This window comes from Bifidobacterium sp. M0353, assembly GCF_016100645.1.
Classification (GTDB): Bacteria; Actinomycetota; Actinomycetes; order Actinomycetales; family Bifidobacteriaceae; genus Bombiscardovia; species Bombiscardovia choladohabitans.
Window position 1 is genome coordinate 198,698 of the sequence record NZ_JACFSB010000001.1, and the last position, 57,671, is coordinate 256,368.

General features: G+C 62.9%; 44 protein-coding genes and 1 tRNA gene (2 of these 45 running past the window's edge). 32 read left to right on the forward strand and 13 right to left on the reverse strand.

All coding sequences use genetic code 11. The features are described from left to right. Together H3V04_RS00675 and H3V04_RS00680 are read left to right on the forward strand one after the other, a co-directional pair. Positions 1-1,995, forward strand: the 3' end of a protein-coding gene (locus tag H3V04_RS00675) for an acyl-CoA dehydratase activase-related protein (protein WP_198186888.1). 3,471 nt of this gene lie to the left of the window's left edge; 1,995 of the gene's 5,466 nt are visible here — the last part of the coding sequence; its start codon lies off the left edge, out of view; the stop codon is at positions 1,993-1,995. Positions 1,996-2,080: 85 nt separating this feature from the next. Next, complete coding sequence (locus H3V04_RS00680; protein ID WP_198186889.1) at positions 2,081-2,725, forward strand: sugar O-acetyltransferase; 645 nt, start codon at positions 2,081-2,083, stop codon at positions 2,723-2,725. A gap of 60 nt (positions 2,726-2,785) precedes the next feature. Here H3V04_RS00680 and H3V04_RS00685 read toward each other — a convergent pair whose 3' ends face one another. Beyond that, the gene (locus tag H3V04_RS00685) at positions 2,786-3,403 is read right to left on the reverse strand and encodes a TetR/AcrR family transcriptional regulator (protein WP_198187468.1); all 618 of its coding nucleotides are present in this window, start codon (positions 3,401-3,403) and stop codon (positions 2,786-2,788) included. A gap of 298 nt (positions 3,404-3,701) precedes the next feature. Between H3V04_RS00685 and H3V04_RS00690 the strand changes: the two genes are divergently transcribed. From H3V04_RS00690 to ileS, 6 genes are all read left to right on the forward strand, one after another. Further along, entirely contained in the window at positions 3,702-5,036 is a 1,335-nt protein-coding gene (locus tag H3V04_RS00690) for an MFS transporter (RefSeq protein WP_198186890.1), read from the forward strand. Between the two features lie 51 nt (positions 5,037-5,087). Further along, positions 5,088-6,443: a glycoside hydrolase family 30 beta sandwich domain-containing protein gene (locus tag H3V04_RS00695; protein WP_373564631.1), complete on the forward strand. Its 1,356-nt coding sequence runs from the start codon at positions 5,088-5,090 to the stop codon at positions 6,441-6,443. A gap of 33 nt (positions 6,444-6,476) precedes the next feature. Continuing rightward, a complete protein-coding gene (locus tag H3V04_RS00700) occupies positions 6,477-8,591 on the forward strand; it encodes a beta-galactosidase (RefSeq protein ID WP_269748857.1) in 2,115 nt (704 codons plus the stop codon). Positions 8,592-8,660: 69 nt separating this feature from the next. Next, positions 8,661-10,961 (forward strand): glycoside hydrolase family 3 N-terminal domain-containing protein, encoded by a 2,301-nt coding sequence (locus H3V04_RS00705; RefSeq protein WP_198186892.1) that lies wholly within the window; start codon positions 8,661-8,663, stop codon positions 10,959-10,961. A gap of 70 nt (positions 10,962-11,031) precedes the next feature. Continuing rightward, on the forward strand, positions 11,032-12,306 hold the full coding sequence (locus H3V04_RS00710) for a glutamate-cysteine ligase family protein (RefSeq protein ID WP_198186893.1): 1,275 nt from the start codon (positions 11,032-11,034) through the stop codon (positions 12,304-12,306). Positions 12,307-12,581: 275 nt separating this feature from the next. Further along, positions 12,582-15,926: a mupirocin-resistant isoleucine--tRNA ligase gene (gene ileS / locus H3V04_RS00715; protein ID WP_198186894.1), complete on the forward strand. Its 3,345-nt coding sequence runs from the start codon at positions 12,582-12,584 to the stop codon at positions 15,924-15,926. A 121-nt stretch (positions 15,927-16,047) separates the two neighbouring features. Here the strand turns inward: ileS and H3V04_RS00720 are convergent, their stop codons facing one another. Next, entirely contained in the window at positions 16,048-16,995 is a 948-nt protein-coding gene (locus tag H3V04_RS00720; RefSeq protein WP_198186895.1) for an aldo/keto reductase, read from the reverse strand. A gap of 166 nt (positions 16,996-17,161) precedes the next feature. Here H3V04_RS00720 and H3V04_RS00725 point away from each other — a divergent pair, with 166 nt between their 5' ends. Next, positions 17,162-18,130 carry an SPFH domain-containing protein gene (locus tag H3V04_RS00725; protein WP_198176730.1) on the forward strand — a complete coding sequence of 323 codons (969 nt, stop codon included), beginning with the start codon at positions 17,162-17,164 and terminating at the stop codon, positions 18,128-18,130. 8 nt (positions 18,131-18,138) lie between these two features. Here H3V04_RS00725 and H3V04_RS00730 read toward each other — a convergent pair whose 3' ends face one another. Both H3V04_RS00730 and murI read right to left on the reverse strand, forming a co-directional pair. Beyond that, entirely contained in the window at positions 18,139-18,990 is an 852-nt protein-coding gene (locus tag H3V04_RS00730; RefSeq protein WP_198186896.1) for a patatin family protein, read from the reverse strand. 68 nt (positions 18,991-19,058) lie between these two features. After that, positions 19,059-19,844 (reverse strand): glutamate racemase, encoded by a 786-nt coding sequence (gene murI / locus H3V04_RS00735; RefSeq protein ID WP_198176728.1) that lies wholly within the window; start codon positions 19,842-19,844, stop codon positions 19,059-19,061. Positions 19,845-19,911: 67 nt separating this feature from the next. Between murI and dapF the strand changes: the two genes are divergently transcribed. Beyond that, entirely contained in the window at positions 19,912-20,877 is a 966-nt protein-coding gene (dapF, locus tag H3V04_RS00740) for a diaminopimelate epimerase (protein ID WP_198186897.1), read from the forward strand. Here the strand turns inward: dapF and H3V04_RS00745 are convergent, their stop codons facing one another. Further along, a complete protein-coding gene (locus H3V04_RS00745; protein ID WP_198186898.1) occupies positions 20,878-21,486 on the reverse strand; it encodes a vitamin K epoxide reductase family protein in 609 nt (202 codons plus the stop codon). Between the two features lie 71 nt (positions 21,487-21,557). Between H3V04_RS00745 and H3V04_RS00750 the strand changes: the two genes are divergently transcribed. Then, entirely contained in the window at positions 21,558-22,445 is an 888-nt protein-coding gene (locus tag H3V04_RS00750) for a PHP domain-containing protein (protein WP_198186899.1), read from the forward strand. 64 nt (positions 22,446-22,509) lie between these two features. Here H3V04_RS00750 and H3V04_RS00755 read toward each other — a convergent pair whose 3' ends face one another. Then, positions 22,510-22,749: a DUF3107 domain-containing protein gene (locus tag H3V04_RS00755; RefSeq protein ID WP_198178955.1), complete on the reverse strand. Its 240-nt coding sequence runs from the start codon at positions 22,747-22,749 to the stop codon at positions 22,510-22,512. A gap of 89 nt (positions 22,750-22,838) precedes the next feature. Then, entirely contained in the window at positions 22,839-24,479 is a 1,641-nt protein-coding gene (locus H3V04_RS00760) for a phosphotransferase (RefSeq protein ID WP_198186900.1), read from the reverse strand. 103 nt (positions 24,480-24,582) lie between these two features. Here H3V04_RS00760 and H3V04_RS00765 point away from each other — a divergent pair, with 103 nt between their 5' ends. Continuing rightward, entirely contained in the window at positions 24,583-26,073 is a 1,491-nt protein-coding gene (locus H3V04_RS00765) for an ATP-dependent helicase (RefSeq protein WP_198186901.1), read from the forward strand. A 47-nt stretch (positions 26,074-26,120) separates the two neighbouring features. Here H3V04_RS00765 and H3V04_RS00770 read toward each other — a convergent pair whose 3' ends face one another. Beyond that, positions 26,121-27,743 carry a zinc-dependent metalloprotease gene (locus H3V04_RS00770; RefSeq protein ID WP_198186902.1) on the reverse strand — a complete coding sequence of 541 codons (1,623 nt, stop codon included), beginning with the start codon at positions 27,741-27,743 and terminating at the stop codon, positions 26,121-26,123. A gap of 94 nt (positions 27,744-27,837) precedes the next feature. Here H3V04_RS00770 and H3V04_RS00775 point away from each other — a divergent pair, with 94 nt between their 5' ends. After that, on the forward strand, positions 27,838-28,704 hold the full coding sequence (locus H3V04_RS00775) for a S16 family serine protease (protein ID WP_156149567.1): 867 nt from the start codon (positions 27,838-27,840) through the stop codon (positions 28,702-28,704). A gap of 51 nt (positions 28,705-28,755) precedes the next feature. Beyond that, positions 28,756-29,172, forward strand: a complete 417-nt coding sequence (locus H3V04_RS00780) for a DUF3052 domain-containing protein (protein WP_024627263.1) — start codon at positions 28,756-28,758, stop codon at positions 29,170-29,172. Between the two features lie 149 nt (positions 29,173-29,321). Here the strand turns inward: H3V04_RS00780 and H3V04_RS00785 are convergent, their stop codons facing one another. Continuing rightward, entirely contained in the window at positions 29,322-30,866 is a 1,545-nt protein-coding gene (locus tag H3V04_RS00785) for an MDR family MFS transporter (RefSeq protein WP_045935153.1), read from the reverse strand. A 130-nt stretch (positions 30,867-30,996) separates the two neighbouring features. On the opposite strand from H3V04_RS00785, the gene H3V04_RS00790 reads away from it, so the two are divergent. The 9 genes from H3V04_RS00790 to H3V04_RS00830 all read left to right on the forward strand — a co-directional run bounded on the left by H3V04_RS00790 (position 30,997) and on the right by H3V04_RS00830 (position 41,604). Further along, positions 30,997-31,070 (forward strand) — tRNA-Val (locus H3V04_RS00790). Between the two features lie 100 nt (positions 31,071-31,170). Then, positions 31,171-32,922: a DivIVA domain-containing protein gene (locus tag H3V04_RS00795; protein ID WP_198186903.1), complete on the forward strand. Its 1,752-nt coding sequence runs from the start codon at positions 31,171-31,173 to the stop codon at positions 32,920-32,922. Further along, entirely contained in the window at positions 32,919-34,202 is a 1,284-nt protein-coding gene (dxr, locus tag H3V04_RS00800) for a 1-deoxy-D-xylulose-5-phosphate reductoisomerase (RefSeq protein WP_232342398.1), read from the forward strand. The genes H3V04_RS00795 and dxr overlap by 4 nt, the downstream gene beginning before the upstream one ends. Further along, a complete protein-coding gene (ispG, locus tag H3V04_RS00805; RefSeq protein ID WP_198186904.1) occupies positions 34,199-35,428 on the forward strand; it encodes a flavodoxin-dependent (E)-4-hydroxy-3-methylbut-2-enyl-diphosphate synthase in 1,230 nt (409 codons plus the stop codon). The genes dxr and ispG overlap by 4 nt, the downstream gene beginning before the upstream one ends. 101 nt (positions 35,429-35,529) lie before the next feature. Further along, entirely contained in the window at positions 35,530-37,182 is a 1,653-nt protein-coding gene (locus H3V04_RS00810) for a S9 family peptidase (protein ID WP_198187471.1), read from the forward strand. 15 nt (positions 37,183-37,197) lie between these two features. Continuing rightward, on the forward strand, positions 37,198-37,920 hold the full coding sequence (gene recO / locus H3V04_RS00815; RefSeq protein ID WP_198186905.1) for a DNA repair protein RecO: 723 nt from the start codon (positions 37,198-37,200) through the stop codon (positions 37,918-37,920). 3 nt (positions 37,921-37,923) lie between these two features. Then, a complete protein-coding gene (locus H3V04_RS00820; protein WP_198186906.1) occupies positions 37,924-38,718 on the forward strand; it encodes an isoprenyl transferase in 795 nt (264 codons plus the stop codon). A 166-nt stretch (positions 38,719-38,884) separates the two neighbouring features. Further along, a complete protein-coding gene (locus H3V04_RS00825; protein WP_198186907.1) occupies positions 38,885-40,315 on the forward strand; it encodes an amidohydrolase in 1,431 nt (476 codons plus the stop codon). Positions 40,316-40,407: 92 nt separating this feature from the next. Then, positions 40,408-41,604 carry an MFS transporter gene (locus tag H3V04_RS00830; RefSeq protein ID WP_154313341.1) on the forward strand — a complete coding sequence of 399 codons (1,197 nt, stop codon included), beginning with the start codon at positions 40,408-40,410 and terminating at the stop codon, positions 41,602-41,604. Positions 41,605-41,847: 243 nt separating this feature from the next. Here H3V04_RS00830 and H3V04_RS00835 read toward each other — a convergent pair whose 3' ends face one another. From H3V04_RS00835 to H3V04_RS00850, 4 genes are all read right to left on the reverse strand, one after another. Further along, a complete protein-coding gene (locus tag H3V04_RS00835; protein WP_198186908.1) occupies positions 41,848-43,371 on the reverse strand; it encodes a glycoside hydrolase family 32 protein in 1,524 nt (507 codons plus the stop codon). A gap of 50 nt (positions 43,372-43,421) precedes the next feature. Next, entirely contained in the window at positions 43,422-44,714 is a 1,293-nt protein-coding gene (locus tag H3V04_RS00840) for an MFS transporter (protein WP_198186909.1), read from the reverse strand. A gap of 258 nt (positions 44,715-44,972) precedes the next feature. Next, positions 44,973-46,046, reverse strand: a complete 1,074-nt coding sequence (locus tag H3V04_RS00845) for a LacI family DNA-binding transcriptional regulator (protein ID WP_198186910.1) — start codon at positions 46,044-46,046, stop codon at positions 44,973-44,975. Between the two features lie 61 nt (positions 46,047-46,107). Beyond that, on the reverse strand, positions 46,108-46,443 hold the full coding sequence (locus H3V04_RS00850; protein ID WP_198186911.1) for an MTH1187 family thiamine-binding protein: 336 nt from the start codon (positions 46,441-46,443) through the stop codon (positions 46,108-46,110). Positions 46,444-46,640: 197 nt separating this feature from the next. Here H3V04_RS00850 and H3V04_RS00855 point away from each other — a divergent pair, with 197 nt between their 5' ends. The 9 genes from H3V04_RS00855 to dnaE all read left to right on the forward strand — a co-directional run. Beyond that, the gene (locus H3V04_RS00855; RefSeq protein WP_198186912.1) at positions 46,641-48,158 is read left to right on the forward strand and encodes a glycine--tRNA ligase; all 1,518 of its coding nucleotides are present in this window, start codon (positions 46,641-46,643) and stop codon (positions 48,156-48,158) included. A 10-nt stretch (positions 48,159-48,168) separates the two neighbouring features. Continuing rightward, positions 48,169-49,323: a tRNA dihydrouridine synthase DusB gene (gene dusB, locus H3V04_RS00860; protein WP_269748863.1), complete on the forward strand. Its 1,155-nt coding sequence runs from the start codon at positions 48,169-48,171 to the stop codon at positions 49,321-49,323. 231 nt (positions 49,324-49,554) lie between these two features. Then, positions 49,555-50,727, forward strand: a complete 1,173-nt coding sequence (gene ftsZ, locus H3V04_RS00865) for a cell division protein FtsZ (RefSeq protein ID WP_198176707.1) — start codon at positions 49,555-49,557, stop codon at positions 50,725-50,727. A gap of 18 nt (positions 50,728-50,745) precedes the next feature. After that, positions 50,746-51,213: a cell division protein SepF gene (locus H3V04_RS00870; protein ID WP_029677902.1), complete on the forward strand. Its 468-nt coding sequence runs from the start codon at positions 50,746-50,748 to the stop codon at positions 51,211-51,213. 41 nt (positions 51,214-51,254) lie between these two features. Next, positions 51,255-51,539, forward strand: a complete 285-nt coding sequence (locus H3V04_RS00875; RefSeq protein WP_198176706.1) for a YggT family protein — start codon at positions 51,255-51,257, stop codon at positions 51,537-51,539. A 91-nt stretch (positions 51,540-51,630) separates the two neighbouring features. Further along, positions 51,631-52,935, forward strand: a complete 1,305-nt coding sequence (locus tag H3V04_RS00880; protein ID WP_198186914.1) for a DivIVA domain-containing protein — start codon at positions 51,631-51,633, stop codon at positions 52,933-52,935. Between the two features lie 12 nt (positions 52,936-52,947). Then, positions 52,948-53,478 carry a signal peptidase II gene (locus H3V04_RS00885; protein ID WP_232342399.1) on the forward strand — a complete coding sequence of 177 codons (531 nt, stop codon included), beginning with the start codon at positions 52,948-52,950 and terminating at the stop codon, positions 53,476-53,478. Continuing rightward, complete coding sequence (locus tag H3V04_RS00890; RefSeq protein WP_198186915.1) at positions 53,475-54,404, forward strand: RluA family pseudouridine synthase; 930 nt, start codon at positions 53,475-53,477, stop codon at positions 54,402-54,404. Before H3V04_RS00885 ends, H3V04_RS00890 begins: the two co-directional genes overlap by 4 nt. Positions 54,405-54,447: 43 nt before the next feature. Then, on the forward strand, positions 54,448-57,671 hold the 5' portion of the coding sequence (gene dnaE / locus H3V04_RS00895) for a DNA polymerase III subunit alpha (protein ID WP_198186916.1). It continues 334 nt past the right edge of the window; only the first 3,224 of its 3,558 coding nucleotides appear in the window; its start codon is at positions 54,448-54,450; its stop codon lies off the right edge, out of view.

The window sequence follows — 57,671 nt, forward strand, 5'->3', positions numbered from 1 at the left end:
ACCACCGACCAGGTCCAGGAGATCCTGGCCGATAAGGGCGATGTCTACACGCAGCTGAAGATCGACGAGGTCTCCAACCTGGGTGCAGCCAAGATCCGTCTGCGCTCGCTGAAGGCCGCCATGGACGAACGCCATCAGCGGGATCTGGCCCAGGAGGACAGCGAAGGCCAGAAGGAAGCGCCCGTTATGGAACAGGCGCCTGCGAAGGTCGCGGTCAAGGAAGTTGGTTCATCGCCTGACCTGGTTCAGGTGGAGGATTCGTCTGATTCTCAGAATTCTCAAGACCTTGCAAGCCATATTGAAGCAGTGGAAGCGGATGCGCCTGACCAGCCGAAATCCGATGGGTTCCGGTCCACCAACGCGCAGAAGATCAACTTGTCCCAGCGCAAGGCCGACATCGTGGCTCTGGCCCGGTTCGTGGCCCTGCACGACAAAAGCGATCAGGGTCTGATAGGTCTTCACCCCATGGGTATCAGACCCATCCGGGAGACCATGGCATCGCGGCAGAAGGAAGCCGAAAGCAAGTCGGCAGAGCGCCCGGCCGGACAGGTCAAGGATGTCCAGGCCAACGGAGCCGCCGCCAAGCCGACCCTGTCCAAGTACGCCACCGAACATCGCTTCACCAAGGAGATGGGGCACAAATTCACAGTGGTGGCACCGCAGATGTCCCCAGTGCACTTCTCCCTTCTGGAGGCGGTCTTCTCCAGCGCCGACTACCACTTCGAGCTCCTGAAGCATGCCACGGCCGAAGACATCAACACCGGGGTCAAGTACGTCAACAACGATGCCTGCTTCCCTGCCATCATCGTGGTGGGGCAGCTGGTCAACGCCTTCCTGTCCGGCAGGTTCGACCCGCACAAGTGTGCGGTCATCGTCACCCAGACCGGCGGCATGTGCAGAGCCACCAACTACTACGGCCTTCTGCGCAAGGCCATGGCTGATGCAGGCTATGGCTACGTCCCGATCATCACCCTGAGCGTTCAAGGATTCCGGGCCAATCCCGGCCTTCAGGTAACCCCGGCTCTGCTGCACCGCGCCGTCAAGGCCTTCTACCTGGGCGATGCCATGATCGAGTGCCTGCTCAGGGTCCGTCCCTACGAGCAGGAGCCCGGCTCGGCCAACAGGCTCTACAAGCTCTGGGACACGATCTGCAAGGAGACCATTGAGCACCACGGGTACTCCAGGACCGCAAAGAAGGTCTATGGCCACGGCTATCTGCCCTATGGCACACTGATGAAGCGGATGATCCGGGCCTTCGACCAGCTGCCTCTGCGCAATATTCCCCGCAAGCCGCGAGTTGGCGTAGTCGGGGAGATCCTGGTCAAGTACCATCCCGATGCCAACAACCACGTGGTCGACCTGATTGAGAGCCAGGGCTGCGAGGCCGTGCTCCCCGGTGTCTGCGACTTCATGGTCAACGGCATCTCCAACGCTGAATGGAACGAGGAGATGCTGGGCACCGGCGGCCAGGTGGGTGTCAAGAAGATCGTCCTCAAGGCTGCGGATGTCTACCGTGCCCCCATGATCGCCGGCTTCAAGGCCTCCCATGGGAAGTTCGACATTCCCGCCCACATCAGCGATCTGAGGGACAAGGCCGCGTCGGTCACCTCCCTGGGAGTTCAGGCGGGAGAGGGTTGGCTTCTGACCGGCGAGATCATCGAACTGATTCAGTCCGGCGCCCCCAACATCGTCTGCGCGCAGCCCTTTGCCTGCCTGCCCAACCATGTGACCGGACGCGGCATGTTCGGCAAGATTCGCAGGACCTATCCCGAGGCCAACATCGTCTCGATCGACTACGACCCCGGCGCTTCGGAGGCCAACCAGCTCAACAGGATCAAGCTGATGATCGCCGCTGCCAAGAAGCCGGGCGACCAGCAAAAACTCAACCAGGGCCACAAGGCAGCCGTGGAATCCCAGCCGGCGGAATCGACCGGCCTGGATGCGGGGCAGGCAGCACCCGTCCAGGACGAGGAGAAGGTTCTGGAGAGCCTGTAGCCGCCAGGCCGAGGCCGGTGTTTGGAACCAACGCGCCGGCCTCGGAATTGCTGAACCACGAGGATCAAGGAAAGAGGGGGTTCCCATGACCAGCCGCGAGCAGATCAAGGCTCTGCTGGACACCGACCAGATCTATATTGCCGATACACCCGAAATGAAGCAGGTCCAGGACGCCCAGCAGGATCTGGTCTTCGAGTTCAACGCCTGCCGTCCCAGCCAGGTGGAGAAGAAGCAGGACCTCTGCAAGAAGATGTTCGGCTCATTCGGCCAAGGCAGTTGGATCGAGGGACCGGTACGGGCCAACTGGGCCTGCAACACCTACTGGGGGAGCAAATGCTATGCCAACTTCAACCTGGTTCTGGTTGACGACGGACGCGTTGACATAGGCGACCACACCATGTTCGGTCCCAATGTCACCATCGTCACCACCGGGCACACCATTCGCCCCGATATACGAGCCTATGGAACACCCCAGTTCACGGTTCCGGTCAGCATCGGCAGGAATGTGTGGATCGGAGCAGGCGCCATCATCATGCCGGGAGTGACCATCGGAGACAACACGGTCATCGGGGCGGGGTCCCTGGTCACCAAGGACATCCCCTCCGACGTGGTCGCCTACGGCCACCCCTGCAAGGTCGTCCGTCCGATCAATGACCACGATTATGAATACTTCTGGAGGGATCGCCGGTATCAGGCGCCTTATGATGCCAGGCCCTTCAGGATGGACTAGTCGGGCTGGCCGGTGCCCGGTATCACTTTGTCGTCTTGACTCCTGCGGGCGTGGTTTTGATCAGCAATATCCATCCCAGAGCGGGGAGGGGAAGATCAGCGCCTTGAACCGGCTCCATTCCCGGATGTAGTCGATTTTCGGCTCACGCAGCAGCCGTATCTGTATGCCGTCCATGACTTCCAGACTCATTCTCACCTTGCCTGGCATGTCTGCCGCCCACTCTATGCCATCAGGAAGCAGCCAGGGGAATTTGGAATAGTGCTCCCAGACCTCTGTCGGCCTGCGGATGAAGTAATCGTGCAAGGGATGGTTGGTGGAGATGGCCTCGGTTTCCAGGACCGTATATAGCTGGGTGAGTTCGGGCCGCCCCGCGTTGTGGGCGACCAGATAGTCGAAATAGGCCGGAAGATGCGGATGATCGGGGTCGGACCCGGGCAGGCCTGTCTGCATGAATTCCTCCGGGGTGCCATTGACGTCATAAATGTCCGTGACCAGGAGGGATAGCAACCCTTCCTTGCTGCCCACATAATGGAGGACGCCCGGCTGTGACATCCCCACCATGTCAGCGACATCTTTGAGGGATATGCCGTTGTATCCATGCTGGCTGATGAGATGGGCGGCGGCTTGTGTGATTTCCGCCCGTCTCACCTCTGGTGATTTTCTGGTTCGGCTCGCCATTGTCTGGTCTTGCGGCTCCTTTTCGTTGTCCTTGAAGGCCTGGGTGCTGTCGGTCGTTTGATACTTATGGTACATGGGGCCGGATTCGTGACAGTGACGGCCTTAGGCTCAACAGGGTTCCGACCCGGTGGGGTATAGAGCAAAGAAGTCCTGGCCATTCACGGCCCCGCATTGGGTCAATGACTTGACAAAGGTATCGAATACCTGCTAGATATATGATTATCTAATGGTTGGTAGATATGGCTGTCTGCCACACATTGGACGTGTCAGAGAAGACTAGTTGAAAGAGGTCGACACCATGAGCGACTCAACAACCCCGGCATCGGACGATTCCGAACTTCTGCAGGCGCATAAGGCTGCCCTTGCTGCAGCACAGAATGATCCACTATTATCGCCTGAGACTGGTAGACCGGTTCCTAAGAAGACCCTGTTTCGTTTTGGGGCGAGCTTCCTGGCCTTCGGCATTCTGTGGATGTCGGGCCTGGGAATCGTCAGCATGGTGCTGCTTCCCGAGCATCTCAAGCAGGTCCCCGGCATCGCTCCCGAGGCGCTGATGGGCATAGTCAATGCTTGTACGGCCGTGGCTTCGCTGGTCTCCAACCTGCTTTTTGGGAACTTCTCCGATCGCAGCCGCTCCCGGTACGGGCGTCGAACCCCATGGGTCCTGGGCGGCGCAGTCCTGGGTGGTGTGACCCTGTTCCTGACCGGAATGACCACCAACCCGGTCCTGCTGACCATCGTCTATTGCCTTTGCATGTTCGGCCTGAACTGCATGATCGCCCCTATGGTGGCCATCCTGTCCGACCGCGTGCCATCCGGTGTACGCGGGACCCTGTCCGCCTTCTACGGGGCAGGCTCCACCATCGGTTCACCCATCGGTTCTCTGATCGGTGCTGCCCTGGTGACCCATATGTTCACTGGCTTCGTTCTCGCCGGCGTACTCATGTTCCTGGGTGGTGTTGTGGCCATTCTGATCATGCCCAGGGAAGGCTCGGCTGCTTACCTGCCCAAGGATGAGGGCACCCTCATGGACGTGCTCAAGTCTTTCCGGCCTCCGCGCTTCCATGGAGCCCACGACTTCTATAAGGCCTTCGTCGGAAGACTCTGCATGCTGCTGAGCTATCAGATGATCTCCGCCTATCAGCTCTACATCATCGAAAAGTATGTGGACCAAACCGTAACACAGGCAGCTGCAACCATTTCGGTCATGTCCGTCATCACCATGGTGGTTTCCCTGCTGGGCTCGTTGGTCTCGGGGCCCGTTTCCGACCTGATCGGGCGGCGCAAGGTGCCGGTGGTCATCGCCTCCGTCCTCTTTGCCATTGGCATCGCCATGCCCTGGATCAGCCCCACGGTCATGGGCATGTACCTGTACGCCGGCATCGCCGGGTTCGGCTACGGGGTCTATTCTTCCGTCGACCAGGCGCTCAACGTCGATGTCCTGCCCAGCAAGGAGGAGGCCGGCAAGGATCTGGGCATCCTCAACCTGGCCACCACACTGGGGCAGATGACCGGTCCTCTGGTCATGTCCTTCATCACTCTGAACTGGGGCTATGCGGCGGCTTTCCCCACGGCCATCGCCTTCGCCCTGCTGGGATGCGTCTTTATCCTGATGATCAGAAACGTCAAGTGACACTGGCCTCTGTGGACATACAGGAAAACCATGCAAAGGAGCAGAAAATCAATGAACAGGAATGCAGAACCAATCTGGGTGGCAACCACTTGCGAGCAAGCTATGCAGGAACAACCCCTGGCACTTTCGACTCTGGAGTCGTCGCCCGATCTGGAATGCACCGGCGGTAAGTTGCAGACGCTGCGAGGGTTTGGCGGCTGCTTCAATGAGTTGGGGTGGCTGCCCTTGCAAGAGCTGGGGGAGGAGAAACGTGAGGGGATCATCCGTGAGCTCTTCAGCCCGGACGAGCTGAACCTGACCTTCAACAGGACTCCGGTCGGTGCCAATGACTTCGCCGCGAGTTGGTACAGCTACGACGAAACCGACGGTGACTATGATCTGAAGCATTTCAGCGTCGACCACGACGAGCAGACCCTGATTCCATACATCCGAAAGGCCCGGAAATATCAACCGGACATGGGACTGTTCGCCAGCCCCTGGAGTCCGCCAACCTGGATGAAACGACCCAAGGTCTACAATTTCGGGCGAATCGACATGAGCGAGCGCAACCTATCTGCTTATGCCCGTTATCTTCTGCGGTATGTGCGCGACTATGACCGCCGCGGAATCCACATCGACCAGCTGCATGTGCAGAACGAGGTCTTTGCGGACCAGAAGTTCCCCTCCTGCCTCTGGTCCAGCGAGGACATGCGCATCTTCATTCGCGACTATCTGGGTCCCCTCTTCGCCAAGGAGGCGCCGGACACGGCCATCTTCCTAGGAACCCTGAACGGTCCCGAGGATATGAAATTCGGTCCCGAAGGCATGATCCTGGAGAACTACAACCGCTACGTGGACAACATTCTCTTCGACGAGGACTGCCGCAGGTACATCGCCGGCATCGGCTACCAGTGGGCCGGCCAGCATGATATCGAGCGCACCCACCAGTCCTGGCCAGAGATCGAGTTGGAGCAGACCGAGTCCGAATGCGGCATGGGCGGCAACACCTGGGAGTACGCCGAATACGTCTTCTCGCTGGTCAACAGGTATCTCCGGGCCGGAGCCACCTGCTACACCTATTGGAACATGGTCCTGGGCCAGGGCATATCCACCTGGGGATGGCGGCAGAACTCCCTCTTCTCCATCGACACCAGCACCGGCCAGGTCAGGCGGAACCCCGAGTACTACGTCATGCGCCACTACTCGCACTATGTGCGCCCGGGCGCTCGCCTGCTGGATACCCGCGGCCATTTCAGCTCCATGGCCACAGCCTTCGAAAACCCGGATGGGTCGATCGTTGTGGTGGTCCAGAACGCCCTGGATCGCGCCATGCCCTTCTCCTTCTCCGGGTCGGGAGAAGACAACGAAGGGAGCCAAGGCTTCAAGGCGACTCTGGAGCCGCGATCCTTCAACACCTTCGTCCTATGAAATGAGTCTTGTAGATTAAGATTGGAGTTCATCATGTCAGACAAGGCAGTCCGAACCAAGGACCACTCAGCTTCGTCAGGCGGCACGCGTCTGCCGGACAGGCTCATCTTCGGATGCGCCTACTACGACGAATATATGCCCTATGAGCGGGTGGACAAGGACATGTCCATGATGAAGTCCGCCGGCATCACCACCATTCGTATCGCCGAATCCACCTGGAGCACCCTGGAGCCCCAGCCTGGCGTATTCGACTTCAGCCATGTGGATCGGGTGCTGGAAGCGGCTGGACGTTTCGGCATCCAGGTCATCGTGGGCACGCCCACCTATGCGGTCCCCTCCTGGCTGGTCGCCATGCACCCGGATGTTCTGGCGGACACCCCCAAGGGCCACAACCGGTATGGCGCCCGCCAGATCATGGACATTGTCAACCCCTCCTACCGGTGCTATGGCGAGCGCGTCATCCGCAGGCTGATAAGCCATGTCGCTGACAACCCCCAGGTGATCGGCTACCAGGTCGACAACGAGACCAAGTACTACGACTGTGTGTCACCCGACATGCAGCGGCTCTTCGTCAAGGATCTCCGACGGCGTTTTGACGATGATCTGGACCGTCTCAATGCGGCCTTCGGCCTGGACTACTGGTCCAACAGGATCGACTCCTGGGAGGACTTTCCCGATCTGACCGGGACCATCAATGCATCCCTGGGGTCGGCCTTCGACCGCTTCCGCCGAAGCCAGGTCAGTCGCTATCTGTCCTGGCAGGCTGGCATCGTGCGCGAATATGCCCGCGACGACCAGTTCGTCACCCACAACTTCGATTTCGATTGGGGTCCGGGCTGGTCATACGGCGTCCAGCCGGCTGTCGATCACTTCGAGGCGGCCGAGTGCCTGGATGTGGCCGGGGTGGACATCTACCATCCCACCGAGGATGACCTGACCGGCAAGGAGATCGCCTTCGGCGGGGACATGACCCGCAGCCTGAAGGGTGGGGCCAACTACCTGGTCCTGGAAACCGAGGCCCAGGGGCAGAACGGATGGCTGCCCTACCCGGGCCAGCTGCGGCTGCAGGCATACAGCCATCTGGCCTCGGGGGCTGACGGAGTCATGTACTGGCATTGGCATTCCATCCACAACTCCTTCGAGACCTACTGGAAGGGTCTGCTTTCGCAGGACATGGAGCCCAACCCCACCTATGAGGAGGCCGGCCAGTTCGGCAGACAGGTAGCGCAGAAGGGTGTGGGGGAGCGCCTGATCAACCTCCGAAAGCGCAACAGGGTCGCCATCATGGTGGGCAACGACTCCCTGACCGCCCTGGACTGGTTCTCCCTGGAGACCGGCTTCCCCCGTGAGCAGGGGCAGATCTCCTACAACGATGTGGTCAGACGGGTCTACGATGCCCTCTTCGAGCTCAACATCGAGTGCGATTTCATCAGCGACAAGGCTGACCAGTCCCAACTGGGCCGATATGCCATGGTCCTGGTTCCTGCCCTCTACAGCAGCAATGAGGATACGCTGAAGGCCCTGGCCGATTACGTCCGTCAGGGAGGTCATCTGGTGGCCACGCTGCGCTCCTTTGTGGCGGACGAGAACCTCAAGGTCTGGCATGACAAGGCCCCCCACCTGCTGACCGACGTGTTCGGCATCGACTACAACCAGTTCACCCGTCCCGGCAAGGGGCTCACCCTGGATCTGCACGGGTCCGACCAGGCCGGACCGACCTGCCAGGGGCTGATTGAGTTGCTGAATCCGCGAACCGGAACCCAGGTCCTAGCCTCCTATGACCACCCGGTCTGGGGGCGGTATGCAGCTGTGACCCGTCATGATTACGGCCACGGCAGTGCGGAGTGGATCGGCACCCTACCCTCGGCCCAGGGCATGCGGATGCTGCTTTCGGATGCGGCGGATGCGGCTGGCCTGAACGGTCCCGCCCGGGACTTGGCTGGTCTGGTCACCGTGCGGGAGGGCATCAACTCCCTGGGGGAGCAGGTTGCCTACCTGCTCAATTATTCCTCCAAGGAGGTCAGGCTGGACGCGCCCTATGGTGGGCAGCTGCTGGTGGCCGACGGGCAGGCTGATCCTCAGGCGCATGTGGACCAGGGCCAGCCCATGACCATCGGACCCTGGGATCTGGCGATCATCGTTCGATAGACCGGTCCCGGTCTGATCGGACTAAGTATATGAGTGGATGAGTGCTCAGTAAGAAAGGAAGGTGCCCAGATGGCATCAAGCAAATTGACAGGGGACCTACCCTACCGCAATCCCGATCTGAGTGTGGATGAGCGAGTGGCCGACCTGCTGGGCCGGATGACCCGCGAGGAGAAGGTGGGCCAGATGATGCAGCTGGATGCCCACCAGGGGGTGGACAAGGAGGTGGTGGACCAGCACGCCGGATCCCTGCTGCATGTATCTCCGCAGAACATGATCAAGGCTGACAAGGCCGTTCATCGCACCCGTCTGGGCATTCCCCTGCTGATCGGCGACGACTGCATCCATGGCCATTCCTTCTTCCGCGGGGCCACCATCTTTCCCGAGCAGCTGGGCATGGCAGCCTCCTTCGACCCTGAACTGGTTCAGCGGATGGGGCGGGCCACAGCCCAGGAGGTCGCCACAACAGGCGTCCACTGGACCTTTTCGCCGGTGCTCTGCATCGCCAGGGACACCCGCTGGGGCCGGGTGGATGAGACCTTCGGCGAGGACCCCTTCCTGATCGGCGAGATGGCCTCGGCCATGGTGCGCGGCTACCAGGGAGGATCAGCCATGACCGGGACCCTGCCCAAGGATGCCGTGCTGGCCACGGCCAAGCACTTCGCCGGCTACTCCGAGACCCAGGGCGGGCGCGATGCCTCCGAGGCCGACCTCTCGCACCGCAAGCTGCTCTCCTGGTTCCTGCCGCCTTTCGAGCGCCTGGCCAAGGAGGGCGTGGCCACCTTCATGTTGGGCTACGAGTCCATCGACGGGGTACCGGTCACCATCAACAACTGGCTGCTCAACGACGTGCTTCGTGGGGAGTGGGGCTACCAGGGCACCCTGATCACCGACTGGGACAATGTGGGCCGGATGGTCTGGGAGCAGAAGGTGCAGCCCGACTACACCAGGGCCGCTGCAGCCTCCGTCAAGGCCGGCAATGACCTGATCATGACCACGCCCGGCTTCTACCAGGGGGCCTTGGATGCACTGGATGCCGGGCTTCTGCACGAGGAGGACCTTGACCGGGCGGTCAAGCACATCCTGGCCCTGAAATTCCGCATGGGGCTCTTCGAGGATCCGCGTCTGCCCGACCCCCAAGCCCAGAAGACGATCATCAACTCTAAGGAGCACCAGGAGCTCAACCTCCAGGTGGCCCAGGAGTCGGCAGTCCTTTTGAAGAACGACGGCATCCTGCCCCTGTTCGGCGGGGTTGATGCCGATGGCCGCCCTGGCGATGATTCAGCGCATAGCATCGCCCTGGTGGGTCCGCTGATCGACGATGCCCAGAACCAGCTGGGGGACTGGGCCGGCGGTTCGGGTCAATGCGACTGGATCAAGGACCAGCCTCGGGAGATGATCTCGACCGTGGCCGACGGTCTGCGCCAGGAGCTGCCTGAAAACTGGCGGCTCGACTGCGAGCAGGGCGTCGATGTGCTCCGTCTGGTCGACGACCCGGCGGGTCCGCTCTTCCCCGATGGCCAGCCCAGGCCCAAGGTGGCTGCCCCGGCCAGGATCGATCAGGGCCGCTTCGACAGGGCCGTAGACCTGGCCAGGCAAAGCGACCTGGTGGTTGCCGTGGTCGGCGACGTGGTCCAGCTGGTGGGCGAGGGCCGTTCGACTGCCACCCTGGAACTCTACGGTCCTCAGCGCGATTTGCTGGATGCCCTGGCGCAGACGGGCAAGCCCATGGTCATCGTGCTCATGTCCTCCAAGCCGCTGATCCTGCCTCCGTCAGCACAGGCTGCCAGGGCCCTGATCTGGCAGCCCGATCCTGGTATGCAGGGCGGTCGTGCCCTGGCCAGGATTCTCACCGGCAAGGTTGAGCCCACAGGCAGGCTGCCCATCACCTTCCCTAGGCATGCCGGGCAGCTGCCGGTCTACTACAACCAGATCCGGGGCCAGCATGGTGACCGCTATGCCGATCTGACCCAGGAACCGGCCTTCGCCTTCGGCCAGGGTATGGGCTACACCACCTTTGCCTACGGAAAGCCTGGGGTCGATGGACCGGATACAGTTGGACCCGAGGATACGGTCAGGGTGACCGTGGATCTGACCAACACCGGCCGGCGCCCAGGCACCGAGGTCGTCCAGGCCTATATCAGCGACCTGGTGACCTCAGTCAGCTGGGCTGATCGGGAGCTCAAGGCCTTCCAAAGGATTCAACTTGATCCAGGGCAGACCCGGAAGGTGATCTTCGATCTGCCGGTGTCCGAGTGGGCCCTGGTCGATGCCGACTGCAACCGCAGGGTCGAGCCCGGTCAGTTCCAGGTGCTGGTGGGGTCCTCCTCACGCAGGGCTGACCTGCAGGCCGTGACGGTGACCGTATGCTGACCACCATCCGACAGCGGAACTCCTCGCGTGTTGGTTGCCCAGGGCCCTCGCCCGCTCTTACCATGACAGCATGAGGAAAAGCGTAGGCGCTGGGTATGCGCACCTGTTGACGGTCCCCAATCCGCGGCATGTGGCCAGCCTGGTCGACTACTTCTCACGGGGGGCGAAGCCGCGGTCCCGGTGGCGGTTCGGCATCGAGATCGAGCATCTGCCGGTGCGCAACGACGGGTCCGATGCCCCGGTTCCCTATCAGGGGAAGCGGGGCATCGAGGCCTTGCTGTCGGCCCTGGAGCCCTGCTACGACGGCGATAAGGAATACCGGGAGGACGGTCACCTGGTCGGGCTGAGCAGGCCGGGTTGCGTGGTCTCCCTGGAGCCCGGGAGCCAGGTGGAGTGCTCCCTTGGTGTGGTACGTGACAGCCGAGAATTCGAAGACCTCTACCGTCGCTTCCGTGCCGAGGTCGACCCCATTGCCGAGCGGCTGGGGTTCCGGCTGGTCGAGTACGGGTACCGTCCGGCTGGGTCCTACGCGGATGTAGGGGTCAATCCCAAGGAACGTTATGCGGTCATGAACACCTACCTGGGTCGCATCGGACAGTGCGGTCCCATGATGATGCGCAGCACGGCGTCCACCCAGATCAGCATCGACTACCAGGATGAGGACGATGCCATCGCCAAGATCCGTCTGGGCACGGCTATCGGCCCCGTTTTGGCCTACTTTTTCCGCAACACCCCAATCTTTGAGGGCAAGCCCAACCGCATGCCCCTGCGGCGTCAGCGGATCTGGGATTGGCTCGACACCCAGCGTACAGGTCTGATTCCCGGGCTGTTCGAGGACGGCTTCTGCTGGGAGGACTATGCCGTGGACATGCTCTCCACCCCGCTCATGGTGGCCGATGTCTCCCACACACCGGAGGTGGAGGGGCCGCATGGGCAGCAGGTCTTCATCGCCTGGCACGAAAACGCCGGGGAGATCTATCCTGACCGTCGGCTCAACGATGCCGAGATAGCGCACATCCTGACCACCCACTTCAATGATGTCCGTCTGAAGAACTACATCGAGCTCAGGCACTGGGACTCCCTGCCCATGGAACGTGCCAGCCGACTTCTTGAGGTCGTCGGTGGCATCTTCTACGACCCGGATCAATTCGCCGGACTTGTCGGTCTTTTGGACGGGGTGAGCGAGGAGGATGTGCTCCAGGCCAAGGCCGACCTGCAGGTTCGCGGGGGCCAGGCCAGCCCCTATGGCCGTTCCCTGGACTTCTGGCGGCAGGTGCTGGGTGCCGAGGACACTCTGGATGATCTTCCGGGCGATCCACGTCATCCCGATCTCTTCCAGTCCTGACGACTGTTTCGTTATGCGAACGGGCGGGTCCGGTTTCCCGAGGATGGTATAATCTGGTCACCAATGGGCCTTGATCCGTCATCAGCGGGGAGCCCTCGGAAGAACGGGATCGCCTGCGGCGGTCCTCAGTAGAACCGACGGGTGGGCCCGCACAGCCCAGTTCAAGCGGTCCGGCGCGGGTCATTGGCCGGGCAAGCGAGGTGGTACCGCGGTGGGCCCCATGGGTCCCTCGTCCTCGACATGGCGACATGAACGACCAGCGAGGAGCGTGAACGGTGAATCAGACCACTGATACCTCAGATGCGACAAATCGGGACGGCCAAGTCTATCCCAAGGCGGTGGTGGACCCGGCTCTGGCCAAGGTGACGCCCAATCCCTCCTTCCCCCATATGGAGGAGTCCGTTCTGGACTATTGGGATCAGGACGACACCTTCAACAAGTCGGTGGACCGCCGACCGTCCGGCGACCATGCCGACAATGAGTTCGTCTTCTTCGACGGCCCGCCCTTCGCCAACGGCCTGCCCCACTATGGGCACCTGCTGACCGGCTATGTCAAGGATGTCATTCCCCGCTACCAGACCATGAAGGGCCACAAGGTCAAGAGGGTCTTCGGCTGGGACACCCACGGCCTGCCCGCCGAACTGGAGGCCCAGCGCGAGCTGGGCATCGACAGCGTGGATCAGATCGAGCAGATGGGCATCGAGAAGTTCAATGACGCCTGCCGTGCCTCGGTGCTCAAGTACACCAGTGAGTGGAAGGACTACGTCCACCGTCAGGCCCGCTGGGTGGACTTCGACCACGGCTACAAGACCCTGGACGTCTCCTACATGGAGTCGGTCATGTGGGCCTTCAAGACCCTCTATGAGAAGGGTCTGGCCTACGAGGGCTACCGGGTGCTGCCCTACTGCTGGAAGGACCAGACCCCGCTGTCCAACCATGAGCTGCGCATGGATGCCGATGTCTATCAGGACCGGCAGGACACTACCGTCTCCGTGGCCGTAAAGCTCAGGGACGAGGACGCCTATGCGGTCTTCTGGACCACCACCCCCTGGACCGTCCCCACCAACCTGGCCATCGTGGTCGGCGCCGACATCGAGTACTCCGAGGTCAGCCCGGTGTCCGGGCCCTTCGCCGGCAAGCGCTTCTACATCGCCACGGCCCGTCTGGGCGACTACGCCAAGCAGCTGGGGGAGGACTACCAGGTGGTCCGCACCCTCAAGGGCTCCCAGATGGAGGGCTGGCGGTACTGGCCGGTCTTCCCCTACTTCGCCGGGGAGCAGGCCGAATCCGAGGGCGGCACCCCCGGTCCCAACGCCTATACCATCTACACGGCCGACTACGTGGACACCGTGGAAGGCACCGGCCTGGTCCACCAGGCTCCCTATGGCGAGGACGATATGAACACCCTGAACGCCAAGGGCATCCGCAGCGTGGACGTCCTCGATGCCGGCGCCGTCTTCACCGAGCAGTGCCCCGACTACCAGGGCCTGCAGGCCTTCGAGGCCAACATGCCCATCGTGCGCAATCTGCGCGCAGGCGATGGCCCCCTGGCACAGATCCCAGCCGAGCACCGGGCTCTCCTTTTCCAGGAGAAGAGCTACGTCCACTCCTACCCCCACTGCTGGCGTTGCGGCACACCGCTGATCTACAAGCCGGTCTCCAGCTGGTTCGTCTCCGTGACGAAGATCAAGGACCGTCTGATGGAACTCAACCAGCAGATCAACTGGATCCCCGGAAACGTCAAGGACGGCCAGTTCGGCAAGTGGCTGGCCAACGCCCGTGACTGGTCCATCTCCCGCAACAGGTTCTGGGGCTCGCCTATCCCGGTCTGGGTCTCGGACGATCCCAAGTACCCCCGGGTGGATGTCTACGGGTCCCTGGATGAGCTCAAGAAGGACTTCGGCCGCTACCCGACCGATGACAAGGGGCAGATCAACATGCATCGGCCCTGGATCGACCAACTGACCAGGCCCAACCCGGACGACCCGACCGGCAAGTCCACCATGCACAGGATCACCGATGTGCTGGACTGCTGGTTCGAGTCGGGATCCATGCCCTTCGCCCAGTTCCACTATCCCTTCGAGAACAAGCAGTACTTCGAGGACAGGGATCCCTGTGATTTTGTGGTGGAGTACATCGGTCAGACCCGCGGCTGGTTCTACACCATGCACATCATGTCCACGGCCCTCTTCGACCGGCCGGCCTTCAAGAACGTGATCTGCCATGGCATCGTCCTGGGTTCCGACGGCCAGAAGATGAGCAAGCACCTGCGCAACTACCCGGATGTGAACGAGGTCTTCGACAAGTACGGATCCGATGCCATGCGCTGGTTCCTGATGAGCTCTTCCATCCTGCGCGGCGGCAACCTGGTCGTCACCGCCGATGGCATCCGCGACACGGTCCGTCAGGTCATGCTGCCGGTCTGGAGCTCCTACTACTTCTACACGCTCTACGCCAACGCGGCCAACAAGGGCGCCGGCTACCAGGCCCAGGCGCTGGCACCGGAGCGTGTGGCCGACCTGCCGGAGATGGACCGCTTCCTGCTGGCACGGACCCGGCGGCTGATCCAGTCGGTGCAGAAGGCCCTGGACGACTTCGCCATCTCGGAGGCCTGTGATGCGGTGACCGACTTCATCGATGTGCTGACCAACTGGTACATCCGCAACAACCGCGACCGCTTCTGGGGCGAGGATCACCAGGCCTTCGACACCCTCTACACGGTCCTGGAGGCCTTCGCCCGCGTTTTGGCCCCCTTGGCGCCCATGGAGGCCGAGCAGATCTGGCGGGGGCTGACAGGCGGCGAGTCGGTCCATCTGGCCGACTGGCCCTTCCTGGCCGATGAGACCACCGGGCAGGAGACCGAACTTGGGCTGGTCCTGCGTGACGATCCTGCCCTGGTAGCTGCCATGGAGAAGGTCCGTGAGGTGGTTTCGGCCACCCTGGCCCTGCGCAAGGCCGAGCAGATCCGCGTCCGCCAGCCCTTGTCCCGGCTGACCGTGGTGGTCCGTGACCCCGACGCGGCCCGTCCCTATGTGGACGTGCTCAAGTCCGAGCTCAACATCAAGGATGTGGAGTTCTGCACCCTGGACCAGGCCGGTCAGCACGGTCTGCGGATCATCCACGATCTCAAGGTCAATGCCCGGGCTGCCGGACCCCGACTGGGCAAGCAGGTCCAGTTCGTCATCCGGGCCTCCAAGCAGGGCGACTGGTCAGAGCAGGATGGCCATGTGGTCGTCACTACACCCGACGGACCGGTGGCCCTGGAGCCGGGCGAATACGAGCTGGACAACCGGATCGAGCAGGAGGACGGCTCCCAGGCCGACCGGTCAGCCTCCGCAGCCCTGCCCACCGGCGGCTTCGTCATCCTCGACACCCAGCTGGACGACGACCTCCTGGCCGAGGGCTACGCCAGGGATCTGATCCGCCAGGTTCAGGATGCCCGGAAGACCGCCGGGCTGGACATTGCCGACCGGATTCGGCTTACCCTGACCCTGCCTGCCGAGGATGCCCCCAAGGCCCAGCAGTTCAACGACCTGATCGCCCACGAGACATTGGCCACCAGCCTGACCGTCAACGCCGGCGATCTGGACCAACCCCGGGTCGACCTGGTCAAGGCCTGACCATAGTCGCATAAAAGGGCTCCCATCCTGTATTGGGCGGGAGCCCTTTTCATTCGATTTGTCTGCTGGGAAGGCCGATTGCGTCAAAATCGGCCCTGCTGCTGGCAACGAAGCTTGCAGATCAGCCCTTGACCTTGTCGCTGACCTGATCCAGGGTCTGCATATCCTGGTCGCTCAGTTCCAGATGGGCAGCATCCAGGAGGGCAGGCAGCTGCTCGGGGGTGCGTGCAGAGGCGATCGGGGCTGCAATCCCAGGCCTGTGGTTGAGCCAGGCCAGGGCGACGGTGGCCAGTTCGACCCCGTGGGCCTTGGCGATGCCGTCCATGGCGGCGACCACGTCCAGTCCCTCCTGTGTAAAGAAGTCCTTGACCATGCCCTCGCGCTTCTTCCCCTTGAGGTCGTCCATGGTCCGGTACTTGCCTGTCAGGAAGCCCGAAGCCAGCGAGAAGTAGGGGAAGACCGCCAGATCCTCGTCCTTGGCGACCTGCATGAGGCCACCCTCATAGTCCTTGCGGTAGACCAGGTTGTACTGGGGCTCCAGGGCCACCGGCAGGGTCAGGCCCTCCTTGCGTGCGATGCTGAACCACTCGCGGATCCGGTCCGGGGTGTAGTTGGACAGACCGATGGCCCGGACCTTGCCCTCCTTGACCAGCTTGTCGAAGGCTGCCGCAGTTTCCTCCAGGGGGGTGGAGCTGTCGTCGAAGTGGGCATAGTAGAGGTCGATCACATCCAGGCCCAGCCTGAGCAGGGAGGCATCGGCGGCGGCTTCGATGTTCTTGGCCGAAAGACCTGAGTACTGGGGGTGCTGGCTGACTTTGGTAGCCACCAGGACCTTGTTGCGGTTGCCGTTCTTGGCCAGCCAGCGGCCCAGGACGATCTCGGACTCGCCGCCGGAGTGGCCGGGGGCCCAGGCCGAATAGACGTCAGCTGTGTCGATCAGGTTGCCTCCGGCTGCCGTGTAGGCGTCCAGGACCTGGTCAGACGTGGATTCATCGCTGGTCCATCCGAAGGTGTTGCCACCCAGGACCAGGGGGAAGATTTCGGCGTCGATGCCGCGTAGTTTTGCCATGTTCATCCTTTCGGGTTGAAGGCTTGTTAAGCCGAGTCTATTACGGCTTGTGCGCCCCGACCGATTATTCAGACGGGTCCTTCATGTATGGTGATGAGAGGAAAAGCCGGAATGGTGCGGTTTCCAGGTCCGGCATCCAAGGGTTTAAGCTCGAAGGAGAACACTCATGCATCTAGGCATCGCCATCGTGATCGCCGTGCTGGTTCTGGCGCTGATCATCTTCCTCCTGGGGATTTTCGTAGTGCCCCAGCAGCAGGCGGACGTCATCGAGCGCTTCGGCAAGTACCACCGGGTGGCGCTGGCGGGCATCCACGCCAAGATCCCCCTGGTTGACCGTATAGCCGCCAAGACCAACCTGAGGGTCAACCAGTTGAACGTCAAGCTGGAGACCAAGACCAAGGACAACGTCTTCGTCACCGTGGAGGTCTCCGCACAGTTCCGGGTGGAGGCGGCCAACGTGTCCACGGCCTACTACGAGCTGGTCGACCCGGCGGGCCAGCTGCGCTCCTACATGGAGGACGCCCTCAGGTCGGCCATTCCCGCCCTGAGCCTGGACGATGCCTTCGCCCGCAAGGACGACATCGCCTCCGACGTGCAGAAGACCGTGGGCCAGGAGATGCAGCGCTTTGGTTTCTCGGTCATCAAGACCCTGGTCACCGCCATCGACCCCTCCACCCAGGTCAAGCAGGCCATGGACTCCATCAACGCTGCCCAGCGCGAGAAGGAGGCCACCAAGGAGCGTGCCGAGGCCCGTCGGATCGAAATCGAGACCCAGGCCAGGGCCGATGCGGAGAAGACCAGGATGCAGGGCGAGGGCCAGGCCAACTACCGGCGGGAGATCGCCAACGGCATTGTGGACCAGATCAACAGCCTGCGGGCCGTGGGCATGGATATCGATGCCGTCAACAATGTGGTGCTCTTCAATCAGTATCTGGATGTGATGCGCTCGCTGGCGGAGTCCGGCAATGCCAAGACCCTGGTCCTGCCTGCGTCAACCCCCGGCGGGTATAACGAGCTCTTCAACCAGATGACCGCAGCGCTGATGACCGCCCAGAGCACCCAGGGCAGTGCGGATCCCCGGCACGGCCGCAGGAATGCGGGTACAGAGGGCGGGACCGGGACACCGGTTCTGTAAGGTCTTGTTCAGCTTTCCAGGAAGTCGGCTATAGCCTCGGCAGCCCGATAGCCCTTGTCGTACATGGCGTTGAGTCCCTTGAGTGACTTGCTCAGCGTGGTCAGCCCGCACAGGCTGTCCGGGGCCAGGATGAGTACCTGGCCTTCCTTCTCGGCTTGCTTGGCCAGGGCCACCTCGTCGTTGTAGGTGCGACAGCGCTCCATCAGCCGCTCGCCAGCCGCCGGATAGGTCCTGGCCAGGATTCGGGCCGGCAGGACATCCTTCTTCTGTTCGCGCAGAATATCCCTCTGGCGTGTCAGGACCAGGACGATGCGTTCATAGCCCTCGTCCATGGCCTTGCGGACCGGGACTGGATCGGCGATGCCACCGTCCAGATAGGGCACGCAATCGATCATATAGGGCTTATTGGCTACTGGCACAGTGGAAGAGGCCTTGAGGACGTCATAGTTGTCCTGGGCCAGGTCGGACTTGTCGAAGTAGACGGTGGATCCGTCGGTGGCCCTGCAGGCCACTACGGTGAACAGGGCCGGGTTGGCCTTCAGAGCCTGGTAATCCAGCGGGCATTCCCCGTCGTGGGCCGACAGTTTGCCATAGACGTAGTCCAGGTCGACGAAGGTGTGCTTGGTCAGGAAGTTGCTCACGCTCGCGTACTCCTTGCGGGAGGAATACACAGTGTAGAAGCGGTAGCAGCGCCTGAGCTGGCCCGACAGGAATGAAGCCAGATTGGCACTGCCGGCCGAGACCCCGTAGCAGTGATCGAAGGTGATGCCCTGCTCCATGCAGCGGTCGAAGACGCCGGCGCCGAAGATGGACCTGTAGCCGCCGCCTACGTCGATGACGGCTGTTCTTTTGCGTGCCATGGGCACCTCGATTCCTGACAGATATTCGCGCTTGATGACAGCTTATGCGTGAACATTGGACAAGCCGTTCAGGGGCGGCAGGAGGCCAGCAGCCGCTTGGACAGATCCAGCATGGCTGGTGAGGTGTCAGAGTTGGCGATCTGTACTCTGCCGGGGCCGGGACCCGGGTTGAGGGCATCGGCTTGGGTCAGCAGATCCTTCAGGTGGCGGGCCGTCCCAGGGTTGCCGTCGATCAGTGCCAGGTCCGGCGGGCAGATGCGGGCGATGGACTGGCGGAAGAAGACGAAGTGGGTGCAGCCCAGAACCAAAGCATCCAAATTCTGCAAATCATAGGGGTCCAAATAACGATGCAGGGTGGCGTCGACCAGGGCCTGGTCATTCAGCCTGTCAGACTCCACGATGGTCACCAGGTCTGGGCAGGGCTGGGTCAGAATGGTGTGCCTGCCGGAGAACCGTGCCATCAGGCGCGAGAACTTGGCCTCCTTCAAGGTCAGCGGGGTGGCGGTGACCAGAACCCGCTGGGGTCGGCCTCCGCCGCGCGTGCAGGCCAGTTTCAGGGCCGGCTCCATGCCGATCACCGGGATCGGGTAGCGTTGGCGCATCTGATCCACACAGACGCTGGTGGCGGTGTTGCAGGCGATGACCAAGGCCTTGACACCCTGGTCCATGAACCGGTCGCCGATGAGCTGGCAGCGCTGGGCGATCTGGGCCGGTTCCTTGGTGCCGTAGGGGGCGTATGCGGAATCGCCGAAATAGAGCAGATTTTCCTGAGGAAGGAGGTTACGGATGGCTGCGGTGACGCTCAGACCGCCGAGCCCGGAGTCGAAGATCCCGATTGGTGCATCTGATGCCATGTGATCCGCTCCTTTCGCAGCCGAAAAACCAGCCTAGCCTGTCGCCGAAGGGCCGTACGCTACAAGCATGAGTATTCCCCGGACTGTATACAAAATGCAAGCCACCGGCAACGATTTCGTGGTCTACGCCGATCCCCGGGGGGATCTGGAGCCCACGGCCGACCAGGTGCGATGGCTGTGCGACCGGCATTTCGGGGTCGGAGCCGACGGGGTCATCCGGCTGACCCATCCGGCCGATGTCAGCGACCTGAGCCAGGAGCAGGTGGATACCTGCGACCGTTTCGGCTGCCAGTGGTTCATGGACTACCGTAACGCGGACGGTTCCTTGGCCCAGATGTGTGGCAACGGGACGCGGGCCGTCACGCTCTTCGCCCAGAAGCAGGGGCTGACCCCGACCATGGAGGGCTCCTCCTTCCTGCTGGGGACCCGGGCCGGGGTCAAGCGAATCGTGTCGCGCAGTCCGATGAAGAACGATGGCGAGCATGTGTTCAAGGTCAAGGTCGGGGCCTGGCGGATGGGACCGGTAGGGGACCAGCTGGTCGATGGCGGGGCACTGGGTGGCTCTGCTCCTGGCACCATGGTGGATATGGGCAATCCCCACTCAGTCGTTCTGAACTCGGTCGCCGCTGAATCGGAGGCCGGTGGGCTGCCCGAAAACGTGACCGACCTGTTGAACAGAGCTGATCTGCCTGACCTGGGCGATTTAAATCTGTCGGTCCCGCCACAGGTCAGCCCTGGGTTGGACGAAGGGCAGAATGTGGAGTTCCTGCGTCTGGACTCGCTGGACGCTGAACATGGCAGCGGGCGGGCCACCATGAGGGTCTATGAGCGAGGCGTCGGAGAGACCCTGTCGTGCGGGACCGGTCTGTGCGCCAGTGGCGTGCTCCTGCGTGCCCTGACCGGGGTCGACCACTGGACCATCCAGGTGGGTGGAGGCCGTCTGAAGGTGGATGTGGATCCGCAGGATGTCTGGCTGACTGGACCGGCCAGAATGGTGGCGCGTCTGACCCTGGAGCATGTTCCCGGCTGCTGATCAGCCGAAGAGGGCGGATCCTTCCACAGCCAGGACGATGGTTGCCAGGGCGACCAGCCAAATCAGGTCGACCATCAGATCGAAATGCCGCTGGTAATAGGCCTGCAGCCATTCTGGCCGCTTGTGCGGAAGACCCTGCTGGGTCACCGTGGCGTGGCTGAAGGCCATGAATTGCAGACTGGTGGCGAAGGTCATGACCAGGCACCAGGGGCAGAGGGCGTGGATGACGAAGAGCGACTGGGTGAACAGCCAGAGGGCATAGGCCAGGGCGGCAAGCGAGGCCAGCCAGGTTCCAGCCGCCAGCAGCGCAGGCATCCTGATCCGGCACAGGCCGACTATGGCCAGCGTCAGGAAGACAGACTCGGCTATCAGTCCCAGGAAGGCATTGGGGACCGGCAGGGTGCCCAGGCGGATCAGCTCGGCCTGGGGGGACTGGGCCACGGCTGAGCAGGAGACCACAGAGTTGATGTCACAGCTGAGCTGGCCCTGGGGATGCCGTGCCAGCTGAAGTGTTTCCGTTGACAGGACCAGGCTGGCATAGAGGGTTGCAAGCGAGGCCAGGGCGGCGATCAGATAGCTGGAAGGGGCTGACGAGGTCGATTCGCTCATGGGGTCCATCACCTCAATGGTCGGGAAGGTTCTCTGTGACGGGAACGCGTTCTCGAGTTTAGGATGGAGGCATGACGCATGAGGATACTGCCACGGTCTCCGGCTGGGACCTGCACTGCCACACCGTCTTCTCCGACGGCACTGTGACGCCCCAGGGGATGGTCGAGCAGGCGCAGCAGCTGGGACTGGAAGGTCTGGCCATCACCGACCATGACACCAATGCCGGCTGGGATGAGGCCCGTCAGGCGGCCAAGGCCCTGGGAATGCCCCTGCTGCCAGGCACCGAAATCACCGCGCAGGACGGCCGTGTCTCGGTCCACATGCTGGCCTACCTCTATGATCCGGAGGATCCGGTAATCGCCGGGCTCTTCGCCAAGACCAGGGAGACCAGGCTGACCAGGACCAGGACCATGGTGGAGCGGATCTCCCGGGACTATCCGATCACCTGGCAGGATGTGCTGGACCAGGTCAAGGAGGGGTCGAAGACCACGGTGGGGCGTCCGCATATCGCCGATGCCCTGGTCAAGGCCGGTGTCTATGCCGACCGGAGTCAGGCCTTCGCCGGGGTCTGCTCCTCCGGAAGCGCTTACTACCTACCTACGCCTTCGCCGACCACCCATCAGGTGCTGGCAGCGGTCAACCATGCGGGTGGTGTTCTGGTCATCGCCCACCCCGGTGCCGTCAGCCGCAATCCTGTTCTGCTCTCCGACCGGCAGATTGCCGCACTGGCCAGGGAGGGGCTGGGCGGCCTGGAGGTCTGGCACCGGGACAATCCTCCTGAGCAACGTCGACGGCTGCTGGCCCTGGCCCAACGCTGGGGGCTGCTGGTCACTGGAGGATCGGATTGGCACGGCCAAGGCAAGCCCAATCGCATGGGGGAGAACAGCACCAGTGGCCACGTGGTGGCCCGAATCGTGGCCAGGGCCCGGGGGAGCCGTCCTGTGGCCTGGAAGGGTTAGCCGATATGGATGGGGGGCGGTCGGACCACAAGGATCCGGCCGCCCCCGTCAGGCGATCACAGCCTCAGTCGGCGGAGCCTCCCAGAACGCCGAAGCCCACCGGATGGGTGGTGTCGGAACCGACCACTGCGTAGCCCAGGGACTCCTTGGGGACAATGATGTGCCGACCCTTGTCGTCCACCAGGTCGATGGGTCCGCCCTCGTTCAGGGCCTGGGTGATGTGGGCAGCCACCTCGTCCGCCTTGGCATTGGTGCTGAAGTTGACCGTGCGGGCCACGTTCTTGATGCCGAATTCGATATCCATTGCTACCTCCAAGGTTGTTCTCCGTCGCCCAGACCTGCCGGTCCGCGGATCTTCCGGTCTCATTATTCGCTGACCCAGGTGATTACGCTCTAAGCGTCTCCCTGATGTACCTCTTGGGCAGAGCCGGTTTCCGACGGGGATGCCGATGCCTGCCCATCTGCTGTGAGCGTGGGGGTCTGCTCGGGCTGGGGTTTTCTGGGAAGGATGATGGTCTCTGCCTGATCGCTTGCCAGGGCTTGAGCTGGTGGGGCATCATGCGGCTGGGGAGCGGCTTCTCCCGGCACAGGGGTGTTCGAGGGCTGGTCGTCTCCGGGCGGGTCTGCGGACGAGCCGCTTACCGCAGCCTTTGGATTCGTTTCGCCATCCGCATCCTCGTCACTGGTGGCTGGGTTGCCGATGCCGCGGAAGTGATCGCTCAGGCCTGATGCCTCCTCCTGGGCAAGGGGAGGAACAGTCGGTGGCTTGGATTGATCGTCGGTGCCAGTGTCTGTGCTCTGGGACTGCCTGATGGGCTTATTCCTGGCATCGGAGTGGTCCATGGCGGTCTGGGCCAGAGCCAGGTCGGCCATTTCCACCCTGTTGATGGCGATGGTGGCCGAGTTCTCATCCGAGGCATTCGTCGAGGCGGGGTCCGGCTCCGGTGCCGGGTTCTCCTCTACCTTGGAAGCAGAGGGGTCTTCAGCATTATCGTCGCCCAGCAGGGTGCCCACGGTGATTGTGGAGGGTGCGCCAGCGGGTGACGGACTGGGCGTATTCTGCTGCCAACGGGCGCGTTGATCCTGCTCGTGGTCGCCCAGCTGTTGGGCCAGACGCTCCACCTGGGCCTTGAATTGGATGATGCGCTCGTTGTCCGCATGATCCAGGGCGGTGATGAAGTCGCCCACCTGCTCCATCTGCAGCCAGAGATTGGCCCGGAGCATGATCAGGTCGTCCAGCCGAGCCCCCATCATCCTGCCATAGGCTGCGATGACTGCATTGCGGCGGGACCCGTCCAGCTTGGCGAAAATCCAGGCCAGGTCACGGGCAGGATCGTTGATCTGCATATCCTGCCAGCCGTAGACGCCGCTGAGTCCGGAGCCTGTATAGAGCAGATCGCCGTCCGAGAAGCCTCCGTGCACGGTGCAGGTTTCAAAGGACCAGAGTCCGTCGGTCGATACGATGGATGCCCACGAATTGGTGATTTCCTTGGGCACATGGCCGTCCATGCGCAGCCGCTTGATCCATCCCCGCAGTTGGGCCGCGATTTGGGCGGTGGAGAAGGCCGGATAGCCGTGGGTCTTCAGAAAATCAGGGCGAACCCGATGGATGGCGCCGATGGCTGTACCTGCGGCGGTGCATTCGTTCATGGTCAGCAGGTGGAGGGGGCGGATTCGGCCTGGGCAGTGGGTCATGACGGCAACAGCTGTGGTGCCGGTCGGACTGTCCGCCCTCTCGCCGGGCTGGTAGGCCAGGATGCGCTCGACTCGGAAGCCCATGGCCGCCATCTCCTTGGCGTCGGCCAGGGCCTGAGCCGCCTTGACCCGAGCGGCCAGCCGACGCTTGCCGGCTTCCGAGCTGGTGGCCCAGACGTCGTAGACGTTGCCGGTCGCGTCCTGGACCACGGCGCAGTCCACGCCCTGTGCACGATCCAGACTGCTGAGCTGGTCGCAGTCCCGCGCGCCGGTCATGGGCACCTCGGGCATGGCAGCCGACGCCAGGGCGGCCAGGGTCAGCTTCGTTCGTTCAGTCACATTCTCAAGGATAATACAAGGACCGTTGTGAATACGGTTGTCCACTTGACCACATGGGCACGCCGCCGCTGCTTTCGGTACCGGCCTTTGACACAATGGGGGTGTGCATGAGGATGAGGAACGATTGCTGGAGGGTCTGGATCCCGCCCAGCGGCAGGCGGCTACCGTGCTTGACGGGCCTGTGCGGATCGTCGCGGGGGCCGGGGCTGGCAAGACCAGGACCATCACCCGACGGATGGCCTATGCCTGCGCCAGCGGCAGCTGGGAGCCCTCCAGAACCTTGGCAGTGACCTTCTCGGTGCGTGCCGCGGCAGAAATGCGCGATCGGCTGACCAAGCTTGGCGTGTCGGCCTCCCTGCAGGCGGCGACCTTTCACTCGGCGGCCCTGCATCAGCTCAGGCGGGTTTGGCCCCAGGTCAGCGAAACCTATCCTCCTGATCTGATCGAGGATGTGGGGCCCCTGGTGTCCTCCTCCTACCAGCGGGTCTGCGGGCAGGAGGCCGACCCGGGCCAGGTCAGGGACCTGACTGCGGAGATCAACTGGGCCAAGGTGGGGCTGATCGCTCCCCAGGACTACGTTCGGGTCTGCGCGGCCAGCCACCGTCTGCCGCCTGCCGGTCTGGAGGCTGATCGGATGGCCGACCTGTACACGGTCTTCGAGAACTCCAAGGCCGCCCATAATCAGATGGACTTCAACGATATTCTTCTGCTGGTCTGTCACATATTGCAGGAAGGCGGCCAGGCTGCTGCCGACATTAGAGACCGAATCGGCTGGCTGACCGTGGACGAGTACCAGGATGTCTCGCCCCTGCAGCACCGGTTGCTCAAGCTCTGGCTCAACGGCAGGCAGAACCTGTGTGTGGTGGGGGACCCGGCCCAGACCATCTACTCTTTCGCCGGGGCCACCTCCTACTACCTGCTGAACTTCCCCCAGGAATTCCCGGGCATCAAGGCCGACCTGGACCTTTCCACCGACTACCGGTCCACGGGAAGGGTGGTTCACTACGCCAACGGCATTCTGGCGCGCTCGCCGGTGCGGGATGACTATCTGAAGCTGACCTCGGCCCGTCAGGAGGGCAGCAGGGTCGCGATGACACGTTATGAGGACGATGCTGATGAAGCTGGGGCCGTGGCCTCCCGGATATCCTCCATGATCCGGAAGGGTGCACGGCCCGGTCGATTTGCGATTCTGACGCGGATCAACGCCCAACAGACCCTGATTTGCCGTGCCCTGCACGAACATGGAATCGGCTACCGGGTCCGCACTGAGTCGGGCTGGCAGAACCAGTCGGTCGATCTGAGCAAGCAGGAGGTGCTGGCGCAGCTGGAGGGCGGCATGGGTCAGGGAAGGGTCACGGTCTCCACCATTCACGCCGCCAAGGGGTTGGAGTTCGCCCATGTCTTCATCGTGGGCTGTGCCGAGGGGCTGATCCCCTTTGGCTCACCGCCGGAAGGGGATGCCCTGGAGGAGGAGCGCCGCCTCATGTACGTAGGGGTGACCCGTGCCGAGGACACCCTCCACCTTTCCTACGCGGAGCACAAGGACGGCAGCGCCTTCGTCCGACGCACACCCAGCCGGTTCATTCACCGCTGAGCGCTAACGTCTGGGCCCTTGGAACACGGGGGGGGGGTGGATGCGATTCAGGCTTGGTGGCTGTCCGAATCACCCTTGTCCGAGTCGTTCTGATCCGGGTGACCGTCATCGGGATCTTTGGAATCCTTGTCAGCGCTCTTCTGGCTGTCGAAAGGTTCTTGGTCTGGATGCTCCTGCTCATTTGAAGCGTCGGAGTCTGCAGGGGTGGTCGTTTCGGCGGGTGGCTGCTTCTCCTCGGCGTTCAGTAATTTGTCCAGCTCGGCATCCCAGTCCACTGAGGTGGCGGGAGTGTCGGCCTCCTGCTCGGATTGCCCCTCTGCAGAGGTCGATGTTCCACCTTCGTCGGCTTCCTCTTTGACGGGCAGGGAGGGCAGCAGATCCGGATGGGACCAGTGGTCGTCACGGCCTTGGACGCCCTCTTCAGCGGTGATGCGCCCCCAAAGGTCGGCGGCCTCGCGCAACCGCTTGGGATGGAGATGCAGGCCCAGCAGGGACTCGAAGGTCTGCTCGGCCGGCCCTCCCACGGCACGCTCGCGTCGGGTCATCTCCCGCAGCTGCTCCAGATGGGGCAGGTGGGCCATGCCGGCGTTCCAGACCACGCAATCCACCCAGCCGTCGACCAGGGCCAGCAGGTCGCCCAGGCTGTGCAGGGCCTCCTTCTGCTCAGGGGTGTCTTCGATGCCTACGTTGCTGAGGTTGATGGCACCGGCGATGGATTCGGGGTTGATTTGCTCAGCGTCGCGCAGTTGGTCCTCCACGGCATCCAGGTCGATGGATACTCCCCGGGCGTACTTGCCGATCAGTGCCTCGAAGCGCGGCATCAGCCAGGGGACGGCGGCGTAGAGCCGGGCGTGGGCGGCCTCCTTGAGGGCCATGTAGCGGGTGACCTCGTCCAGATCCAGCTCCAAGGATTTGGCGTAGGCCTTGATGTTCTGTGGAATGAGGGCTCCGGCGGGGTTTTTCAGCAACGGTATGCCCTGGTCGAATCCTCCGCGGACCTCCTTGGCCAGCTCTCCGGCGGCCTGCCCCAGCTGCATGGCAAAGGAGGTGTTCCCCAGCAGCCTCAACAGGGTGGTCGGATCCTTGAGGTTGTCGGGCAGGGGGATGGGCACAGGTCCGGCGAACATTCCCGAAATCTCGCCCTGATCGAAGCCTTGGAAACGTTGGCTTATGACGGAGGTCAGGGCTTCGCTGACCGCCTGGGCCACCGGCGAGGCGAACTGGACCCAGGCGTCTATGCTGCCCTCGATCCATCCGGCGCGGGTCAGGGCTTCGGTCTGGCCCGGGGCGGGGTCGAAGGCGCAGACGGTGTCCAGCCAGAGGTTGGCTTCGCTCATGACTCGGGCCACCCGGTCGCTGTCCTCGGCTGTGATTGTGGTATCGGACTGGTCGGCCCTGGTGCGTCCCAGAGCGATGTTCTTGGCCAGTGCAAGGTTGATGGGCCCCTGGTCGGCCTGGGCCTGCATGTCGGCAGGGGTGTTCAGCCCCCCGGCCGTGAAGGCCTGGATCAGGGCCTGGACCTCGGCGGGTTTGGGCAGCTGATCGGCTCCCTGGGCCGCCATCTGGGAGCGGATGGACTCAGGCAGCTGTGAGAACTGACTCCAGGCCAGCTCGCCCTGCACCGGGCCGAAGCACTCGATGAGCCATTGGTGGATTGCATTCTCGTCCATTGCTTTGATTCCAGTCCTCGCCAAGGCAGGTCGTCCGCCATCAAGGTTGACGTCTGCCGGGATTATCGTCTTCATCAACCATAATATTGGAGCTATGACACTTCCGCACGGGAAATCGGATCACTGCGCCACAGGCGCACCCGAAAGGCAAATCGGGAAGCTTGGCGGACCCACCCGCAAAATGCTGGTCGGCGGTCTTCTGGTCATTCTGGCCATCTTGGTTCTTTTCCTCCCCTCGCCTTATACCATCGAGACGCCCGGACCCACCCAGGACGTGCTGGGAAGTTCAAAAGGCTCACCGGTCATCAGGGTCAGGGGCGGTCAGGTCCACCATGACAAGGGCCGCCTGCTGATGACCACGGTCAACGCCCGTGGAATCCCCGGCTACCCGGCATCCAACCTGGATGCGCTGGTGGGCTGGGCCGACCCCCACGCCACGGTGCTTCCCCAGGAGGCCGTGGTCCCTCCCGGACAGAGCGTCGAGGAATACAAGCGCCAGGAGCAGGGCGATATGCACGGCTCCCAGAAGGCCGCATCGGCCCAGGCCCTGGCCTTCCTCAAGGCTCGGGGATATGACGTATCAGGACTGCGGTTCAGCATGAGGGTGGCCGACATAGGCGGTCCTTCGGCCGGGCTCATGTACACCCTGGGGGCCATCGACAAGATCACCCCGGAGCAGGAGACCGGCGGTCTGACCATCGCCGGCACCGGCACCATGGACCAGAAGGGACGGGTCGGTGCCATTGGCGGTATCCAGCTGAAGATGCTGGGGGCCAAGCGGGACGGCGCCACCTGGTTCCTGGCGCCTGCGGCCAACTGTTCACAGGTGGCAGGCCATGTTCCACGGGGCCTGCGCGACGTACGGGTGTCCACCTTGGACGAGGCCTATAAGGCCCTGGTGGCCATCGGCCATGGTCAGGGGGAGGGGCTGCCCCGCTGCACGGCCGCCAAGGCCAAATAAGACAATGCCGGTCCAATTGGTGAATTCCGGCAGTCTTGTTATGCTGAAAACGTGGCTGAGACTACAACCTATACAGCGGAAGAGTTCGGTTTTCATCCCGGCGATATCGTCCAGGAATGGATGTGGGACGACGATGTCGACGACGGGATCCGGACCAGGATTGAGGATCTGACCGGCGAAGAGCTGGTGGACGAGGACTATGACGCAGCCGTGGATGGGGTCATCATCTGGTGGCGGGACGGCGATGCCGAGGACGATCTAGCGGACACCATCATGGATGCCTCAGCCATGGTCAACAAGGGCGCGCCTTTCTGGGTACTGACACCCAAACCAGGCAGGCCCGGGGCTTCGGCGCCAGGGGTCGTCTCCAATGCGGCCAAGACCGCGGGCATGAACGCCCTGATGCCCACCACCGTCAGCAAGGATTGGAACGCCACCCAGCTGCGGGCTTTCGGCAAGGGCAAGTAGGGACCTTAGGCTCTGCCAGCGATTACGGTAGCCGGGGATATTCCATAAGCGCCGATGAACGAGGTGGTGGGCATCGGAATCAACTGATGCCCACCACCTTCTTGTCATTCAAGGGGAATTCCCGAAGGAATCCGTCTGGCCAGAGGCCTTTACTGCCCGCCCTTGTCAGCAGCGGCGGGAGCCACCGTCGTGGCCTTGTTCTGATATTCGGCAAGCAGGGTGCGCGAGCGGATGTCGCAGAGGTTGGCCACCAGGGCCATGAGCAGGATGACCAGGCCCACCAGGAAGATCCAATGCAAGCCGTCGAAGACGATGGTGCGTGCCGGGCCAAGCAGTCGGGAGGGGATGCTCCCTGCCGTGGCCGGGTTGATCATGCTGTTCATCATGTCCTCGGTCAGTCCCTTATACTGAGGCACCTCGCGGGCGATGACCGTGTTCATGACGATGCCGAATATGGAGACCATCAGGGTCTGACCCAGGGAACGGGCCAGGGTGTTGAAGCTGGTCGAGGCGCCCACGTCGCCTGCCGGCACCACGCTCTGGGCGGTGATGGTCGAGGTGGTGATGGTCAGGCCGAATCCGAAGCCGACCACGGCCGAGATGACCAGGAAGACCCAGTAGGCGGTGGCCTGGGGGACGGCTATGTAGCAGATGCACGCCGTCAGGATGAAGGCCAGGCCGATGTTGGTGGCCCGGTGCGGTGGGTGGTGCATGGTCAGCGGTCCGGCCAGGTAGGCGCCCAGGAGCCAGAGAATGGAGGAGGGGGTGACCACAAAGCCGCCCAGGGAGGGGTTCATTCCCAGCACAGACTGCATCCAGATGGGCATGTAGGTGTCGAAGCCCATGAGGAATCCGGCCACCAGGAGCATGCAGATGTTCTGGATGACGAAGGTCCTGATGCGGAAGAGCCGCAGAGGCAGGATGGGATCCTCCTGGCGGCCCTCCACATGAAGAAGCAGGACAAAGGTGACCACGGTGGCCGCAGCCAGGATCAGGGTGATTCGCACATCGCCTGCCGATCCCAGGCTCTGCAGGCAGAGCATCAGGCAGATCAGGCAGATGCTGAGCAGCCCGATGCCCATGTAGTCGACGCGCGTTTCACGCGCCTTGATATGCTCGCTCAGGAAGATCTGGATCATGATGATGACCAGCAGGCCGATGGGCACATTGATGGCGAAGACCCAGTGCCAGCTTATCTGCTGGACGATGAAGCCTCCCAGCAGGGGGGCGATGATGGAGGCGATGCCCCAGGCCGAGCCGTTCAGGCCGATCATGCCAGCCCGCTTGTCCAGGGGGTAGATGTCGGCCAGGACCGTGTATGTCAGCGGCTGGATGGCACCGGCCCCCAGACCCTGCAGAAAACGGGCGCCGATCAGTTGGGGCATGGACTGGGAGAGGGCGCACAGGGTGGACCCGATCACGAAGACCAGCAGACCGATGGTCAGCAGCGGCTTGCGGCCGAAGCGGTCCGAAAGCTTGCCGTAGATAGGCGTGGTGACCGCCGTCATGAGCAGATAGATGGAGTAGACCCAGTTCATGATGGACAGCCCATGCAGGTCCCCGATGATGGTGGGCATGGCGGTGGAGACGATGGTCCCCTCGATGGCCGTCATGAAGGTGGCGATGAAGACCGCCACCGTCACCAGGGTGCGGTTGGTCTTCCTGCCACTGCCTGTATCGACTGTCTGTGACAATCCGAACCCCCTCTTCTATGGTGAATATGGTGTGTTTCTCTTCTTTTGCGGACAAGGCCCGCGAATTCCTAGTGGATTATAGCCGCACCGTGCGGCCTTGTCACCGTGTATTCTGCTAAGGTAGTGTGCTGGTCCCGTGGCTCAGTTGGTTAGAGCGCCACCTTTACACGGTGGATGTCCCCGGTTCGAGTCCGGGCGGGACCACAGGGGTTTTCAGGGGGCATGCCCGGAATCGCGTCTTAGCGCTCACGTAGAATCGATGCACGACGATCGTTGGCAAGAAAGGTCAGGAGGTCGATGCCTGATGTCAGCTAAGCCTGATGCCCGTGGAACCGAGGCGACCATCGCGCGCTCGGGCAAGCGCAAGTGGGGATATGACACCAAGCAGGTGGACGCCTTCCTGGAGCGGGCTCACTCGCTCTATGAGAGCCAGGACCCCGATTTGACCCAGGAGGAGATAGCCAACGCCTCCTTTGATCTGTGCAAGAACGGCTATATCATCACCCAGGTGGATGCCGCCCTCTCGCGGCTGGAGAGGGTGATTTCCGACCGACAGACCAGCCTGGAGATAGCCCGGGTGGGCGTGGATGGTTGGACGACCAGAATGGTCAGTCTGCAATCGGAGCTGACCACCCATGCCGGCAGGCCCTCGGGCAGCGTCTTCAAGCGTGGGGATCCTGGCATGCCCTCATACGACTGCAAACAGGTGGAGCGGCTGATCGAGCAGGTCCTCAACAAGACTTCTGACCAGCTCAACCTGCAGGAGGGACGGAAGACGGATTCGGGCAAGTCGAGGAACACCGACATCACGGCTGACCGCGTCTCCAATGTCATCTTCACCCAGCGTCGGGGGCCCAAGGGTTATGACGAGCGCCAGGTGGACTTCTTCCTGGCCAAGGCCGTCGAGCTTCTGGAGCAGCTGGAGTCCTTTGCCAGGGTCAGCGAAAGGGCCAAGAGGGACAGAGCCAATGCAACGGCGCCCGCTGCTGTTCCCGCGCAGTCGCAGCTGCCGGTTCAGGACCCTTCAGCTTCGGGCGTTCAGCCACTGATCGGACAGAGCCAGGCACCCGCCTGGAGCATCCCCAATGCTTCCGCTGTCGCAGGCGATCAGGGCAGTCAGGACGATTTCGCCCAACTGCACCAGGCAGAGCGGGCCATCTTCGAGGCTCCGGCAGCCAGCCCGCAGACGGCATCTACGGCGCCGACGGCGCAACCCAACAGTTCCCTGAGTGCTCTGGCTTCGGCGGTCAACCAGCGGCTGGCCCAGGAAGCCGCTGGTACGGCCCCGGCAGCATCGGCGGCAGCTGCTCCTGCCTCCTCAGCAGGCGTCAGCGGCGGAGCCCCAGCCCCCGTTGCTTCAACCAATCCCACCCCTGCCAATCCCCTTGTCTCCGGTCAACAGGAATCGGTCATGCCCGCCTCCGTGCCGCCTGCGGCCGCCCAGCCGGCCCCTGCGCCAACCAGCCACAATCCTGTGGCTCCCACTGCAGCGTCCGCGACACCCGCGTCGGCTGTTCAATCCGTGCCTTTCAACCCGGTGGCGCCTTCTTCGCCTTCGCCTGCACCACAGACTCCTGAGCCTGCTGTATTCCAGCCGACCCCTTCGGCACCCGTAGCCTCCACCCCGCCTACTTCGGCAGGGGAGGGTTTCTTCACCTCCACAACAAGGCCGGAATCGCCAGTGCCTCCTTCGACGACAGGGGCTGATACTGACGGCTCGTCTACACCCGGGTCCACCTCAATCATCTCCTCGCCCTTCGTCGATGGTCCTCTAGGCGCAGGCGGACCCTTGGGCAACTATGAGGAACCAGCACCTGCAGCGCCTGAGGTCCAGGAGCGTCCTTGGGCTGAGACAGCCGGAACCAGCACGGATACGCCCGACTGGGCCAAGCCCCGGTATTCGCAAAATACACAGGGGAACAAGCAGGACCAGGACCCGGATTCCTACCTGGCTTCGCTGCTCAACCAGGATCTGCCCAAGATGGATCTGGACATCCCCGATATTTCTTTCCCGGCCTTCGGCGACGAGGGGGAGCAGGATAAAGGCGGTCGATGAGTCATCTGACAGCAGTGAATACAGGCAGTGAAGGCAGGCAGGACGGTTTGTCAGTCGGACGAGAACGTACCTTGGTGGATTGGTCGCCCAGGGTCGATGCCGATCGGTCTCGCAGTCTGGTCATCCTGGGATCCACGGGGTCCATCGGCACTCAGGCCCTGGATCTGATCAGTCGCCATAGGGATCGGTTCCAGGTGACCGGGTTGGCCGCAGGTGGCGCGCATGTCGAGCTCCTGGCCCGCCAGGCCCGCGATTTTGGCGTGACCCGTCTGGCTCTGGCCGACAAGGCCCAGGTTCCGGCCCTGCAGCAGGCTCTCAATATCTTGGGATTGACCGGTATCCATGTAGAGGCAGGCATGGAGGCGGTCCAGGCTCTGGCCGGTTCCGGCAGCGATCTGGTCCTCAACGGCATCACCGGATCAGTCGGTCTGCGTCCGTCCATCGCGGCTCTGCAGGCCGGATCCCAGCTGGCTCTGGCCAACAAGGAGTCCGTGGTGGCGGGCGGCCATCTGCTCTTTGACGCCGAGATAAGGCCGGGCCAGATCAACCCGGTCGACTCCGAGCATTCGGCCATCTGGCAGTCCCTGCGTTCGGGGCAGCATGGGGAGGTGGCCCGTCTGGTGGTCACCGCCTCGGGAGGTCCCTTCCGGGGCTGGAGCCGCCAAGACATGCGCGAGGTCACCCCTGAGCAGGCCCTGAACCATCCCACCTGGTCCATGGGTCCGGTGGTCACCATCAACTCCTCCACCATGGTCAACAAGGGTCTGGAGGTCATCGAGGCCAGCAGGCTCTTCAGGATAGAGCCCGAACGAATCACCGTGGTGGTCCACCCCCAGTCCGTGGTCCACTCCATGGTCCAGTTCCAGGATGGGGCCACCATAAGCCAGGCTTCGCCTCCTGACATGCGTCTGCCCATCGCCCTGGGCCTGTCGGCACCCGCCCGTCTTGACAATGTGGCTGCGGCCTGCGACTGGTCCGAGGCCAGCACCTGGACTTTCGAGCCCCTGGACGACGAGGCCTTCCCGGCGGTCAACCTGGCCAGGCGGGCTCTGGGCAGCTGCGAGCCCATGACTGCGGTCTTCAATGCCGCCAACGAGCAGGCGGTCAGGGCCTTCCTGGATCACCGGCTGCCCTACCTAAGCATCGTCGAAACCATCCGTTCGGTCATGGATGCCATGGAAACGCATCTTCCGGGAACATTCACATCCGTGGAGGTAATGGAGCAAGTCGAGCATGAGGCACGCCAAAGGGCTGATGCTTTGATAGACATGACAGCGTGAGTAGCATTCCCAAGACCGAACAGTCAACATCCTCCCAGGGGTTCCGCAAGACAGGCGAGCAGGCCATCAGCCAGACTCCGCTGCATCCTCGTCGCCGCTCCCGTCGGATCATGGTGGGGTCTGTGCCGGTCGGCGGGGGAGCCCCTATTTCGGTGCAGTCCATGACCAATACGGTCACCGCTGACATCAACGCCACCTTGCAGCAGATCGCCGAGCTGGCCGCCGCCGGCTGCGATATCGTGCGGGTGGCTGTACCCAGCCAGGACGATGCCGACGCGCTTCCCATCATTGCAAAGAAGTCGCCCATCCCGGTCATCGCCGACATCCACTTCCAGAGCAAGTACGTCTTCCAGGCCATCGATGCCGGCTGTGCAGCCGTCAGGGTCAACCCGGGCAACATCCGCAAGTTCGACCAGGTCGGCCCCGAGATCTGCAAGGCGGCCACCGACGCGGGCATCTCCCTGCGCATCGGCGTCAACGCCGGCAGCCTGGACAAGGACATCTACGCCCGCTACGGCGGCCCCACCCCCGAGGCCCTGGTCGCCTCGGCCCTGAAAGAGGCCCATATGTTCGAGGACGTGGGCTTTCACGACTTCAAGATCTCCGTCAAGCACCACGATCCCGTCACCACGGTCCAGACCTATAGGCTCCTGGCCTCCAAGGGCGACTGGCCCCTGCACCTGGGCGTGACCGAGGCCGGGCCCTCCTGGCAGGGGACCATCAAGTCCTGCCTGGCCTTCGGCGCGCTCCTGGCCGAAGGCATCGGCGACACCATCAGGGTCTCCCTGTCCGCACCGCCTGTGGAAGAAGTCAAGGTGGGCTGCAAGATTCTGGAATATCTGGGGTTGCGTCAGCGCCACTTCGACATCATCTCCTGCCCCTCCTGCGGCAGGGCCCAGGTGGATGTGATCGAGCTGGCCAAGGAGGTCACCGAGGGGCTCAAGGACATCACCGCCCCCATCCGGGTGGCTGTCATGGGCTGCATTGTCAACGGACCAGGCGAGGCCAGGGAGGCCGACCTGGGAGTGGCTTCGGGCAACGGCAAGGGTCAGATCATCATCAAGGGCAAGGTGGTGCAGACCGTGCCTGAGGACCAGATCGTCCCCACCCTGCTGGAACGGGCCAAGGAAATCGCCGCCCAGATGGATGCCAAGGCTGCGGCCGAGGGTGAAACCCTGCCGGAGGCGGGCCCCATGGTGGTCCCGGTCACTGGCCGTGCCAGCTGAGGGCGTAAGCGCCATCCCCGCCACCGGCTACAATGACCGACGTGTCCCAAGAGGTTGAGCGTTCCCTCCCTGCAAGCGGGTGGAGCAGGGTCAGGCGGCTGATGACCAGCCTGCCCGTCTTCATCATCCTCATGGGCCTGCTGGTCTCTGTCTCCCACTTGACCGCCGTTCCCTGGAAATACGAACCAGTGGATCAGAATTTTCCCACCCTGACTCCGGACACCGCGGTCACCTTCGACTGGCCTGCCGGGGTTGACAGGGATACAGTGGGGCAGTACCAGGTCGAATCCCGTCACCAGGAACTGAGCGTGGAAAGGCCCGCCACTGGGGAGCACCAGCGCATCCGGATTCTGATCCGCACCCCCAAGGGGGCTTCAGGGAATCGGCCGGCAGTAGTCTTCATGCATGGCGCCGGATACGGCACCTGCGACAACTCCTTCGGGGACGTGGCCCGGACCCTGGCCTCTGCCGGTTTCGTCACCGCCGTGCTGGACAAGCCGGTCTGGTCCACCACGGATGCCGACCGGGACTATCCTGCTTCGGCCAAGGCCTACGAGCGGGTTGCCAACCTGCTGCGCGACCGGGATGATGTGGATGCATCCAAGGTGGGCATCTATGCCACCAGCGAGAGCACCTGGATCGCCGCCATGCTGCTGACCATGGACCACCGGATCGCCTTCCAGATCCTGCTCAGCCCCATGGTCTATTCCCCGCGCCACGCCATGGGCTTCTTCGTGGCCCAGGACTTCGCCATCGCCGGGGCCAACCAGGGCTACCAGTCGGTGGTCCGTCGGCTCTTCAGCACCGATGCCTCCCTCTTGGGCCTGAATAATCTGGATATCGATCCCACCGACCGCAACACCTATGCCATTCCCACCCTGCTGGCCTACGGGGCCAAGGATGTCATGACCGCCCAGGTGGAGGGGGTGCAGCGCGTGCTCTCCCAGGCCCATGTCTCGGGCAATGAGAACGTCACTGTGCGGTCCTACCCGGTCTCCAACCATGTGCTGCGGCTGGGGGATGAAGCCCGGACCGGCACGCCCCTGGCCGACCACTACCAGCAGGACATGGTCGACTGGGCGGTGGGTCAGGTCCATGGCCTGCACCAGACCAGCCCCAGCGTGGGTGGGGCCACCATCCACCAGTCCATAGCCGTGCCCACTGACCTGCGGGGGCGGCGCTCGCTGACCATCTATATGTTGGTCCTGCACCTGCTGACCCTGGTGCTTCTGCTGGCGGCCCTGGTCATGGCCCTGGTGGCCGGTCTGATGAAATTGTTCCGCCTGCGACGACACAAGGACCCGGTCCTGGGCTTCAGCCATGGCTTCGGCGGCACCCTGGTCACCATCACCGGCACCACCCTGGCTACCCTGGTCCTTTTCGGGGCCGGTCTGGGTCAGGTCATCATGGCGGTGGTACGACTGGGATGGGGCGGCGTGCCCGACCAGGCCGGGGTCAGCTACTGGAGCTGGCCGGTCATCCAGGTGGTCTGCGCCCTGGTCATCTGGGCCTGGTCGCGCACCTTCGCCCGCATGGTCGAGGTCGCCTCCCTGAGGGGATTGGACCGGCTTCCCGACCGGGTCCGCACAAGCAAGGCCGGCGGCCCCACTTTGCGTCAGCAGATGCGCAACTTGGATCCCAGGCCTGTTCTGGCCTCCACCCGCTTTGGCATTGCCCTCTTCATCGTCACCACCCTGGCCATGTTCGGAGTCCTGCTGATCTTCGCCTTCTGGGGCCTGTTCATCTACCAATGAAAGGACGGGACCGTCGTGGCCATCTATCGTGACGAGGGCCTGGTCCTCAGAACGGTCAAACTGGGCGAGGCCGACCGGATCGTCACCATTCTGACCAGGGGACACGGCAAGGTCAGGGCCGTGGCCAAGGGGGTTCGACGGACCAAATCCCGTTTCGGCGCTCGGCTGGAGCCATTCATGCGTGACGATCTGCTCATCTCCCGTGGCCGCAACCTGGACATCGTCTCCCAGGCCGTCTGCATAGCCGCCTATGCGGATGCCATATGCGCCGACTATGACCTCTACGCCAACGGGGGCGTCATGCTTGAGACCGCCGACAAACTGGTGGTGGGCGAGCATGAGCCGGCCCCGGAGCAATACCGTCTGCTGGTCTCCGCCCTGGCCAGCCTGGCAGGTCACCGGCATGGACCCCGCGACATCGGTGCCTCCTACCTGCTCCGTTCCCTGGCGCTGGCGGGCTGGAGGCCCCGGCTGGATTCCTGCATCGTCTGCGGCCGGACCGACCAGCTGACCCATTTCTCGGTGCCCGGCGGCGGTGTGGTCTGCAGCCGGGATAGGCCCACCGACGCTGTGGCGGTGGATCCCGCCACACTGGCACGCTTTCGGGCGCTGAGCAGCGGGGACTGGTCCAAGTTGGACGGCAGGGATTCAACCCCCCTCTGCGATGGTCTTGTCGAGAAATGGGGCGAATATTACCTGGAGCGGCCCATCAGGTCCCTTAGGCTATTAGATTCTTGAAGCATGAGCTTTGACCCTGTCGACTACACCTCCCTGGACGTGCCCGCAGCCCCCTTCTCCGATCCCGCTCGTATCCCGCAGTTTCCCGAGGGCTCAGTCCCGCGTCACCTGGGTGTGATCATGGACGGCAATGGCCGCTGGGCCAAACAGAGGGGGATGGAGCGCACCCAGGGCCACCGGGCCGCCGAGCCGGTCGTCTTCGACACCATAGCCGGGGCCATCGAGGCAGGGGTCCGATACCTGAGTCTGTATACCTTCTCCACCGAGAATTGGAAGCGCTCGCCCTCAGAAGTCCGCTTTCTGATGGGCTTCTCCCGGGACATCATCCACCGGCGGGTGGCCCAGATGGACGACTGGGGAGTGCGCGTGCGCTGGGCGGGCCGTCGGCCCAGGCTATGGAAGTCGGTCATCGACGAGCTGGAGGCGGCCATGGAGCGCACCCGGCACAACACCAGGATCGATGTGATCTTCTGCATCAACTACGGGGGCAGGGCTGAGCTGGCCGATGCAGCCACCGACATCGCCCGGGAGGTGGCGGCCGGGCGGATCAAGGGATCCAAGGTGACCGAAAAGATGATCGCCCAGCACCTCTACAACCCCGACATACCGGACTGCGACCTGGTCCTGCGCACCTCGGGGGAGCAGCGCACCTCCAACTTCCTGCCCTGGCAGGCGGCCTATGCGGAGCTGGACTTCGTGCCCGAGCTCTTCCCCGACTGTGGGCGCGAGGTGCTTTGGCGGGCCATCGACGATTACATCCACCGGGACAGGCGGTTCGGCGGGGTGGGCCAAGCCTAAAGCAGATGAGGCCTCCGATTTTGTGAGGTTAGCCATAGTCGTCCAAATTTACACGCCTGAACACTCTCGTAATGCCCTTGAAAGGTAGTCTGTGTCTTATCGCAGCGGAGCAAGCCAAATCCGCTGTGGCAATCAGGGCAGCAAACGAAGCGAAGGAGTGACAGGCGTGGACGACAAGCAACGCATCATGCAGATCATCGAAGATAAGTCACAGGAGTTCATCGAGGCCGCCGATCATATTTGGGGTACCCCCGAGACCCGGTTTGCCGTGAAGGAGTCGGTCCAGCAGCACTACAAGGTGCTGGAGCAGGAGGGCTTTGACATCGAAAAGGGCGTGGGCCATATGGACTACGCCTACGTGGCGACCTGGGGCTCGGGCCGTCCGGTGATCGGCATCACTGGCGAATACGACGCCCTGGGAGGCCTCAGCCAGGTGGCTGATCTGGGCGAGCACAAGCCCTTGGTCGAAGGCGGCAACGGGCAAGGCTGCGGCCACAACATCCTGGGCATGGCCGCTGTAGCGGCAGGCGTGGGCATCAAGACCTTCATGCAGGAGAAGGGGCTCAAGGGGACCATCAAGGTCTTCGGCTGCCCGGCTGAGGAGTCGGGCTATGGCAAGGCCTTCATGGCCAGGGACGGGGTCTTCGACGGGCTGGACCTGGCCCTGTCCTGGCATCCCTCGGATGTGACCCAGGCCTGGGGCTCCTCCAGCCTGGCTGTCCTACAGGCCTACTTCGACTTCACCGGCGTGCCGGCACACGCGGCTGCGGCTCCCGAGCTGGGCCGGAGCGCCCTGGATGCCGCGGAGCTGATGAACGTGGGCGTGCAGTTCCTGCGCGAACACATGATCGATGCGGCCCGTGTGCACTACGCCTTCATCGATGCAGGCGGCGAGTCGGCCAACGTGGTGCAGTCCCACGCCCGGCTCTACTACTTCGTGCGTGCTCCCAGGATGGACCAGGCTCAGGATCTGTTCAAGCGTGTGGAGAAGATCGCCCAGGGTGCGGCCCTGATGACCGAGACCCAGGTCAAGGAGGAGTTCGATGCGGCCTGCTACAACTTCGTCCCCAACCATCCGCTGACCGAGGCCATAGACAGGAATCTGGACCTCGTCGGCCCCCTGCCCCTGGACCAGCAGGAGCTGGACTACGAACGCCGCTACACCGACACGGTCCCCGAGGCCGGCAAGCAGCGGGTGCTCAGCCGTACCAAGGCCGCCTTCCCCGATCTTCCGGATGAGGAAGTCAGGAAGATGGCCGAGTCCACCATGGCTCTGAAGAAGTATCCGCTGGCCTTCACGGATACGGCATCGGGGTCCACTGACGTCGGCGATGTCAGCTGGCAGACGCCCACCGCCCAGTTCAGCGGCGGGTTCGAGCCCCAGGGCACCTCTGCTCACTCTTGGCAGTGGGCGGCCAACGGCAAGTCCTCGGTGGCCCACAAGGGCCTGCTGGCTGCGGGCAAGACCCTGGCTCTGACTGCCTACGATGCCTTTACCGACCCGGATCTGGTCAAGGCCGCCAAGGAGGACTTCGACAAGACCTTCGCCGGTCAGGAGTACAAGGTCGTCATTCCTGACGATGTGATGCCCCACTGACTTACCTACCGTTCGGCTGCCGCCGGACACGGTGATCTCTGCGGATCACTTTGCCCGGCGGCGGACGGCTTCGACTGAAGGATGACAGACCAATGGCAATCAAGCAATCCTCAAAAACGGCGAGCGGAACGCTGATCTTCTCCCTGATGGCCGGTTACTCGATCGTGTACATGGACAAGAACATGATCTCGACCGCCATCATCCCCATCTCCGAGCAGTTCCACCTTGACTCGGGGCAGACAGGCATCATTATGTCGGCCTTCTTCCTGGGCTACTCGCTCATGCAGATTCCCAGCGGCTGGCTGGCCGACAGGCTTGGGGCCAAGCGTGTGTTGATGGCCTCCATGATCATCATTGGTCTGTTCAGCTACCTGTTCGGCCTGGCCAATGGCCTGGCCTTCTTCATCATCGTCCGGTTCTTCGCCGGCATGGGCCACGGAGGCTACCCGCCCTCCTGCTCCAAGTCGATCGCGGAGAATTTCCCTCAGGAACGGCGCACCTTCGTACAGTCGCTGATCCTGTCGACCTCGGGCATCGGCGGCATCCTGGCCTTCGTCCTGGGCGCCAACCTGGTCGCCATCAACTGGCACCTGGCCTACGCTGTGCTGGGCACCCTCTATCTGCTGGCCTTTGTCTGCATTCTGATCTTCGTGCCCTCCAAACCCCGCCAGCCCGAGGTTGACCAGAAGCCCGGAGCCAAGGGTGCAGGGTTCCTCGAGGTCCTGAAGAACCGGAACGTGCTGGTCCTCTTCGTGGCCATGCTTCTGCTCAACATCCTCCTGTACGGCAATATCTCCTGGATGCCCACCTTCATAAAGAACACCTTCGGCCTTACGATTGGCCAGGCCGGCATCCTGCTGGCGGTCAATGCGGTCTTCACGACCGTCGCCACCATCTATGCTGGTCAGCTGCTCTCGAAGCTCTTCCTGGGCAGGGAGAAGGTGGCCATCCTGGGCGCCGGGGTGATCAGTGCCGTCCTGGTGGTCTGCTTCGTCTTCTCGCGCAACATCTGGCTCTCCCTCCTGCTGCTGATCCTGGTATCCTGCGTCTCCGTGGTGGCCTTCACCGGCATCTTCACCTGGCCCCACAAGATCATGGACCCGCACATCATCGGCTCCGCCATCGGCATCATCAATACCGGCGGCACCCTGGGCGGGTTCCTGGCCCCCATGATCATCGGTTACCTGGTCAAGGCCGCCGGCGGCTCCTTCGTCGGAGCCTTCCTCTTCATGGGTGCGGCGGCCATCGCCTCCGGCCTCATGGCTCTGCTGGTCAAGGTCGGCAAGTAAAGCCGAGGCTGAGGTAGCCTCGTTCAGGCTTCCGGGTCCGAAGATCAAGGGGTCCGAGATCGAGTCATGACTGCCGATTAAGTGCAAGCAGTCACTGTCAAAGGACTGTCGCTTCTTTAGGATCCTTCGATTCCTTGGTTCTGACCACAGGTGTTTAAATGAGGATGTTTTTACAAGAGAAAGGCCCGCTCCCTGAGCAATTTCAGGGAGCGGGCCTTTCCTATGCCGACCAGGGAAGTAGGATTAGCGATCCGGCTCTTCCCAGATGGTGCCCAGTTTGGCGATGGAGATGGAGTTAATCAGGGCCTTGCCTTCGCCGGATTCGGCAATCAGGCGGATGCCGCGCGGTCCTTCGGCGGGGAAGGAGTAGGAGGACATGATCTCCAGGCCGTCGTTTACGACGACCTCGATCGAGCCCCGGTCCACGATGATGCGCAGCTTGAGCTTGCCCGAGGACTTGTCGACGGGAGCAGTGCGGTAGCCACGGTCCCCATAGGTGTTGCAGTGGCGGTCGAGCACCACGCGGCCCAGCTGGTCGTCATAGCAGACCAGCGTGTGGTCACCTGATTGGGTCCGATGAATCTCCAGGCCGATGCGCTCGGCCTGCGACTTGTTCAGATCGATCTCCATATTGATGTCGGCGGTCTGCGCGTCGTTCACCAGATCCTGGCTGCCGTTGACCTCCAGCTCGATGGGACCGAAGTCCTGCTTGTCCTGGTCCAGGTCGGAGAACTCACGCACCGGCAGGCAGCGCAGGTGATCACCGGCCAGGGTGACCTCGCGGGGTACGGTGAACTGTCCGCACCAGCCATCCTCCTGCATGGGGATGGGTTCCGTGAAGGGGCTCATCCAGCCGAAGACCAGCCGACGGCCGTCAGGGGCCTGGAAGGTCTGCGGTGCATAGAAGTTATGGCCGTCGTCCCAGAGGTGGAACTCAGTCTCCTGATGGAAGTCGCCGCCGGGCTGCCAGCTGCCGATCACGTAACCGGCGTTGTTGTGGTTGCGGGCTTCGAACCCCTGGGGCTTCAGGCCCATGGCCGAGTAGCAGATCACCCACTTGTCCTCCAGGGGGAACATGTCGGGGCATTCCAGCATGAAGACCTCAGGGTCGGGGTGCCGGTAGATCACCCGGTCGAAGGTCCAGTGCTCCATGTCATTGGAGGTGTACATCCAGATCTCGCCGCGTTGTGCGGGGGTGCTGACTCCGAAGACCATGTACCAGAGCCCGCCCATCTTCCACACCTTGGGATCGCGGAAGTGCAGGATCTTGTCGTCCGGGCAGGGGATCACGACCCCCTTCTTTTCGAAGTGGATCCCGTCTGAGGAGACAGCCATGCACTGCTCCTGGAGGTTGCCGTCGTCATCGTTGACCCCGTTGCGCCAGCGGTGACCTGTGTAGTAGATGGTCAGACGGCCGTCGTCGCCCACCACGGCCGATCCGGAGAAGACTCCGTCCTTCTCGACCTCCAGGGTGGGCGCCATGGCCAGGGGCTCGCGCCGCCAGGTGACCAGATCGGCGCTGGACACATGCCCCCAGTGCATGTTGCCCCACTCGCTCCCGTAGGGATTGAGCTGGAAGTAGGCATGATAGCGCCCCTTGTAGTAGCTCAGGCCATTGGGGTCGTTGATCCATCCGGCCTTGGAGGCGATGTGGCACTGGGGATACCAGCGGTCATTGCGGGTGGCGAAGAGCCGGTCGATGCTCTTCTGGGCCTTGTCCAGTTGAGCGCTCATGTCGGCGTTTTCCTTGGTTGTTGGCTGGTTCATCCTTGAATCCTTTCGGGTTGGATGGGTGCTGATGATGGTTGGTATGGGGATCAGCCCTGGGTTACGGCGGACTTCTGCGAATCCCTGATGAAGGGATCGCCGTCCACCTGCTGGTCGTCGCGCTTGAGCACGAAGATGCCGTAAATCAAGGCGACCAGTACTACCAGTGAGATGGTGTAGAAGGTGACCTGGTCGCCGGCGCGGTCGTGGAGGATGCCCAGCGGGGTGGACATGGCCACCTGGCCGACCTGGGAGGCGATCTGGAAGCCCACCATGTAAAGGGTGGCGGACAGCTTGGGGTTGAAGTGCAGAGTGAAGTAGCGGAAGGCAGGCAGGCTGAAGAGCGGGACCTCAATGGAGTGGAAGAGCTTGACAACAGAGACCATGACCGGATCGTGGAAGAAGCCGCACAGGCCGATCCTGGCGAACATGACCGTAGCTCCCAGCAGAAGGGAGTTGCGCACGCCGATCTTGCGCATGATGATGGGAACCACGCCCATCATGGCTGATTCCAGGAACACTTGGATGGAGTTGAGGATGCCATAGACCTCGTGACCCTGTTCCGGGGTGGGGAAGAGGTTGGCATAGTAGTTGGGGAACATCTGTTGGTCGAAGACCGTGTAGAAGGTGTTGGTGAAGATTACAAAGACGATCAGGAGCCAGAGGGCGGGCATGCCCAGGACATGGATCATGTCGCGCAAAGAGGGCTGGGACTTTTCGCCCTCGGGGGTGGACTCTCGCTTGATCTCCTCGCGCTGCTCATCGGGGATCCAGAAGGCGTAGACCAGGAGCATGCACGCGCCGAAGGCGGACCCCAGCCAGAAGTTGATCATCGGGTTGATGTTGAAAGTGAACCCTGCGATCAGAGCCACAATGGCGTAGCCGAAGGAGCCCCAGGCGCGGGACTGGCCGTATTCGAATCCGAATTTGCGGCTGTACCGCTCGGTGATGGCCTCGATCAGGGAGCAGCCTGACATGAAACCTGCGGATAGAACGATTGAACCGAGTACGGCGCCCAGGATCAGGTTGGAATGCATGAGGGGGGCGTAGATGAACTGCACGAAAGGTCCGACCAGCGCTGCAATGGCGGCGATGAAGATGGCGAGCCTACGCTTGACCCCCAGCTCGTCCTGTATTACCCCGTAGACAAACATTATTATCAGCGTGCCCACGGAGTTGATGGAGTAGATGTTGCCGACCTGGGTGTTGGTCATGCCAAGACCGTTGATCAGCCATGGCGAGTAGAAGGACCACCAGATGCCCCAGGCGCAGAAGAAGAAGAATATTCCGGTAGAGGATTCCAAATATGATGGATTCCTCCACGCCGATAATTTGGTGGCCATGCTGCCCCTCTTTCCTTGTTGCGCACCGCTTCTCCGCAGTGCTTTCCGGTTCGATGCACTTACTGTGTGCAGAGCGAATCCTGGTAGGTATAGTAAATCGTCAATCGATTTACGTCAAACGATTGACAATCATTCTGCGTGCCTGTGAGCACAATTAGCAGCTAGCGGGGATGTTGGCCGATTGGCAATTGGCGCGAAGCCCTCCGGAATTCGACCTTGTTTTACTATCTTGCGCTAAGGAGGGAGTGTGATTCGGCTTTAGTCGCTGGCCGGGGCCGAGTCTGAGGCAGCATCGAGGCGGGTGGAACCTTTGCGGATCAGGGCGCAATGGATGCGCACCCCGCCAGCCTGATCGAGCGGCGGCAGGACGGCACGGGTTTCGGGCAGAGGCAGGGCAACGCGACGGGGATTGATTTGCGCAAGCAGTCGTCGCACCGCCCAGAAGCCCATCTCGTAGTGGGGGAGTTCGATTGTGCTCAGGGGAGGTGCCATGGTCTCGGCTATGACCTGGTGGTTGTCCACGCCCACCAGATTGAGGTCCCTGCCGATGGACAGATGGCGGGCTGCGGCCGCCTGGTAGAGGTAAATGGAGCGTGAATCGTTGAAGCAGAAGACCCCATCGGGGTGCTGGTCGTCCATCAGGTCGTTCGCCTGATCCATGGCATCCTGGTTGAAGCCTACCAGTCGGATCAAGGACTGGCCTGCAGGTAACCCAGCTTCCTTGAGAGCGGCCTGATACCCCCGCATTCTGTCTTCTTGCGCCGGCAGATCCTGTGTGGTGCCCAGGTAGGCCACTCGGCGGCAGCCTGATTCAATCAGATGGCGGGTGGCATCGTAGCCGATCAGAAACTCGTCAGGGGCGATGCTGGGGCAACGGTCGGCCCGCTCCACCGCGTTGACCACCACGGCAGGGCAGGAGCGCAGAGCCTGGGGCAGGTCGACATCCTGGTCATACATCTTGGCGAAGAGGAAACCGTCCACCCCATAGCGCTTCAGGGCCTGGATCTGCTCGGCTTCCCGAACACCCCCGTCGGTGGAGACGGTGAGAAGCACATAGCCGCGCTCGGCTGCCGCATCCTGCGCACCCTGAATGATGGCGCCGGCGTATGGCGTGGTGGCCACCTCTTGGCTGATGAAGCCCAGCATGCCGGTCTTGCTGGTGCGCAGGGACCGGGCCATGGGGTTGGGCCGATAGCCCAGGGTTTTGGCTGTGTTGCGCACCTTTCGGGCGATCTCCGACTTGACCCTGCCCTTGTCGCGGCCGTTGAGCACCAGGGAGACCGTGGAGACGGACACGCCTGTGCGTTCGGCGATCTGCTTCATCGTGATCATGGGCACACCTTAACCTGCTCAGGCGATTTCAGCCCGGCTGATCTTCGGTGACAGTGAGCTTTCAGCGGTTTTCCCCGCCTAGGATCCGGTCGACCCGCTCCACCTTTTCGTGGATCTGGTCCCGCTTGCCGGAGCGGATGTCCAGCTTGAGGCTGACGCCGGTCCTGTACCCCTGCTCGGCCAGGACCCGTGTGGCCTCTTCCACGACCTCCATGACCCGGTGCAGATCACCTTCGACGACGGTGCTCATGGCATTGGTCTGGTTGGGTAGCCCCGAGTCCCTGATGACCTTGATGACCTGGGCCACATAGGTGGACAGCTCCTCGCCCTGACCGGAGGGTGCGATCGTGACCTCGGCTACGGTGTTCAGATAGGATGGGTCGTTCATATCGGGCATATCGGAAACCTTTCCGCATCGATTGGCGTTCGTAGGCAGGATGCCCGGTGTCCCCTGCGGTCACCTGCGCGGCCTCCCGCACCTGCCTTGATGGTAGGCCTCTACGCTGACAGCAGGTCACCCGCCGAAGGTATGCTGGAGGCCGGTCATCAGGTCGTAGCCCCCAGGAGGGGGTTCCCGAGCAGAAGGTGTGATCAGTGGCAGTATCGAAACTGGATGAGGTCATCTCCCTGGCCAAGCGCCGAGGATTCGTCTTTCCCGCAGGGGAGATCTACGGCGGGACGCGCTCGGCCTGGGACTATGGTCCTTTGGGCGTGGCCCTCAAGGACAACATCAAGCGTGAGTGGTGGCGGACCATGGTGGTCACCCGCGACGACGTGGTCGGCGTGGACACCTCGGTCATCCTGCCCACGGCGGTCTGGGAGGCCTCGGGCCATGTTTCGGTATTCAACGACCCCCTGATCGAGTGTCTGAACTGCCACAAGCGGCACCGGGCCGACACCCTGGAGGAGGCCTACGTCGAAAAGCACGGCCACGATCCGGAAAACGGCCTCAAGGGCATCCCCTGCCCGGACTGCGGCACCAAGGGCCGGTGGACCGAGCCGCGGGACTTCAACATGATGCTGCAGACCCACCTAGGGCCGGTCCAGGACGAGAAGAGCCTGCACTACCTGCGTCCCGAGACCGCCCAGGGCATCTTCGTGGACTTCAAGTCCGTCATGGCCTCCTCCCGTTCCAAGCCACCCTTCGGCATCGCCAACATGGGCAAGAGCTTCCGCAACGAGATAACCCCCGGCAATTTCATCTTCCGTACCCGCGAGTTCGAGCAGATGGAGATGGAGTTCTTCGTCCATCCCGGCACCGACGAACAATGGCATCAGTACTGGATCGACGCCAGGACCCGTTGGTACGTGGATCTGGGCGTCAAGCCCGAGAACCTGCGCCACTACGAGCACCCAAAGGAGAAACTGGCACACTATTCCAAGCGGACCGTGGACATCGAATACCGGTTCGGCTTCCAGGGCTCCGAGTGGGGCGAGCTGGAGGGCGTGGCCAACCGCACCGACTACGACCTCAAGGCCCATGCCGAGCACTCGGGCGAGGACCTGAGCTACTTCGACCAGGCCAGCGGGGAACGCTACATTCCCTACGTGATTGAGCCCGCGGCCGGTCTGACGCGCTCGCTGATGGCCTTCCTGGTGGATGCCTATGACGTGGACGAGGCCCCCAACACCAAGGGCGGGGTCGACCGTCGCACCGTGCTGCGTCTGGATCCGAGGCTGGCCCCAATCAAGGCCGCGGTCCTGCCCCTATCCAAGAAGCCTGATCTGCAGCGGATCGCCCACGACCTGGCCGCCGACCTGCGCCAGAATGAGTGGATGGTGGACTATGACGAGTCCGGCGCAATCGGCCGCCGCTACCGTCGTCAGGACGAGATCGGCACGCCCCTGTGCATCACCGTGGACTTCGACACGCTGGACGATAAGGCGGTCACCATCCGCAACCGCGACTCCATGCAGCAGGACCGCGTGGCCCTGGACCAGGTGGAGGACTATGTGCGCAAGGTTGTAGGCGAGCAGCGTGTCCGTTACCCCATGGGCCCGTCCGACCTGACCGGTACGCGCGCCGCTGACGGCTACACGGACCTGGCCAGCGAGCCGGGCACGGACGAGAGCGAACCCATCAAGGTGGCCGAGGCCGGTGGCCGGTACTGAGACTGATCGCCTGACCCCGAAGGTTGCCCCGGTGAAGCTGGGCCCGATAACCGTACCTGTTCCGGTCATGCTTTCGCCCATGGCGGGCGTGACCAACTGGCCCTTCCGCCTGCTCTGCCGCGAGTACGGACCCGATGGACTGTATGTGGGGGAGATGGTGACGGCCCGGGCCCTGGTGGCGCGCAACCCCAAGGCCTTCAGGCTCTGTCGCTTCGCCCCCCAGGAGAAGGTGCGCTCCCTGCAGCTGTACGGGGTGGACCCGCAGATTATGGAGCAAGCCACCAGAATGGTGGTCGATGCGGGCTGGGCCGATCATATCGACATGAACTTCGGCTGCCCGGTCCCCAAGGTCACCAGGCACGGCGGTGGGTCCGCCCTGCCCTGGAAGACCGACCTCTTCGCCGAACTGGTCCATCGTGTGGTGGCTGTCTGCTCGCCAGCCGGAATCCCCGTCACTGCAAAGATCCGGGTGGGCATCGACCATCAGCATGAGACCTTCCTGGAGGCGGCCCACATCGCCCAGGAGGAGGGGTGCGCCGCCGTCACCCTGCATGCCAGGACCACGGCTGAATACTATGGCGGCCATGCCGACTGGGACCGGATCGCCCAGCTGGTCCAGGCAGTCGATATCCCCGTCTTCGGCAACGGCGACATCTGGACCGCTGAGGATGCCCTGGACATGTTCGCCCAGACCGGCTGCGCAGGCGTGGCCATCGGCCGGGGCTGCCAGGGCCGTCCCTGGCTCTTCGCCGACATCGCTGCGGCCCTGGCCGGCTCCCCGGAACGGCAGGAGCCCACCCTGGGCCAGGTGGGGGCCATCATGGCCCGCCACGCCAGGCTTCTGGTCGAGTTCTACGACGGCGACGAGCGCATGGCAGTCCATGATATGCGCAAGCACGTGGCCTGGTATCTCAAGGGTTTCGCCGTGGGTGGCCAGGTGCGCCGCGATTTTATGGCCTGCGAGAGCCTGGAGGACATGGACCGCTGCATCGCCAATCTGGACCAGGACATGCCCTATCCGCGGGCCGTGGCCGGCAAGCCCCGGGGTCGGGTGCGCTATGCCAAGAAGGTCCGCCTGCCCTATGGCTGGCTGGATTCGCGGACCACCACCCATCAGGAGCGCGAGACGCTCTTCGGCAACGACCCCATGGACGCCTCCTACTGAAGCCGGAAATATTCCCGTCACCAACCATGCGCATCCGGGTCTAGAATCAGGGTTTAGAATACGGACAGAACGGCGTGGAGGTTCTCTCGGGAGGCCAGGACGGTTGGCTCTGACCTCCCGGACCCTAGGCCCACGGCCGTCAGGAAGGGTCGGAACGCCTGTGGGCAAATGCGTGTTGGCGTATATGACCTGCGCTAGAGTTGAGCGTAACGTGAGTGACGGGAGCATACTGTGAGCGAGATTGCCCAGAATGACAATTTCAACGACAAGACCAACATCAAGGTCGTTGGTGTTGGTGGAGCCGGTGGCAATGCTGTCAATCGCATGATCGCCGAAGGTCTGCAGAATGTCGAGTTTGTGGCCATCAATACCGATGCCAAGGATCTTCTGCGCTCAGAAGCCGATGTGAAGATCTCCCTCTCTGATGCCAACAGCCGCGGCCTGGGAGCCGGAGCCGATCCGGAGAAGGGCGCCAAGGCCGCCCAGGATCATCAGTCCGACATCGAAGAGGTCCTCAAGGGCGCCGATATGGTCTTCGTCACTGCAGGGGAGGGCGGCGGCACAGGCACCGGCGCCAGCCCCCTGGTAGCGCGTGCAGCCCGTCAGCAAGGCGCGCTCACCATCGCCGTAGTCACACGCCCCTTCACCTTTGAAGGCCCCAGGCGCTCCGCTTCCGCCGAATCGGGCATCGAGAACCTGCGCAAAGAGGTCGATGCCCTTATCGTTATCCCCAATGACCGGCTTCTGGACCTCTCGGATCGCACGGTCTCGGTCATGGACGCCTTCAAGACGGCCGACACCGCCCTGCTGGCCGGGGTTCAGGGCATCACCGACCTGATCACCATGAACTCCTACATTCACGTGGACTTCTCCGATGTCACCGCCATCTTGAAGGATGCCGGCACCGCCCTCTTCGGCATCGGCGCAGCCAGGGGCGAGGATCGAGCCACCCAGGCCGCCGAGATCGCTATCTCCTCTCCGCTCCTGGAGGAGAGCATCGAGGGTGCCCATGGGGCCCTGATCAACGTGGCCGGCCCCACCGACCTGAGCATGCAGGAGGCATCTGCCGCCGCCCAGCTGGTTCAGGATGCCATCCATCCCGAGGCACAGATCATCTGGGGCCTGGCCTTGGACGACGCCTACGGGGACGAGGTGCGGGTCACGGTCATCGCCGCCGGGTTCGATCCCACCCCTAAGAAGGACGAGACCCCGGCTCCTGCAGTGGACACGACCACAGCACCGGCAGCGGCCACCCCGGTCCAGGAGCCCCAGCAGCCGATGACGACTCCATCCGCCCAGGTGGAGTCCGATGAGACCTCCGAACACGATGTGGTGCCCCCCGCCTCCGGCGATGACGGCACCTCCGACCCGGGATATCTGGATATCCCTGACTTTCTGCGGTAATCAGGCGAAGGAGCAGGTATGGCAGGATTGATGAAGAACGCAATGTCCTTTTTCGGCATGTCGGATGTCGTGGATGACGATGACGACGACCTGGCCGACGATGACGAGGCCCGCGACGGCTTCGACACCGATCACTCTGTGACTCCCATGGCTCCGCAATCCACGTCCAGCAGCCAGGAAGCCGAGTCCACGCCCTTCCAGAGCCGGATCAACCGCATCACCACCATCCATCCCAAGTCCTACGAGGATGCCCAGATGGTCGGCAGGGCCCTGCGGGACGGGGTTCCGGTGGTCCTCAACCTGACAGGCGTGTCCGAGTCGGTTGCCTACAGGATTGTCGATTTCTCCGCCGGCGTGGTCTTCGGGGTACGCGGGTCCATTGAGCGGGTCACCCCCAGGGTCTTCCTGCTCAGTCCTGCACAGGTCAACATCAAGGTGGAGGAGCCCGAGTCAGGCTCCTCGGCCAAGGGGCTTTTCGCCCAGTGACCGAAGCCCTGGCAGCCTTGTCCGCAGGAGCCTGAAGACGCATGCTTGTTCCTTTTATTCGATATCTGATAGACATCTGCATTGAGACCTACCTGCTCATCCTCTTCGTGCGGATGATTCTGGACTGGGTCCTGGTTCTGTCGCCCCGCTGGTACCCCCGAGGCTTCGTGGCCTCGCTCATCCGGGTCATCTATGCCTTGACCGAGCCGCCCCTGCGCTGGCTGCGCCGGTACATTCCGCCCCTGCCCATGGGCAGGATCCAGCTCGATGTCTCTTTCATGGTGCTCTACGCCGCGTTGATCATCATCCAGGTGCTGCTGGGATAAAAGCAAGACCGCGGATACGGCAGACTCCGTGCTAGCATGCAGTAAGAGAACACAATCGGGCTGGTTGGCCTGAAGCGAGGTGGAGAAACATATGGCTCTATTGACGCCTAATGACATAAGGGAGCATACCTTCCAGACAGTGCGGTTCAAGGAAGGCTACGACGTCGACGAGGTTGACGACTTCCTGGATCAGGTCACGGAGACGGTTGAAGCCTTGGGCAAGCAGGCCATGCAGGGCAACTCCGCTTCCACCCAGTCCCTGGGTACCGACGTGGCCTCGCTGAACTCCAAGATCTCCGACCTGACGGCTCAGGTGGAATCCCTGCAGACGGAAAACAGGGATCTGAAGCAGGCCCAGGGTAATGCCGCCCAGCAGCCTGTCGTGGATGCCCAGACCAAGCGGCTCCTGGCCGAGTCCCAGAGCCAGGTCAAGACCCTGGCCTCCCAGAATGACCAGCTCAAGCGTCAGGTCGAGCAGCTCAACTCGCAGATCGACCAGCTGACCGCCCAGGCCGCCGCGGGCAACAACACCCAGGCTCTGACCAATCAGCTGACCGCCATGCAAAAGGAGCGCGACCAGGCCCGCCAGCAGGTCCAGGCTCTGACCAACCAGCTCAATGCCTCCCAGCAGAGCATGGCCACGGCCCGCCAGCAGGTCACCCAGGCACAGAAGGCCTCTCAGGAGCAGCAGCAGCGCACCGAGCAGCTCAACAAGCAGCTGGAGGAATCCCGCAAGCGCGAGGAGCAGCTGCGCCAGCAGGTCTCCAAGGCCGAACCCTCCACCGAAACGGGCAGCCTGCAGCGGATCGCGGGCGCTGGCGCCGAGGCCAGCAGCGAACCCGAGAGGGCCACTGCCATGCTCACCCTGGCCATGCAGCTGCACGACCAGTACGTGGACAAGGGCAAGGCCAACGCCACCCAGCTGGTTGCCGAGGGCCACGCCCAGCACGACGACATCGTCAAGAAGGCGGAGGACTACTCCAAGAGGACCCGCGCCGAGGTGGACGAGTATTCCAAGCGAGTCCACTCCGAGGCCGATGGTTACTCACAGCGTGTACGCTCCCAGGCCGACGAGTACTCGGTCAAGACCCGTTCCGATGCCGACGCCTATTCCAAGCGCCAGCACTCGCAGGCCGACGAGTACGAGACCCAGGTGCAGACCCGCGCCCAGGAGTACGACAAGAACACCCGCGACAGTGCCGATCGCTACGCCGCCGATGTCAAGAACAAGCTCATGGATCAGTCCAAGGTTCTGGAGGAGAACATCCAGGGGCTCAAGCAGTTCGAGGCGGGTTACCGCAGCAAGCTGACCGAGTTCCTCAACCAGCTGATCAACCAGATCTCGGACACCAGCAATTACCAGTCCATGGAAAAGAAGTCGGAACAGGCCCACTGATTCCAACCGATAATGACGAAGAACACAACCATGAGACGGCTGCGCGTGCGCGTGGCCGTCTTCGTCGCTCTGGCGGCAGTGGCCATAGCCCTGGACCAGGTGACCAAGGCCCTGGCCCTGGCGCGGCTGGGCAACGGTGTCAGGGTGGCTCTGCCTGGACCGTTGCGTGGACTGCGTCTGGTACGCAACCCCGGGGCCTCTCTTGGATTGGGCTCGGGGAGTACCTGGGTCATATCCCTTATTGCTATGGCAGCCTGCCTGCTCATCATTGTTCTGTCTCTGCGCACCACCTCCATGCTCTGGACCCTGGTCCTCTCCCTGGCCTTCTCGGGGGCGGCAGGCAATCTGATCGACAGGGTGGCCTATGCCTCCGGTTTTCTTGACGGTGCCGTGGTCGACTTTCTGGACTACGGCTGGTCGGTGGGCAACGTGGCCGACGTCTATCTGACCCTGGCAGGCGTGGCCGTGGTGGTGCTCATTGTCTGCAATGTACGATTCAGCGACGGGGACAAAGCCAAAGAGCATGGGGGAGCGACCAAGTGACCCGGCTTCTTCCCGCGCCGGATGCCCTTGTGGGTCGGCGCCTGGACATGGCCCTGTCCAAGATGCTGGGCCTGTCCAGGGCCAAGGCCAGCGAACTGGTGGCCCAGGGGCATGTGCGGATCATGGGCCGCCGTGTGAACAAGGCCACCACCCTGATGAGCGGCGATCTGATAGAGCTGGACGAGCCCGAGCCATCCAAGCAGGTGGAGCCAGTGGCCGAGGACATGCCCGTGGTCTATGAGGACGAGGACGTGGTCGTCGTAGACAAGCCGGTGGGGGTGGCGGCACATCCCTCCATAGGTTGGACCGGCCCAACCGTTCTGGGCAGCCTTTTGCAGCGGGGCACCCACATCACCTCAATGGGGGCCCAGGGCCGTCAGGGCATCGTCTCCCGCCTGGACGCGGGCACCAGCGGCCTCATGCTGGTCTGCAAGTCCGACCTGGCCTACAAGGAGATGCGTCGGCAGTTCGCCCGGCATGAGGTGGTCAAGATCTACCACGCCCTGGTCCAGGGCAATCTTTCCGAGGACAAGGCCACCATCGAGGCCCCCATAGGACGGGCGCGTGTCTCGGACTTCCGCTTCACGGTCACCCCTGCCGGCAAGGAGGCCATCACCCACTGGGATGTCCTGGAGCGCTTCGGCTCGGCAACCCTGGTCAGCGTCAATCTGGAGACCGGGCGCACCCATCAGATACGCGTGCACTTCTCCTCCATAGGCCATCCCCTGGTGGGTGACCACATGTATGGGGCCAACCCCGACCTGGCGGAGCGACTGGGCCTGAAGCGGCAGTGGCTGCACGCCATGCGCCTGGAATTCCGCCACCCCCGTACCAAGATCTGGACCAAGGTGGTCTCCTCCTACCCGGCTGATCTGCGCCGCTCCCTGCAGATCGAACGTCAGAGCGCCGCTGGTATACGCAGCTAGCGGACTCCGGCGATTCGGCCAGGGTCCTGGGTAAGTTGGAGATATGTCCTCAACCCGGTCAGACTTCGTTCACCTTCACACCCACACCCACTATTCCACCCTGGACGGGGCCAGCAGGATCCCCGACCTGGTCGCCGAGGTGGGACGGCTGGGGCAGCCGGCCGTGGCCATCACCGACCATGGCAACATGCATGGGGCCTACGAGCTTTGGCGGACGGCCGTGGATGCCGACATCAAGCCCATCATCGGCATCGAGGCCTATGTGACCCCTGAGACGGCCCGCCAGGACAAGAGCCGGGTCCACTGGGGAACCGACGAGCAGCGTTCGGACGACGTCTCCGGCGGCGGCTTCATCACCCACATGACCCTCTGGGCCAGCGACGACACGGGCCTGGTCAACCTGATCAAGGCCTCCTCGGTGGCCAACCTGGAGGGCCTGGTCGGCAAGTGGCCCCGCATGGACAAGGACCTGCTGTCCACCTACCACAAGGGGGTCATCGCCACCACCGGCTGCCCCTCGGGCATCGTCCAGACCAGGCTGAGGCTGGGCCAGTTCGACGAGGCCCTGCGGGCCGCCGGGGAGTTCCAGGACATCTTCGGCAAGGAGAACTACTACGTGGAACTGATGGACCACGGGCTGGAGATCGAGCATCGGGTGACCAAGGATCTGCTGGAGATCGCCCGTCGTCTGGATGCCCCCCTGGTGGCCACCAACGACTCGCACTACGTGCGCAAGGAGGATGCCTCGGCCCAGGACGCCCTGCTCTGCATCAACTCGGGATCCCGGCTGACCGACCCTGGCCGCTTCAAGTTCGACGGCACCGGCTACTACATCCGCTCGGCCCAGGAGATGCGTGAGATCTTCAAGGAGTTCCCCGAAGCCTGCGACAACACCCTGGAGATCGCGGAGCGCTGCAACGTCATGTTCGACGACCACGAGGACGGGGCCTTCATGCCCCGCTTCGACTGCCCGGAGGGCTGGGACGAGACCTCACTCTTCCTGAAGAAGGTGGACGAGGGACTGAAGAACCGCTATCCGGACGGGGTGCCCGAGGAGGTCTCCCACCAGGCCGACTACGAGTGCGGTGTCATCTGCCAGATGCAGTTCACCGGATACTTTCTGGTGGTGGCCGATTACATCAACTGGGCCAAGAACCACGGGATCATGGTGGGGCCGGGCCGTGGCTCGGCTGCAGGATCCATGGTGGCCTACGCCATGGGCATCACCGAGCTGGACCCGCTCAAGCACGGGCTGATCTTCGAGCGCTTCCTCAATCCCGAGAGGGTCTCCCTGCCCGATATCGACGTGGACTTCGACCCCGAGGGGCGCATGAAGGTCCTGGACTACGTGGGCCGCAAGTACGGTTCCGACAAGGTGGCCCAGTGCGTGACCTATGGCACCATCAAGACCAAGCAGGCCCTGAAGGACTCGGCCAGGATCATGGACTACGAGTACTCCGTGGGTGACCAGGTCACCAAGGCCCTGCCGCCCACGGTCAACGGCAAGGACATGAGCCTCAAGGAGATCTTCGACCCCCAGTCCAAGCGCTACCCGGAGGCCAAGGAGTTCCGCGACCTGTATGAGTCCAACCCGGACGTCAAGCGGATCACCGAGGAGGCTAAGGGCATCGAGGGCATCATCCGCCAGACCGGTGTGCACGCCTGCGCCACCATCATGGCCTCCAACCCCATCACCAACACCTCGCCGCTGATGGAACGCACGGACGGCACGGTGACCACCACCTTCGAGTACCACACCTGCGAGACCCTGGGGCTGGTCAAGATGGACTTCCTGGGGCTGTCCAACCTCACGGTCATCAGGGATACGGTCACCAACATCGAGCGCAACGGCAAGGAGCCCATCAGCATCGAGAAGGTCCCCCTGGACGACAAGGAGACCTACCAGCTGCTGTCCCGGGGCGACACCCTGGGCGTCTTCCAGCTCGATGGCGACGGCATGCGCTCCCTGCTGCGCATGCTCAAGCCCGACAACTTCAACGACATCTCCGCCCTGATCGCCCTCTACCGGCCGGGGCCCATGGATATGAACTCGCACATCAACTATGCCAAGCGCAAGAACGGGCTGCAGAAGATCGAGCCTATCCACCCCGAGGTGGCCAAGCCCCTGGCGGGCGTGTTGGACGAGACCTACGGCCTGATCGTCTACCAGGAGCAGGTCCAGTCCGCTGCCCGGATTCTGGCCGGCTACTCCCTGGGCCGAGCCGATGTGCTGCGAAGGGCCATGGGCAAGAAGAAGCCCGACGTCCTGGCCAAGGAGCAGGTGCCCTTCTTCGAGGGCATGAAGGCGCACGGCTACTCACAGGAGGCCGCCCAGGCGGTCTGGGACGTCCTGGTGCCCTTCTCCGGCTACGCCTTCAACAAGGCGCACTCGGCGGCCTACGCCCTGATCGCATACTGGACCGCCTACCTGAAGACCCACTATCCGGTGGAGTTCATGGCCGCCCTGCTGCAGAACGAGCGGACCAACAAGGACAAGACCGCCCTCTACCTGGGCGAGGCCAGAAGGATGGGCATCCGCATCCTGGCGCCCGACATCAACGAGTCCGTGTCCGAGTACTCCGCTGTCGGCGACGTGGTCCGCTTCGGCCTGGGGGCCATCCGCAATGTGGGTGACAAGGTGGTGGCGGACATCATCAAGGAGCGTCAGGGGCCCCGGGGCAAGTACGTCAACTTCATGGACTTCGTCAAGCGTGTGCCCATGGAGGTGCTCAACAAGCGGACCGTGGAATCCCTGATCAAGGGGGGCGCCTTCGACAGCATCGACCCCAATCGGAGGGCCCTCTTCCAGATTCATGACGAGGCCGTCGACCAGGTCATGCCCATCAAGCGCAAGCAGGCCGAGGGCCAGTTCGACCTCTTCGCCGACGCCGATGACGACCAACCCCAGCAGGATGCCTTGGGCGACGCCCAGGTGACCGTGCCCGACATCGACGAGTGGGACAAGTCCACCAAGCTCAACTTCGAGCGGCAGATGCTGGGCCTGTACGTGTCCGACCATCCCCTGAGCGGCATGACCTCGGTTCTGGCAGGCATGCGCGACATGTCCATCGCCCAGCTGCTCAACCGGTCCAAGGGCATGGACGGCAAGGCGGTGACCCTGGCCGGGCTGGTCACTGCAGTGGACCGCCGGGTCTCCAAGAAGGGCAATCCCTGGGCCATCGTCACCATCGAGGACTTGGAGAGCTCCATCCAGTGCATGTTCTTCGGCAAGGTCTACGACGCCCACTCCGAGGACCTGGTCCTGGA

Excerpts from the sequence above, each read along its gene's own strand:
- H3V04_RS00810 (WP_198187471.1), top strand. The coding sequence starts at position 35,530 with ATGACCAGCCTGCCCGTCTTCATCATCCTCATGGGCCTGCTGGTCTCT.
- H3V04_RS00755 (WP_198178955.1), bottom strand. The coding sequence starts at position 22,749 with ATGGATATCGAATTCGGCATCAAGAACGTGGCCCGCACGGTCAACTTC.
- murI (WP_198176728.1), bottom strand. The coding sequence starts at position 19,844 with ATGGCATCAGATGCACCAATCGGGATCTTCGACTCCGGGCTCGGCGGT.
- H3V04_RS00700 (WP_269748857.1), top strand. The coding sequence starts at position 6,477 with ATGTCAGACAAGGCAGTCCGAACCAAGGACCACTCAGCTTCGTCAGGC.
- H3V04_RS00880 (WP_198186914.1), top strand. The coding sequence starts at position 51,631 with ATGGCTCTATTGACGCCTAATGACATAAGGGAGCATACCTTCCAGACA.
- H3V04_RS00695 (WP_373564631.1), top strand. The coding sequence starts at position 5,088 with ATGAACAGGAATGCAGAACCAATCTGGGTGGCAACCACTTGCGAGCAA.
- H3V04_RS00830 (WP_154313341.1), top strand. The coding sequence starts at position 40,408 with ATGGCAATCAAGCAATCCTCAAAAACGGCGAGCGGAACGCTGATCTTC.
- dxr (WP_232342398.1), top strand. The coding sequence starts at position 32,919 with ATGAGTCATCTGACAGCAGTGAATACAGGCAGTGAAGGCAGGCAGGAC.
- dapF (WP_198186897.1), top strand. The coding sequence starts at position 19,912 with ATGAGTATTCCCCGGACTGTATACAAAATGCAAGCCACCGGCAACGAT.
- H3V04_RS00710 (WP_198186893.1), top strand. The coding sequence starts at position 11,032 with ATGAGGAAAAGCGTAGGCGCTGGGTATGCGCACCTGTTGACGGTCCCC.
- H3V04_RS00840 (WP_198186909.1), bottom strand. The coding sequence starts at position 44,714 with ATGGCCACCAAATTATCGGCGTGGAGGAATCCATCATATTTGGAATCC.
- H3V04_RS00820 (WP_198186906.1), top strand. The coding sequence starts at position 37,924 with ATGAGCTTTGACCCTGTCGACTACACCTCCCTGGACGTGCCCGCAGCC.
- H3V04_RS00850 (WP_198186911.1), bottom strand. The coding sequence starts at position 46,443 with ATGCCCGATATGAACGACCCATCCTATCTGAACACCGTAGCCGAGGTC.
- H3V04_RS00705 (WP_198186892.1), top strand. The coding sequence starts at position 8,661 with ATGGCATCAAGCAAATTGACAGGGGACCTACCCTACCGCAATCCCGAT.
- H3V04_RS00795 (WP_198186903.1), top strand. The coding sequence starts at position 31,171 with ATGTCAGCTAAGCCTGATGCCCGTGGAACCGAGGCGACCATCGCGCGC.
- H3V04_RS00845 (WP_198186910.1), bottom strand. The coding sequence starts at position 46,046 with ATGATCACGATGAAGCAGATCGCCGAACGCACAGGCGTGTCCGTCTCC.
- H3V04_RS00870 (WP_029677902.1), top strand. The coding sequence starts at position 50,746 with ATGGCAGGATTGATGAAGAACGCAATGTCCTTTTTCGGCATGTCGGAT.
- H3V04_RS00775 (WP_156149567.1), top strand. The coding sequence starts at position 27,838 with ATGACACTTCCGCACGGGAAATCGGATCACTGCGCCACAGGCGCACCC.
- H3V04_RS00690 (WP_198186890.1), top strand. The coding sequence starts at position 3,702 with ATGAGCGACTCAACAACCCCGGCATCGGACGATTCCGAACTTCTGCAG.
- H3V04_RS00680 (WP_198186889.1), top strand. The coding sequence starts at position 2,081 with ATGACCAGCCGCGAGCAGATCAAGGCTCTGCTGGACACCGACCAGATC.
- H3V04_RS00745 (WP_198186898.1), bottom strand. The coding sequence starts at position 21,486 with ATGAGCGAATCGACCTCGTCAGCCCCTTCCAGCTATCTGATCGCCGCC.
- H3V04_RS00720 (WP_198186895.1), bottom strand. The coding sequence starts at position 16,995 with ATGGCAAAACTACGCGGCATCGACGCCGAAATCTTCCCCCTGGTCCTG.
- H3V04_RS00725 (WP_198176730.1), top strand. The coding sequence starts at position 17,162 with ATGCATCTAGGCATCGCCATCGTGATCGCCGTGCTGGTTCTGGCGCTG.
- H3V04_RS00835 (WP_198186908.1), bottom strand. The coding sequence starts at position 43,371 with ATGAACCAGCCAACAACCAAGGAAAACGCCGACATGAGCGCTCAACTG.
- H3V04_RS00885 (WP_232342399.1), top strand. The coding sequence starts at position 52,948 with ATGACGAAGAACACAACCATGAGACGGCTGCGCGTGCGCGTGGCCGTC.
- H3V04_RS00875 (WP_198176706.1), top strand. The coding sequence starts at position 51,255 with ATGCTTGTTCCTTTTATTCGATATCTGATAGACATCTGCATTGAGACC.
- H3V04_RS00685 (WP_198187468.1), bottom strand. The coding sequence starts at position 3,403 with ATGGCGAGCCGAACCAGAAAATCACCAGAGGTGAGACGGGCGGAAATC.
- H3V04_RS00770 (WP_198186902.1), bottom strand. The coding sequence starts at position 27,743 with ATGGACGAGAATGCAATCCACCAATGGCTCATCGAGTGCTTCGGCCCG.
- H3V04_RS00750 (WP_198186899.1), top strand. The coding sequence starts at position 21,558 with ATGACGCATGAGGATACTGCCACGGTCTCCGGCTGGGACCTGCACTGC.
- H3V04_RS00730 (WP_198186896.1), bottom strand. The coding sequence starts at position 18,990 with ATGGCACGCAAAAGAACAGCCGTCATCGACGTAGGCGGCGGCTACAGG.